Source organism: Brevundimonas sp. FG8, from assembly GCF_057808845.1.
In genome coordinates, this window is the sequence record NZ_JBMDIU010000001.1 from 112,677 (window position 1) to 168,182 (window position 55,506).

The window sequence follows — 55,506 nt, forward strand, 5'->3', positions numbered from 1 at the left end:
TCATGTCGCGGGGCGAGAGCTCACGCCTCTATCAGTCGCTGGTGTACGGCAGCCAGCTGGTCACGGGCGCAGGGCTGAGCTCGGGGTCGATGGAGGAGGCCGGGACAATTACCGTCAATGCGACGGTGGCTCAGGGCAAGTCTATCGCTGACGTCGAGGCGGCGCTGGACGTCGAGCTGGACCGCATCCGCGATGAGCCGGTGACCGCCGCCGAACTGGCCGAGGCCAAGATGGAGATCGTGGCGTCGGAACTGCGTCAGCGCGAGACCGCGTCGGGCCGGGCCTTTATCCTGGGCCGGGCCCTGGTGGCGGAGAATGATCCGCGCGCGCCGGACACCCGGCTGGCGGCGATCCAGGCGGTGACGGCGGCGGACGTGCAGCGCGTGGCGCGGACCTATCTGAACGAACGGGCGCGGGTCTCGGTCCGCTATCAGGACGAGAGCCAGCGTCCGGCGGGCGTCAGCGAGGACAGCTGGAAGAACCCGGCGCCGATGCCGACCTTCGTCAGCGTGCCGCCCGCGATCCTGCCGCCCAACGAACTGCTGCCGGAAGGCCAGCGGATGGCGCCGCCGGAGCCGGGCGCGCCCCGGGCGATGGCGGCCCCGGTGATCGCCGAGCGCACCCTGTCGAACGGCCTGCGGGTGATCGCGGCCAAATCGACCGATCTGCCGATCATCAACGCCCAGCTGGTCATCGCGGGCGGGGCTGCGGCGGACCCGGCGGATCGCGCCGGTCTGGCCTCGATGACGGCGGGGCTGGCGAGCGACGGGGCCGGCGGCCGCTCGGCCCCTGAGATCGCCCGCACGCTGGAGGCGCTGGGCGCCAATATCGGCGGCGGAGCGAGCGCGGACGCGACCACGGTCTTCATGTCGTCGCCTGTGGCCTCGGCCGATCAGGTGGGGGCGGTGCTGGCCGACGTGGTCCAGCGCCCCGACTTCGCCGAGGCCGAGGTGGCGCGCAACCGGACGCGGGCGGTGAACGGCCTGCGGGTCAATCTGCGCCAGCCGGGGCCGCTGGCCGGTCTGGTGCTGAACCGTCTGGCCTTCGGCGACGCCCCCTATGGCGCGCCGAACTCGGGCACGCCGACCAGCATCGGCGCCATCACGCGCGATGATCTGGTGGCCTTCCATGACCGCTGGTGGCGACCGGACAACGCCGCCCTGATCATCACCGGAGGCATGGAGCCGGAGGAGGCCTTCGCCTTCGCCGAGCGGACGCTGGGCGGATGGGAACGGCCCGCGGGCGCCGCGCCGACGGTGACGAACCGGTCGGGCGCGGTCCTGCCGCCGCGCGTGGTGGTGGTGGACCTGCCGGGCGCCGGTCAGGCCGCGGTGGCGGCGGCGGTGCGCGCGCCGGGTCGTTCGGACGAGGCCTACTATCCGCTGGCGGTGGTCAACAGCATCATCGGCGGCGGTCAGAACGGCCACCTGTTCCAGGAGGTGCGGGCCAAGCGCGGCCTGAGCTACGGCGCCAACTCCTCGCTACAGGCGCGGGTGGACGACGGCCTGCTGACCGCAACGACCCAGACCAAGAACGAGAGCGCCGCCGAGGTGGTGGGTCTGGTGCTGGCCGAGTTCGATCGGCTGCGCACGGAGCCGGTGACGGCGCAGGCGGTGACTGACCGCGAAGCCTTCGTGACCGGGAACTTCTCGCGCAGCGTGGAGACGACGGGCGGGCTGGGCGGGGTGCTGGCGGACGCCGTCACCTATGGTCTGCCGCTGAGCGAGGTGCAGACCTATGCGGGCCGCATCAACGCCAACACGCCCGAAACCGTGCGGGCGACGGCGCAGGCCGTCAGCTCGGAACAGGCCTATGTGGTCGTGGTCGGTCAGGCCGCGATGTTCATCGACGCCCTGCGCGCGGCGCACCCCGATCTGGTGGTGATTCCGGCGGCGGAGCTGAATCTGGACAGCGCGACGCTGCGCTGAAGGGGGGCGACCCCTCCGTCTCTCCGGCTTCGCCGTCGAGCCACCTCCCCACTGCGTGGAGAGGTGAACGCGAACTCTCACCTCTCCACCGAAGGTGGGGAGGGGGACCGTGCGAGCCGTAGGCGAAGCATGGTGGAGGGGTTGCGGCTACTTCGACGCCCGGAAGGCCGCGATGGCGTCGACGGTCTTGCGGACCTGGGCCTCGATGCTCGCCCAGTCGCCGGCTTTCACGGCGGCGTCGGTGATGAGTTTGGAGCCCATGCCGGCGGCGACGATGCCCGAGCCGAACCATTTGGCGATGCTGGCGTCATCCGGATCGACGCCGCCGGTCGGCATGATCTTGGTCCAGGGCATGGGGCCGAGCACCGCCTTGACGAAGTCCGGGCCGCCGACGCTGGCGCCCGGGAACAGCTTGACGATCTCGCAGCCCAGCTCGTGCGCCTGACCGATCTCGGTGACCGAGCCGCAGCCGGGGAAGTAGGCGGTCATGCGGCGGTTGCAGACCTTGGCCACGTCTTCCACCAGACAGGGGCTGACGATGAAGCGGGCGCCGCGGTTCAGGAACATCGCGGCGGTCGGGGCGTCGATGACCGAGCCGATGCCCAGGATGATGTCCGGATCGGTCTTCTGCAGCTCGCGCGCCAGTTCGCCGAACAGGTCGACGGCGAAGTCGCCCCGGTTGGTGAACTCGATGGCCCTGGCCCCGCCGCGCGCACAGGCGCGGATCACGTTCAGGCAGACCTCCGGGTCCGCATGATAGAAGACGGGGGCGACGCCCTGCGCCTCGAGGGCGTTGAGAACGGTCAGGCGGTCGTGGCGCATTTCAATCTCCGCTCCGGCTGTCACCGGTGTCGGGGTTCTGTGTATCCCGCTGGATGCGGGAAGCGAAAGGACCGGGGCGCGGAACTTATTGTTTCGCCAGTTCCATCACCCGCTTCACCATGGCGCTGTCGGGGTCCAGCAGCGGGCCCAGAACGGTGAAGTGGTTGAGGCCTTCCAGCGCCTCGTAGCGGGTTTCGACGCCGTTGTTGGCCCAGTGGTCGGCCATCATCTTCGACTGGCGCAGGAACTCCGGGCTCTCCTCGCCGCCGACGAGGCAGTCGAGGATGGTCCCGCCGGGCGTCGAGCCGTTGGGGATTGGCCAGAAGATGGGGGACAGGGCGGCGGCCTCGTTGGGGTCCAGGTCCAACGCCGTGTTGATCGAGGTGCCGATGAGGGGGCGCAGGTCGAAGACGCCGCTGATGGCCACGGCGGCGGAGGCGCGGGCCTCCGAGAGCATGCAGGCCGACATATGGCCGCCCGCCGAATGGCCGAAGACCACCGGGCGCTTGCCGCCGTTGCGGGCGCGGATCAGGTCCACCGCCTCACGCACCTGCTTGAGGATGGTCCCGAGCCGCCCGGTCGGCGCCAGATCATAGGAGGGGACGGCCAGACTGACGCCGTGGTGGAGCAGGGCGGGGGCGAGACCGCTGAACCAGTCCTTGTCCAGCGCCTGCCAGTAGCCGCCGTGCAGGAAGACGACGATCGGGGCTTCCGGTCCGGCGGAGAACAGGTCCATCACCTCACGCGGTCCGGGGCCGTAGGCGATGACCTCGGGCGGATGGGCGGCGCGGGCGGCTTCGGCGGCGGCCTTCCACTGACCCATGGCCTGCATGTGGTCGGGCACGCGGGCGCGGTTGTTGTATTCGGCTTCGAGATCCATGGGAGGGACCAGGGATTAGGGATTAAGGATTAGGGCACGCGGCCAGTCTGGACGAACAACGACCTAATCCCTAATCCCTATTCCCCAATCCCTCGGAGCCGCCGCCATGATGACCGCCATCTTCGTCTTCATCAAATGCGAGCTGGGCCACGCCAATGACGTGGCGGCCGACATCGTGGACAATGTCGAGTACGTCTCGGAGGTCTATTCGACCTCGGGCCAGTACGACCTGCTGGCCAAATTCTCGCTGCCGAAGGATCTCGACATCGGGACCTTCGTGACCAAGTCGGTGCAAACCCGCCCGAACATCCGCGACAGCTTCACCGTCATCACCTTCTCGCCCTTCCTGCCGACCGCTCGATGAGCGGAGACGCCGTTCTGGCGATGCCGGGACTGCCCGCGCTGATGAGGCAGGCGCTGGCGGCGTCGGGGCTGACGGGCGAACCGCTTCTGACGCCCGTGGGGTGATGCTTTGGAAATGTTCGGGGGGAGTGAACATGCAGGGAAGAGTTCTTCTGATCGTCTTGTTCGCCGTGGGTCTGGTGATCGGCGTGAAGGTGAGGCGCTGGCGCGATGTGTTCATCGCCTGCGCGTGCGCGTCGGGGGTCTGGGCGGTTCTGGTGACCGGCGTGCTGGTGCTTCAGGGGTCGGACAGACAGTACGGGTTCACCCCGTCGCTGTTCACGACGCCGGCGATGTTCTTGCTGCTCTCGGCCATAGCCTCCGCGACATTCGCGCCGAGGGGCGGGGGACGGCGTTCCGGCGCCGCTGACTGATCCAGCGGTAGGCGCAAGGTCTCAGCGCTTGCGTTTGGGCCTGCCCTCTTCCGCCGCCTCTTCGGCCTCGTCGTCATCGCCGACCTTTTCCTCGACCGTGGCGGACAGGCGCTGGAAGACGCCCAGGCCAACCAGCACCAGCACCGAGACGGCGATCATGGCGGCGGGATAGCCCATCAGGGCGACGTCCTCGCGGGCCGTCTTGAACACCAGAACCAGCCCTTCGAGGAACAGGGCGATGATGATGGTGGAGAGGAATTTGGTCAGGCTGCGCCGGGCTTCCGACGCGCTGCGCCGTTCGGAGCCGCGTCGCACCTCGTCCTCGAACAGGTATTTGGCCACGTCGAAGACGGCGATGGCGACGATGACATAGCCGAGGGTGTCGAGCACGGCGTCGGCGACGCTGTCGGTGTCGCTGGTGAAGGCGCCCACCGCCTCGCGCAGGCCGACCCCCACCAGGGCGAGGGCGAGCAGCAGCAGGAGCAGGCTGGCGGCGGCGAAGACGGCGCGGGTGATCAGGCTCATGGGCGCCTAACGCGGTCACCGGGGCGAGCGTTGCCGTGGCCGCGGCCTCCCCGTCTGCGAGAGGGAGGAAAACACCGTAGTCAAACGAGACTTATCGCTGCTAACCTTCGTCCAAGAGCTCCGGCAAACGGACATCAAGGGTTGGAAAATGGCTGATCTGGACGCATTCCGCGCCGAGGTGCGCGCGTGGTTGCAGGAGAACTGTCCGCCGGAGGTGCGCGGGCCGCTGGACAATGAGGAAGACCGGGTCTGGGGCGGGCGCAACGCCGAGTTCAAGACCCCGGCGCACAAGCTCTGGATGGAGCGGATGGGCGCGCGCGGCTGGACCGCGCCGGAGTGGCCCAAGGAATACGGCGGCGGCGGACTGAGCCGCGAGGAGGCCAAGGTGCTGGCGTCCGAACTGCGCCGCATCGACGCCCAGATGGCGCTGTCGAGCTTCGGCATCTGGATGCTGGGACCGGCGCTGCTGCAGTTCGGCACCGAGGAACAGAAGAAGCGCTTCCTGCCCGAGATCGTGCGCGGCGAAATCCGATGGTGCCAGGGCTATTCGGAGCCGGGCGCGGGGTCCGATCTGGCGAACGTCCAGACGAAGGCCGAGGACAAGGGCGACCACTGGATCGTCAACGGTCAGAAGATCTGGACGTCGTATGCGGACAAGGCCGACTGGATCTTCTGTCTGGTGCGGACGGACCCGGAGGCGCCCAAACATCTGGGCATCTCGTTCGTGCTGTTCGACATGGCGACGCCCGGCGTCACGACCAAGCCGATCACCCTGATCAGCGGCAAGAGCCCGTTCTGCGAGACCTTCTTCGATGACGTGCGCGTCGAGAAGGAGAACCTGGTCGGGACGCTGAACCGGGGCTGGGACGTGGCCAAGGCGCTGCTGGCCCATGAGCGGACGATGATCGGCGCCATCGGCGACGCGGGCGGCGGACGGCCGCTGGGCCAGGTGGCGACGGACTCGATCGGCAGCGATGAGGAAGGTCGTCTGGACGACCTGATGCTGCGCGCCAGGGTGGCCGAGCTGGAGATCGACGCGGCCGCCTTCCGGCTGGCGATGGAGCGGGCGGGCGATCAGATGAAGGCCCGTCAGGCCCATCCGGCCATCGCCTCGATGCTGAAATACTACGGCTCGGAGCTGAACAAGCGCCGCCATGAACTGCTGATGGCGGCCGGCGGCGCGGACGCGCTGGAGTGGGAAGGCGAGCGGTCACGCGAGGGCACGGTCGCCCGCGACTGGCTGCGCACCAAGGCCAACTCCATCGAAGGCGGCACCAGCGAGGTGCAGCTGAACATCATCGCCAAACACCTGCTGCAGCTGCCGGGAGCCTGACGTGGCGCAGGACATGCCGTGGTGGCGCGCCATCGCTCTTGTCGGCGTCGTGCTGTGGCTGATCGGCGCGATGTTCGTGTCGCTGAGCTACATCGGGATGCTGGCCTGGGCCTGGCCGAACTTCGTGGAGACGGCCCCGACGATCCAGGTGCTGGCCTGGACGGTCGTGCTGGCGCCGATCCTCGGCATCGCCTTGGCTGTGATCCTGTCGAAGACCCTGAAGAAACACGCCCTGACCGCGATCACGACGACGCTTGTGATCCAGTTGGTCGCCCTTTTCACCCCCATGCTGGTGAGTTGATATGCCCCTGATCCTGACCGAAGAGCAGACCATGCTGAAGGAGGCCGCCGACGGCTTCCTGAGCGAGCACGCGCCCATCACCCACCTGCGCAAGCTGCGCGACAGCCGCGACGCCGACGGGGTGTCGCGCGAGCTGTGGAAGGCGTTCGGCGAGATGGGTTTCGCCGGGGTCATCATCCCCGAGGAACATGGCGGATCGGCGCTGGGCGCCGTGGAAGCTGGTGTCGTGGCCGAGGCGCTGGGGCGGACCCTGACGCCGTCGCCCTTCATGGGCTCGGGCGTGCTGTCGGCCAAGGTGCTGGTGGACGGCGGCTCGGCGGAACAGCAGGCCGAATGGTTGCCGAAGATCGCGGCGGGCGAGGCGATCCTGTCGCTGGCCGTCGATGAGGGCGCCAAGCATGCGCCGTCGAAGATCGCCACCGTCGCCGAGCGCGCGGGCAACGGGTTCAAACTGAACGGCGCCAAGGGCTTCGTGCTGGACGGCCACGTCGCCGACGCCCTGATCGTCGCGGCCCTGACCGAGAACGGCCTGACCCTGTTCCTCGTCGATCCGAAGACGAAGGGCGTGGAGATCGAGCGCACGGTGATGGTCGACGCGCACAATGCGGCGCGGGTGACCCTGACGGACGTCGAGGTCGATGCGGACGCCGTGATCGGGTCGGTGGATGAAGGCGAAGCCCTGCTGGAAGGCGCGCTGAATCTTGGCCGGGCCTGCGCGGCGGCGTCGCTGAACGGCGCGGGCGATCAGGCCTTCCAGACGACCATGGAATACCTGCGGACCCGCAAACAGTTCGGCAAGCTGATCGGCGAGTTCCAGGCGCTGCAACACCGGGCGGCGCACCTGTACAGCGAGATCGAGATCGCCCGCGCGGCGGTGATCGGCGCGCTGCAAGCGCTCGACGCCGGCAAGGAGAAGGCGCCGCTGGCGGTGTCTGTCGCCAAGGCCAAGGCCGGGCGCGTCGCCGAACTGGCGGTGCAGGAGGCGGTGCAGATGCACGGCGGCGTCGGCATGACCGACGAGTTCGACGTCGGCCTGTTCATGAAACGGGTCCGGGTGCTGAACGAACTGCTGGGCGACGCCGGGTTCCATCAGGAACGGATGGCGCAGAGCCAAGGGTTCTAGGACTTTTTCGACCAGATGCAGCCGTAGAAGCGTCACAATAAGCAAGGGAAATGCGCGCAGGAGGAGTTTGCTCATGCGCGTACTCGCACTGGCCGGGCTTGCGGCCTTTATCGCCGCTCCGGTTCTGGCCCAGACCCCGACACCGGCTCTGACGCCGGCGGAGGTGTTCGCCGAGGCGCGGGCGGCTTGCGCGGCGGACGGCGGGGACCTTTGGGGCGTCGAGCTGTGCACGCCCGTGCTGCTGGTCGATCCGGCGACCCGGACGATCCATACGGACCACAGGGGGACGAGCGACGCCCTGCAGCCCGACGGCGACCTGTTCACAGCAACGCTGCCGGGAACGGTCAACATCGCCAATACGTCGCTGGACTGGGACGGGGTGCGCTGGGCGATGCTGATGCAGCCCCTTCCGCAGGATCCCGTGCGACGGCGGGCGCTGATGGCGCATGAGCGTTGGCACGGGGTGCAGGAGGCGCTCGGCCTTCCCGCCCGGTCTCCGACCCCGGCGCATCTGGACAGCGAGGACGGTCGCGCCCTGATGCGGCTGGAGTGGCGCGCGCTGGCGGCGGCGCTGAACGCGGACAGTGACGCCGCACGGCGGCAGGCGGTGTCCGATGCACTGGCCTTCCGGGCCGCCCGGCGGGCGTTGGGGAGCGCCGAGGACGAGCGGGCGCTGGAGATGAATGAGGGGCTGGCCGAATACACCGGGCTGAGGCTGTCCGGCGGGGATGCGCGGGCGCTGGCTGTCGCCGCCCTCGGCGCCGCCGAGGGCGGTGCTTCGTTCGTACGCAGCTTCGCCTACGCATCCGGACCCGCCTACGGCCTGCTGCTGGACGGAGCGGATGCGGACTGGCGACGGTCGTTGAAGGGGGGTGATGATCTGGGCGATCTGTTGGCTGCGCGGCTGGACCTGCGGGTTGGGGACGCGGGCGCCGCCGAGGCGCGATACGGCGGCGCGGCGATCCGTGCGGAGGAAGCCCTTCGGGCGGAGCAGGCGCGGGCGATCGCGGCCGACTGGACGGCGAAGCTGGTGGACGGACCCCGGCTGCATTTACCGTTCCGGTCCATGCGGATCGCGTTTGATCCCGGCAAGATCACTGCCTTGCCGCCGCATGGATCCGTTTATCCGACGCTGCGGGTGGTGGATGCCTGGGGTGTGCTGGAAGTGAGCGACGGCGCCCTGATCGACGACAATTGGAGCGGTGTCACGGTGGCGGCGCCAGTTTCGGCGGGTGCGGTCGAGGGGCCGGGCTGGACGCTGAGGTTGAACGACGGGTGGCTGCTGACGGCCGGGGAGCGGGACGGGGACTTCCGGCTGGAGATGGAGTAGGGAACGCCCATGCTGCTCGCTGCCCTCGCTGTTCTCGCCCTTCAAAGTCCCCAAGTGGTGGACGGGGTGATCGTCAGCCCGCGATGGGCGGCGACGCCTCCGTCCGAGGCCCTGATCCCAATGGTCACCGAGTGGCCCGCGCAGGCGGATGCGGAACTGCTGTGTTCGGTTCTGGCCGACGGCGCCCTGCACGACTGTGTCGTGGAGCGGTCCAGTCCGCCGGGAGATGAGCGGGTGACGCGCCACGCCCTGCATCTAAGCCAGTTCTTCCGCCTTCACCCAAGGCTTGCGAATGGCCGGTCGGTCAGGGGGCTGAAGGTGCGGTTGCCGCTGCGGTGGGAGAGCTGAGGGCTGTCGGCGCCGGTGTTCGAGGCGTCTCCGGCCTCGACGAAGCCGCCGTCTCCTGATCGACGCTGCCGCGCCATTCTCCGCAAACTCCTTAGCGGCCTGTGCGGGGGTGGCCCGCCACCGGGCGCGCCTGCTAAACCTCCCGCAAGGGAGAGCATCACATGACGACGCGAGCCAACGCGCCTCAGTATCTCAGCGGCTTCGGGAATCATTTCGCGACCGAGGCCGTGCCGTGCGCGCTGCCCGAGGGGCGAAATTCGCCGCAGCGGGCGCCGATGGGGCTGTATGCGGAGCAGCTGTCGGGGACGGCGTTCACCGCGCCGCGCACCGAGAACCGCCGCAGCTGGCTGTATCGCCTGCGTCCGTCGGCGCAGCATCCGGCCTACAGGCCCTTCCCGCAGAAGCTGGTGCGCTCCGGCCCCTTCCATGAGGCGCCGCCGAGCCCGAACCGGATGCGCTGGGACCCGCTGCCGATCCCAACCGAGCCGACCGACTGGGTCGAGGGGCTGGTGACCTATGGCGGGACCGGGGATGCGGAGGCGCTCACCGGCGTAGGCATCCACCTGTACGCCGCCAATCGCTCCATGACCGACCGGGTCTTCTATTGCGCCGATGGCGAGCTGCTGATCGTGCCGCAGCAGGGCGAGCAGGCCTTCGTCACCGAGATGGGCCGCATCGACGCCCGGCCGGGCGAGATCGTGGTCATCCCGCGCGGCGTGCGCTTCCGGGTCGAGGTCTCCGGGCCGGTGCGCGGCTATGTGTGCGAGAACTACGGCGCGGCCTTCCGTCTGCCGGATCTGGGACCGATCGGCTCGAACGGTCTGGCCAATCCGCGCGACTTCCAGACCCCGGTAGCCTGGTTCGAGGACGTGGACCGCCCGACCGAGTGCATCCAGAAATTCGGCGGACGTCTGTACGTCACCACCTTCGATCACAGCCCGCTGGACGTGGTCGGCTGGCACGGCAACTACGCGCCCTGCAAATACGACACGGCGAAGTTCAACACGATCGGGACGGTCAGTTTCGACCACCCGGACCCCTCGATCTTCACGGTGCTGACCAGCCCGTCGGATACGCCGGGGACGGCCAACTGCGACTTTGTCATCTTCCCTCCGCGCTGGATGGTGGCCGAGGACACCTTCCGCCCGCCGTGGTTCCACCGGAACGTCATGAGTGAGTTCATGGGACTGGTGACGGGCGAATACGACGCCAAGGAGGGCGGCTTCGCCCCCGGCGGCGCCAGCCTGCACAATTGCATGAGCGGGCACGGGCCGGATCAGGCGTCCTATGACAAGGCGGTCGCCGCCGAGCTGAAGCCGGTGAAGATCGAGAACACCCTGGCCTTCATGTTCGAGACCCGAATGCCGATCCGCACCACGGAATGGGCGCAAACCTCGCCGACGATGCAGCTGGACTACGACGACGTCTGGACCGGCTTTGAAAAAGGACAAGTGAACCCATGAAGCGCGTGATCATCGCGGTTGCGGCCCTGTTCGCCGTCGCCTGCCAGCCGATGCCGGCGACGGACAACGCCTCGGCCTCGCCCGCGCCGCAGCCGACGCAGGTCAGCGCCGCCGGGACGACCGACGCGGCCCTGTGTGATCGCGCGGGCGGCAAGATGCTGCCGCAGGGCCGGATGCAGTCGGTGCGCTGCGTCATCACCTATGCTGACGCGGGCCGACGCTGCACGAAGGGCTCGGACTGTCAGGGCGACTGCCGCATCGAGGAAGCCGCCTCGGGCACGCCGCAAGCGGGGGCCGCTGCTGTAGGAACCTGCCAGCGCACCAGCAGCCGCTTCGGCTGCTACACCACGGTCGAGAACGGCAAGGCCGAGGCGACGATCTGCGTCGACTGAGGGCGTAGGTGATTGGTGATTGGGTGATTGGTGATTGCCTGAAGTGAAGGGCAGCCAATCGAGCCGTCGGTCGGCCCACCTTCACCAATCACCAGTCACCAATCACCTCCCGGTCTGGCCCAAGCAAAAGGCCCCGTCGCGAGAGCGGCGGGGCCTTCGTCGTTCGTCCGTGGACGGAACGAGCTTACTGCGCCGGGGCCGGCGGCGTGGTCATTTCACCCGACGGCGTGGTGCTGGGGGTGTTGGAGGTGGTCATGCCGCCATCGGCGTTGCCACCCTGTTGCTCGATACGGTCAGCCTCGGTGTTGAGGGCCTTTTCCTCGGCCTCGTTCGGCGTGGCGGCGGCCTGCGCTTCCAGTTGGTCGGCGGTGGCTTCAGCCTGCTTGTCGGCGGCGCTTTCGCCACAGGCGGCAAGGCCGGCGAAGGCGAAGGCGGCGGTAGCGGCGATGATCATCTTACGCATAGGAACAGTCCCTTTTTCTCTTCCTGGGACCGGACCAACCTGCGGGAGTCAAAAAGGTTCACGCCGCCGTGAGGGCGACGTGAACCTCATCGTTGATTATTCCGACGCGGCGAAGGCCACGCGGGCGGCGCCCAGAAGGGCGGCGTGCTTGTGCAGGATCACATGGGTCGGGATGGCGGCCATGTAGTCCTTGAACCGGCCCTTGCGCTCGAACCGCTCGCGGAAGGGGCTGGCCTTGAGGAAGGGCAGGATGCGCGGAGCGATCCCGCCGGCGATATAGACGCCGCCGCGCGCGCCGGTGGTCAGGGCGATGTCGCCGGCCACGGCGCCCAGCAGGGCGCAGAAGCGGGCCAAGGTGGCGCCGCAGTGGCTGTTCGGGTTTTCCAGCGCCTCGGCGGTGATCTGGGCCGGATCGTCTATATGGGTCTCGCGGCCGTCGATCTCGGCCAGGGCGCGGTGCATGTTCAGCAGGCCGGGGCCGCAGATCAGGCGCTCGATCGAGACGCGGTCATAGCGGCGGCGCAGGATGCGCAGGATTTCGTCCTCGATCGGGTCGCCCGGGGCGAAGCAGGCGTGGCCGCCCTCGGACGGCATGGCCAGTTCATTGCCGCGGGCATCGCGCACCAGAGCCGAGACGCCGAAGCCGGTGCCCGGCCCGAGCACGGCGATGGCCGCGTGCGGGTCGCCCTCTTCCGGCCCGCCCAGCGACGCCAGCTCGGCCTGCGGGACAACGGGAGCGCCCCAGGCCAGAGCCTCGAAATCGTTGATCAGGCGGACGGGCTTGAGGCCGAGCGTGCCCAGCTCGGTTTCCGACACCCGCCAGGGCGAGTTGGTCAGGTCGATCTCGCCGTCGGTGACCGGACCGGCCACGGCGATGACGCCGCCGGTCGGCTTGACCTCGCAGCCGTCGATGAAGGCCTTCACGCCTTCGAGGAAGGTCGGATAGGTCTCCGCCGGGAAGCTTTCATGGTGCTCGAGCACCGGCTTGCCGTTGACCATGTGGGCGATGGCGAAGCGGGCGTTGGTGCCGCCGACGTCGCCGACGAGCAGGGTGCGGTCCCAGTTGATGGTCATGGCCTTGTTCCTCCTGCCCGCTTGTCCCCGTCTGCGCGGGGATGAGCGGAATAAACAATATGCGTCACGCGTCGACAGCCCGGTCGACGATGTTCGGATCGGGCGGGGTGTCTTCGTTGACCGGCGCGCCGTGCGGCACGGCGAAGCAGACGGAGGCGCCTTCTTCGGCGGTCGAGACGACATGGCGGAAGGCCCCGAACAGCTCGCGGCCGTATCCCCATGCGGAACCGGTGGCGTGGGCCTCGGTGCGGTGGGCGGCCGGGCGGGCGGTCAGATCAGCGACGCCCACGGTGCTCAGCACCCCGGCCTCGGCGTCCAGACGGATGATGTCGCCGTCCCGCACATGCGCCAGAGGGCCGCCCGCGAGGGCTTCAGGCGATACGTGGATGGCGGCGGGCGTCTTGCCCGAGGCGCCGGACATGCGGCCGTCGGTGACGAAGGCGACCCTGAAGCCCTTGTCCTGAAGCACGGACAGGGCGGGTGACAGGCTGTGCAGTTCCGGCATCCCGTTGGCGCGCGGGCCCTGGAAGCGCAGGACCACGACGACGTCGCGGTTCAGCTTGCCGTCCTTGAAGGCCTGAAGGGCCTCTTCCTGCGATTCGAAGACGGCGGCGGGGGCCTCGACGATGCGGTTCTCCGGCTTGACCGCCGAGACCTTGATGACGGCGCGGCCGAGGTCGCCTTTCACCAGACGCAGGCCGCCGTCCTTCTGGAACGGATCGGAGGCGGGACGCAGGATGTCGGTGTCCAGGCTTTGCGCCACGCCGTCGCGCCACATCAGTTCGCCGTCGACCATGGACGGTTCCTGGAAATAGGCGTCCAGACCCTTGCCCATGACGGTTTCGACGTCGGCGTGGATGTTGCCGTGCTCGGCCAGTTCGCGGGTGACGAAGGCGACGCCGCCGGCGGCCTGGAAGGCGTTCACGTCCGCCGAGCCGTTCGGATAGACGCGGGCCAGAAGCGGGGTCGCCGAGGACAACTGGTCCATGTCGGTCCAGTCGATGATCACGCCTGCGGCGCGCGCCATGGCGACCAGATGGATGGCGTGGTTGGTCGAGCCGCCGGTGGCCAGCAGGGCCACGATCATGTTGACGATCGACTTCTCGGAAATGACGTCGGCCATACGGCCTGAGTCGGTGCGAGCCAGCTCGACCGAGCGCCTGGCGGCGGCGGCGGTCAGGGCGTCGCGCAGGCCGGTCTCCGGGTGCACGAAGGCGGTCGAGGGCAGATGCAGACCGGCCATCTCCATCATCATCTGGTTGGAGTTGGCGGTGCCGTAGAAGGTGCAGGTGCCGGGCGAGTGGTAGGAGCCGATCTCGCTTTCCAGCAGGGTCTGACGATCCACCTGATTTTGCGCGTAGAGGGCGCGGACGCGGGCCTTCTCGGCATTGGGGATGCCCGACGGCATCGGACCGGCCGGGGCGAAGATCACCGGCAGGTGGCCGAAGGCCAGGGCGCCGATGAACAGCCCCGGGACGATCTTGTCGCAGACCCCAAGCATCATGGCGGCGTCGAAGGCGTCATGGGTCAGGGCGACGCCGGTGGACATGGCGATGACGTCGCGGCTGAACAGCGACAGCTCCATGCCCGGGCGACCTTGGGTGACGCCGTCACACATGGCGGGCGTGCCGCCGGCGACCTGGGCCGTCGCGCCGACCTCGCGCGTGGCGGCGCGGATGATCTCGGGGAAGCGCTCGAATGGCTGGTGGGCCGAGAGCATGTCGTTGAAGGCGGTGACGATGCCGACGTTCGGCTGCTTGCCGCCCATGGCGGTGAGCTTGTCGGCGAGGGTCTGGCCCGCGAAGGCGTGGGCCCAGTTGGCGCAGGACAGCTTGGCGCGACCCGAGCCGCTGTCGCGGGCGGCGTCCATGCGGCGCAGGTAGTCCGTGCGGGTGGTCCGGGAACGCTCGACGATGCGGGCGGTGACCTCGGCCACGACGGGATGGAGCTTGGGCATCAGGCGGCGGCCTCCGTCCAGAGGACTTCGAGCGGAACGCTCGCGGCGATCAGGGCGGCGATGGGCTGGGTCGCGGGATCGCCCGCGGCCTCGCGCTCGAACACGGCGCGCTTCTGTTTGCCGGTCAGGGCCAGAACCACCCGGCGGGCCTGCATCAGGTACGGCAGGTTGATCGACAGGCGCTCAAGGCTGGGGGCCAGACCGTCGCGGCCTCGGGGAACGCCAAGCACGGTCGGCTTGAGCGTGGGGGTGAGCAGGGTCTTCAGCGTCGGGCTTTCGGGGAACATAGAGCAGATATGGCCATCCTCCCCCATGCCGAGAAGAACGGCGTCGAGACGGTCGGTCTCGGCGGCCAGAGCGTGGGCGGCGACGATGGCGGCGCGGTCGACGGTGACCTCCGGGGTGTACAGGGGCACGAAGCGGGCGGCTGCGGCTGAGCCGGTCAGCAGGGTCTGCTTCATCAGTGCGGCGTTGGACTCCGGCGAGGTCTCCGGAACGTAGCGCTCGTCCACCAAGGTCACCGCGACCTTCGACCAGTCGAGCGAGGCGGCGGCCATCAGGCGGTAGATGGGCGAGGGGGTCGAACCGCCCGCGCCCGCGAACACGCCCTTGCCGGTTTCGGCGATGGCGGCGGACAGGGTGTCAGTCAGGCGGGCGGCGCCGGCGTCGGCCCAACTCGCTCCATCAGCAAAGACTTCGATCTCAGGCATCGCTGACATTCCACTCCCGCCCCGTGCGCGCCATCAGCATGTCGGAAGAGTCGGGGCCCCAGGTTCCGGCGACGTATACCTGCGGCTTCACATCGCCGTCGGCCCAGGCCTCGGAGACCTCGTCGACCCATTTCCACGCGGCCTCGGCCTCGTCGCGACGGACGAAGAGGGTGCTGTCGCCGTGCAGGGCGTCGAGCAACAGGCGCTCGTAGGCGATGCGGCGGCGCGGCGCGGCGTCCCCCTTTCCGCCGACGCCCCACGACAGGCTCATCTTGATCGGTTGAAGCTGCATGCGCTGGTCCAGGCCGGGACGCTTGTTCATCACCGTCAGGGAGATGTCTTCCTCGGGCTGGAGCTCGATGATCATGCGGTTGGCCTGCACGTCGCCGCGGTCGTCGCGGTCGAAGATGGAGTGCGGCAGCGGCTTGAACTGGATGACGATCTCGGTGCGCTTCTCGGGCAGGCGCTTGCCGGTGCGCATGAAGAAGGGCACGCCCGCCCAGCGCCAGTTGTCGATATCGGCGCGGATGGCGACGAAGGTTTCGGTGTCCGAATCCTGACCGCGTTCCTCGTCATAGCCCTTGACCGGTTTGCCCTCGACGGTCCCGGCCACGTACTGGCCGCGCACGGTGACGCGTTCGGCTTCCTCGTGGGTGATGGGGCGCAGGGAGCGCAGGACCTTGACCTTCTCGTTGCGAACCGAGTCCGGGTCGAGGTCGGACGGCGGCTCCATGGCGACCAGACACAGCAGCTGGAGCATGTGGTTCTGCAGCATGTCCCGCAGGGCGCCGTACTCATCGTAGTAGGGCCAGCGATCACCGACGCCGACCGTCTCGCCGATGGTGATCTGGACGTGGTCGATGGACAGGTTGTTCCACAACGGCTCGAACACGGTGTTGCCGAAGCGCAGGGCGATCAGGTTCTGGACCGTCTCCTTGCCGAGGTAGTGGTCGATGCGGAAGACCTGATCCTCTCGGAAGGCCTGGCCCACGGCGTCGTCGATCTCGCGGAAGCTGGCGAGGTCGCGGCCGACCGGCTTCTCCAGCACCACGCGGCAGTTCCGGTCGGCCAGACCGGCGTCCTTCATCGCGGTGACGATGCGGGCGTACAGGGAGGGGGAGACCGCCAGGAAGGAGGTGATCTCGCCGTCGCCGCACATGGCCTTGAGCGGCTTCAGACTGTCGGCGCTGGTGGCGTCGACGGGCAGGTATTCGAGGCGGGCCTCCATGCGGGCCCACGCGGCGTCGGTCCAGGCGTTGTCGGCGCGGGCCTTGCTCTCGACCGTGGCGCGGACCTTGGCGACGTACTCGTCGCGGCTTTCGTCGGAGCGGGCGGCGCCGATGATCTTCAGATCGTCGGCCAGCAGGCCCTCGTGGTCGAGGAAATAGAGCGAAGGCAACAGCATCCGCATGGCGAGGTCGCCGCCGCCGCCGAACAGGACCAGGGCCGCCATTCGTGCTCCTTCACTTATTTGAACCCTTCAGGATGAAGGGTCTTTGGCCGCTTCCGCGCGCGGAGCCAACCGCCGGGCGCGCGCTGAAACACCATGTGACGGTCAAGGTGAGAAAGCGAAACGGGCGTCAGGGTCAATCCCCGACGCCCGTCAGCGGTTCCGAAAGCGGGACGTGCTGGCCTAAGGCACCTCGGTGACCAGCAGGGTCGCCGGGTTGTTGCTGCCGCTGTAGACGCCGACCCAGATGTCATAGACGCCCGACGACGGCTTGGAGAAGTAGACTTGGGCGTTGGTGCCGCCGCCCGAGTCGTCGTCGCAGTACCACTGACCGTCGGGAGCGTTGACCACCAGCGTCGTGTCCGAGCCTGACTGCGTCTGGATGGCGAGCGGCAGGGAGCCGGCGGTGTAGGTGATCTGGTAGTCCGGCGCGACGGCGATGATGCCGCGGCACGAGGACGAGACGACGGAGGCCTGGATGCTGCCGCCCGCGGTCAGGCTGACCCGGTGGGGGTCGGGGGTGAAGCCCGAGCTGAGGTAGGTTTCGCCATAGGTCGCCCGGGCGCTGGTGTCCGGATAGCCGCCGTCACCGCCGCCACCGTCGCCCGTCAGTTCGGTGATGGTCAGGGTCGCCGAAGCCGTGCCGCCGCCGAAGGTGCCGACCCAGATGTCATAGGTTCCGGAACGGGGCGTGTTGAAGGTGACCTGCGGGTTGGTTCCGCCGTTGGAGTCGTCGTCGCAGTACCAGAGGCCGTCCGGACCGTTGACGACCAGGGTGGTGTCCGAGGAGGCGCTGGCGACGATGTAGAGCGGCAGCGAGCCGGCGTCGTAGGTCAGCTCGTAATCCGGCGCGCGGGCGATGGAGCCGGTGCAGGGCGAGCCGAGGTTCGAGGCGTCGATGGAGCCGCCGGCGGTCAGGCTGACCGTATGCGGATCGGGGGTGAAGCCGGAGCTGAGTCGCACTGAGCCGTAGGTGGCGCGGGCGGAGGTGTCCTGCGCATGGGCGGCCGGAGCCACCAGAAGAACCGCGGCCGTCGCGGCGATGACAGACCTGAACAGCATATTTCACTCCCCGGTGAAAAAATTGGCAGAACAACGTTTGCATGACGCCGTTAATCCGACAAGCCGAAGCGGGCGTGCAGGAGACTCTTGGCGTTTCCCGGTGGATCGCACTACTTGCGAAACATGACAAAGGTTCTGATCATCGGCGCGGGACACGCGGGCGGTACGGCGGCGGCGCTGCTGCGCCAGTATGGGCATGAGGGCGCGATCGTTCTGGCCGGTGACGAGGCCGCGCCCCCCTATCAGAGGCCACCGCTGTCGAAGGCCTGGCTGAAGGGCGAGGCCGATCTGGAGGCGCTGCTGCTGCGGCCCGAGAGCTTCTATGTCGAACAGAACATCACCCTGAGAACCGGGGTGACCGCGACGGCCATCGACCGGACGGCGAAGACGGCGACGTTCAGAGACGGGACGGTCGAACCCTATGACGTGCTGATCCTGGCGACGGGATCGACGGCGCGTCGGCTGGCCATTCCGGGGGCGGATCGTCCGGACCTGCTGGAGCTGCGCACGCTCGTGGATGCGGAGAAGCTGAAGGCGGCGCTGGGGCCGGGCAAGCGTCTGGCGGTGGTCGGCGGCGGCTATGTGGGGCTGGAGGCGGCGGCCTCGGCCCGCGCTCTGGGCGCCGAGGCGGTGGTCATCGAGCGGATGGACCGGGTGCTGGCGCGGGTCGCCTCGGAAACCCTGTCAGCCTTCTTCACCGGCTATCATCGCAGCCACGGGGTGGAGATCCTGACCTCGGCGGAGGTGACCGGGTTCGAGGATGCCGGCGTGCGGCTGGCGGACGGGCGGTTGATCGAGGCCGATGTCGTGCTGGTGGGCGTCGGCGCGCTGGCCAATGAAGGGTTGGCGCGGGCGGCCGGACTGGACTGCCTGAACGGGGTGGTGGTGGATGCGGAGGCCCGGACGTCGGACCCGTCGATCTTCGCCATCGGTGACATGACCTACCGGCCCGTGCCGGTCCACGGCGGCGCCATGCATCGTCTGGAAAGCGTGCCCAATGCGCTGGAGCAGGCCAAGCAGGCGGCCTCGGCCATCGTCGGGCGCGCGGCTCCGGCTCCTGAAGTCCCGTGGTTCTGGTCGGACCAGTATGATCTGAAGCTGCAGATCGCCGGACTGCCGAACGAGGCGGATCGTCAGGTGGTGCGCGGCGATGCGGCGACCGGCGGCTTCGCGGTCTTTCATCTGGCGGGAGACCGGATCGTGAGCGTCGAAGCGGTCAATGCGCCCGCCGAGTTCATGGCCGGGCGTCTGATGATCGGCAAGCAGACGCCGGTGGATGCGGACCGGCTGGCCGATCCCTCCGTGACGATGAAGGCGGTGGCGGCAGGCTGAGCGTCAGTTCCGCGCGGCGATGGCGTCGGTCTCGGCCGATGGTCCGTTCAGGCGCTCGATCAGCAGGTCCAGCGGCCTGGGGCGGCCGATCAGATAGCCCTGCGCCATGTCACAGCCCATGCCGCGCAGCAGGGACAGGGCGGTCGGCGTTTCGACGCCTTCGGCGGTGATCTTCAGGCCCAGACCGTGGGCCAGATCGATGGTCGACTTGACGAGCAGGGCGTCGCGGCCGGACTGGTCCATGTCGAGCACGAAGCTCTTGTCGATCTTCAGTTCATCGGCCTGGATGCGCTTCAGATAGGTCAGGGACGACAGGCCCGAACCGTAGTCGTCCAGCGAGATCAGCACCCCGGCGGCGGACAGGCGGTCGATGACGGCCAGGGCGCGTTCGGGGTCGTGCATGACCGCCGTCTCGGTGATCTCGAAACACAGGCGGGCGCCGGAGGCGCTGATCTGCTCCAGCGCGAAGTCGGCGAAGCTGTCGTCGGACAGCAAGCGGCCCGAGATGTTGATCGAGACGATGACCTCATGCCCGGCGGCGGCCATGACGGCCTGATCAAGAATGGCCTGACGCACCACCCATTCGGTCAAAGGGCGGATGTGGCCGGTTTCCTCGGCCATGCTGACGAACAGGTCCGGCGGAACCTCACCCCGACGCGGGTGGGTCCAGCGGGCGAGGGCCTCCACCCCGGTAATACGCTCGGCGCGGAAGTCGTATTTGGGCTGATAGGCCAGAGAGAACTCGCCGTTGTCGAGCGCGGCCATCAGTTCGGAGATCAGGGACAGGTTGCCGGCCGGATCACCGTAGGCGGCGGCGTCGAAACCGGCGGCGGAACGGCGCAGACGGCGGGCGCGCTCGACGGCGATGGCGGCCCGGTCGACAGGGGATGTCAGATGGGCGCCGGTCTCGCCCCTGCGGGCGACCCCGGCGGTCAGGGCGATGTCGACGGGCGCGCCGGAGACATCGAACGGGGCGCGGGCGGCGTCGGACAGAGTGGTGGCGATGGAAAGAGCTTCGTCCTCATCCTTCGCGACGACGACGAGGCCCAGCACGGCGGCGCTGACGCGGGATATGGAGGCGCCGGACAGGGCGGCCAGACGGCGCCCGACAGCATTCACCAGACGGGCCGTGGCGTCGTAGCCGATCGCGTCCCGGACCACCTCGAAGCGGTCGATGCCGACAAGGATGACCCACAGGCCGTCCTGCGAGGCGGCCAGACGCTCCAGCGCCAGCCGGTTGGGCACGCCCGTCTCCTGATCATGCAGGGCGATGTGGGTCAGTCGCTCCTCGCGGTCGCGCACGTCGCGTATCATGGTCCTGAACCCGATCAGCAGGACGATGAGGGCGACCACGGCGAAGGACAGGCCGCCAAACACCGCCGCCTCATGCGGCTTCATCGCGTCGGTGATCGGATGCAGCAGGGGCAGGAGCAGGGCCGAGATCAGCAGGGCCGCCCCGAACAGGCCGGCGCACAGGATCGCCAGCCGTGTCCGGACCCGACCGAAGCGCGGCAGGCGTGGCAGGGCCGGGGGCGGCATCAGCGCGTCTCCGGTCGTTGCTGGAGGCGGGATGTGGGGATGCGCGGGCGGTCGGCGGGGCCACGCCCGATCCGGGTCGACCAGTACTGGCAGACGGACCGCGATTTCACGCGCCCAATCTGCTCGATACAGGTGAATCCTCCGTAAAGCGCTGTTCCGCAAGCGGAATGCGAGGCAGACGCAATCGCGAGCGACGGCGCGGCGATTGTCGGGGGACATTCCGTCACCTTGACGCGCCCTCGGGACACTCGACGAATTTTGAGAATGCGTCTCAAAAATGGTTGCGATGAGGAGGGAAGATGATATTGCGACCCGCTCGCAGAGATCATTCCCCTCCCCGGAACCGCTCCCATGACCAACCGCGCCGATGCGCTTCGTTCGCTTCTTTTCGCTTCCAGCGCCGCCGGCATGCTGCTGGCCGCCGCTCCGGCCCTCGCCGGTGATCCGGTGGTCGAGACGGCCGGCCCCCAGCAGGATCGCGAAGCGACGACCCTGGGCACTGTGACGGTGACGGGCGAGCGCGCCCGCCGCGAGCCGCAATCGCCCGAGTTCGTCGCGCCGCTGGTCGATACGCCGCGTTCGGTCACGATCATTCCGCACCAGATCATCGAGCAGACCGCCGCGACGTCGTTGCAGGACATTCTGCGCACGTCGCCGGGCATCACCTTCGGCGCCGGCGAAGGCGGTCAGCCGCTGTCGGATCGTCCGTTCATCCGCGGCCAGTCGTCGGGCAACAATATCTTCGTGGACGGCATCCGCGACACCGGCGGCCAGCAACGCGAAGTCTTCAATCTGGAGCAGGTCGAGGTCATCAAGGGGGCGGACTCGGTCTATTCGGGCCGCGGCTCGGGCGGCGGGTCGATCAACCTGGGCTCCAAGGCGCCGCGCCTGCAGAATTTCAGCCGCTACAGCGTCGGTCTGGGCACCGACAGCTATCTGCGCGGCACGGTCGACCAGAACTGGGCGCTGACCGATAACTCGGCCCTGCGCCTGAACCTGATGGCCGCCGAGGGCGATGTCCCGGGCCGTGACTCGGTCGATTACGACAAGTGGGGCCTGGGCCTGTCCTATGCGATCGGTCTGGGGCAGGCGACGACCCTGACCGCCAGCTACTATCATCTGGATTCAAACCAGATGCCTGACTACGGCATCCCGCTGTTCACCAAGATCGGCACGCGCACGACCGACAGCGGCATTCTGGATGTGCCGTACAGCAGCTTCTACGGCCTGTCAGACCGCGATTATCTGAACAATGCGGTCGACAGCTTCACCGTCGCGGTCGAGCACCGGTTCAGCGAGACCCTGCGCATCCGCAACGTGACGCGCTACTCCGAGACGCTGAACGACTACATCGTCACGAACCCCGGCGACGGCGGCGCGGCCCAGTTCGTGGCGGGCGAATGGTGGATGAAGCGTGGGACCAAGACGCGCTGGAACCCGGTCGACACCCTGGCCAATGTCACGGACCTGACCGGCGCCTTCTCAACGGGCTCGATCCGCCACAACTTCAATGTGGGTCTGGAGCTGGCCCGCGAGAAGAACCGCAACGCGGCCTATTCGACCTACACCACGGCCGGTTCGGCCTGCCCGGCGGGCTTCGTGCTGACGACCGCGACCCTGAACAGCCTCGGCGCCGGCGACTGCACCCGCGTCTATGCGCCGAACACCGGCGACTCATGGACGGGCGTCATCAACCGCGGCCCGACCAGCCAGAGCACGACCGAGACGGTCGGCGTCTACGCCTTCGACAGCATCAATCTGACGGATCGCCTGATCCTGAACCTGGGCCTGCGCTGGGACAGCTATTCGGTCGAGGGCGTGAACCGCTCGGCCACCGCGACCGCCGGCGTCTATGGCGCTGTCACCGAGACACAGACGCCCTCGGCGGACTGGGACTTCGTCAACTACCAGATCGGTCTGGTTTACAAGCCGACCAGCAACACCAGCGTCTATGCGTCGTATTCAACCTCCTCGACGCCGCCGACCATCGCCGCCGGCGACCAGAACTCAGCCCCGACCGCGGCGCAGGCCGTGCTCGATCCGGAAGAAACCACCAGCTACGAGATCGGCGCCAAGGCCAGCCTGTTCCATGACCAGCTGCAACTGAGCGCCGCGATCTTCCGTCTGGACCGTGAGAACGCCGTGACCCAGACCACGCCGGTCGTGGTTCAGGACGGTGAGGTGCGGGTACAGGGTCTGGAGCTGGGCGTGTCGGGCAACATCACGCCGGAATGGCAGGTGTTCGGCGGCTACACCTGGATGGATTCGGAGCTGATCAAGGGCGCCCTGACCACGGGCGGTCTGCCGAACCCGCTGAACGGTCAGCGTCTGGCCAATACGCCGGAGCACTCGTTCAGCCTGTTCACCACCTATCGCGTGATGCCGAAGCTGAGCCTCGGCGGTGGGCTGTACTACGTCTCCGACAGCTTCGGCGGGAACCAGGGCGGCGCCGGCGGCGGCACGAACCGGATCTATGCGCCGGAATACACCCGCGTGGACCTGTTCGCCTCCTACGACATCAGCGACACGGCCTCCCTGCAGCTGAACATCCAGAATGCGGGCGATGAGGAGTACATCATCCGGACCAACGGCGTGCACCACGCCGATGTGGCCCCGGCTCGTCAGGCGCTGCTGACGCTGAATCTGCGCTACTAGGCCTAACGGTCTTCTGGCGTAGAACCCGGGGGTTCAGGTGTCTTCCCTGATGACCTGACCCCCCGGGTTTTTCCGCGTCCGGAGACAGGCGCAATGAGGAGGCGGCGATGCTGCTGCACATTCCCGAAGTGTTCACCAAGGCCGAGGTCGCGGCGTTGCGCGCGACGCTGGATGAGGGCCCCTGGGCGGACGGCAACGTCACCTCTGGGCACCAGTCGGCGACGGCCAAGGTGAACCAGCAACTGCCGGAAGATTCGGCGGAGGCGCGCGAGGTCGGCGGGCTGATCCAGCAGGCGCTGAACGCCAATCCGATGTTCGTGTCGGCGGCCCTGCCGCACACGGTCTTTCCGCCCCTGTTCAACCGCTATCAGGGCGGGGAGCATTTCGGGGTGCATGTCGACAATGCAATCCGCCAACGCGGGAACACTCGCATCCGCAGCGACCTGTCCTGCACACTCTTCCTGTCCGAGCCCGAGGACTATGACGGCGGCGAGCTGATCATCGAGGAGATGTACGGGCCGCAGTCGGTGAAGCTGCCCGCCGGCGATCTGGTGCTGTATCCGTCCAAGAGCCTGCACCGGGTGACGCCGGTGACGCGCGGGCAGCGGGTGTCGAGCTTCTTCTGGCTGCAGAGCCTGATCCGGGATGACGCCGACCGCGAGACCCTGTTCCGACTGGACGTCGCGATCCAGCGCGTCAGTCTGGACAAGGGGCCGAAGGATCAGGCCGTGCTGGAGCTGACGGCGGTCTATCACAACCTGATGCGCCGCTGGGCGGAGGTCTGAGGGGGCGGCTGGCTCGGGCGGTGGTGCGTGGACGGCAGGCGCCGTGCGGGCAAGTGATTAGTGGTTGGTGATTAGTGGTTCGCGGCGTCACGGGCTGTTGTCGTCCTGGAACCGGCTGCAGGCCCAGCCACCCACTAATCACTAACCACTAGTCACTTTCCGGGCTCACTGCCCGCCGTCCGAGCCCGGTCAGGGCGTCAGTAGACATCCCGCCGATACCTGCCCGCTTCGGTCAGACCCAGCAGGCCCTCGGCGCCGATGACGGTTTCTAGCGCCTCGTGGACGCCTTTGGACATCCCTTCAAGGCTGCCGCAGACCATGATCACGGCTCCGCGTGACAGCCAGTCCTTGAGCGCGCCAGCCTGTTCGGTGATCAACGTCTGGACATAGCGGCCGTCCCCTGCGTCGCGCGAGAAGACGCGATCAAGGCGGGTGAGCAGGCCGGAGGACAGCATCGCTTCCAGTTCATCGTCCAGCAGGGCGTCGTGGGCGCGGGTGCGCTCGCCGAACATCAGCCAGGCGCCGCCGTGGGCCTGACCCTCGCGGGCCTTGAGGTGGGCGCGCAGACCGGCCAGACCCGTGCCGTTGCCGATCAGGATCAGGGGCGTGGCGGCGTCGGGTCCGTGGAAGCTGCGGTTGACACGGATGCGCATGCCGACCTCGGCGCCGGGCTGGAGGTCGCCCGTCAGCCAACCGGAGGCCAGGCCGGGCGTGCCGTCCGGACGGGTCATGCGGCGGATGATGAACTCGGCCCGGCCGGCGGAGGGCAGGGAAGCGACGGAATACTCGCGGCTGCCCTGAGTGGGGTCGGGCAGGCCGATCTCGGCGATGTCGCCCGCGACCCAGTGGGGCGTGTGATCGATGGGTTCAAAGGCCAGCAGATGGACCTCGCCGCCGGGGCTGCCGGGGTTGAGCAGGCGGCGCTCGACCAGCCGCCAGCGGTCATAGGCGGGCGGCGTCCAGTCGGCCTGAACCGTCGAGCCGGTGATCAGGCCCAGCTGATGCTGCCAGTGGCGGACGGCGCCGGTGTCGCCGTTATCGACCTCGACGTGATCGAACAGGGGTTCGGCGCCCGAGCGCTTCAGCCAGCTGTCCAGCGCGCGGCCGAAACCGCAGTATTCGGCGTAGGTGCTGTCGCCGAGCGCCAGCAGGCCATAGGACAGGCCCGACAGATCGGCGGGGGCCTTCATCACGGTGCGGACGAACCACGACATGCTGTCGGGGGGATCGCCCTCGCCGGTGGTGGAGGCGATGACCAGCAGGCGTCCGGCGGCCTTCAGCTCGGCGGGTTCGAGATCGCCCAACAGGACCACGCGTGCGGGCGTTCCGGCGTCGGACAGGCTTTTGGCCGTCATCCACGCCAGTTCCTCGGCCAGACCGGTCTGGCTGGCGAAGGCCACCAGAACGGTGTCGGCGCCGTCCGGGCCGGACAGGGCCGCGGCCTTGCGCGCGGCGGCGCGTCTGGCCAGCGCGCGGGTGACGATCACCGCGAAGATGCTGAGCAGCCACAGGCCGACCGCGACGGCGGCCCACATCAGACGCACGGGATCGGTGGTCACGCGCCCTCTTCCAACATGGCCCGGAAGGCCGGAGTGACGGTTTCAGTGAGCGCGCCGTCGGCGCCGCGCACGACGAAGGCGGCGGCGATCTTCATGTCGGTGGCGAAGGCCGGGCCTTCTGTCGGGCCCATGACGGTCAGGGCCGTGGCCATGGCGTCCGCATACATCGCGGTGTCGGTCAGTACGGTGACCCCCGCGACGCCGTTTTCGATCGGGCGACCGGTGCGGCCGTTGAGCGTGTGGCTGTAGCGGCGGCCTTCGACGGCGTAGCTGCGGACCCAGTCGCCGGAGGTGGCGACGGCGAGGTCGAACAGGGCGACGACGGTGCGGGGCGCGGAGGCTCCCGGCGGCTGTTGCAGCTCGACCCACCAGGGGTGGCCGTCCGGCTTCACCCCGCGACCGCGCAGTTCGCCGCCGATCTCGACCAGATGATGCCCGGCGCCCATATCGGAGAGCACCTCGGACAGGCGGTCGACGGCGTGGCCCTTGGCGATGCCGGACAGGTCGAGCTTCAGCCCGCCGATCTGCTGGACCGCGCGACGGTCGCGATTGAGGCGCAGGCGGTTCCAGCCGGAGACGGCGGCGGCGGCGGCGATCTCGTCGTCGGAAGGCAGAGGGGCGGCGTCGGCGGGACGCCGACCGGGCGGGCCGAAGCCCCAGACATCGACCAGGGCGCCGAGGGTCGGGTCGACCGCGCCGTCGGTGTCGTCCGCCAGATCGAGCGAGCGGGTCAGCACCTGCCAGAAGGGTTCGGACACCGCCCAGAAACCTTCAGGCGCGGCGTTGAAGCGCGCCAGTTCGGAGCGACTGTCCCAATGGCTGAACAGGGCGATAAGGCGCGCCAGTTCCCTGTCGATGGCGGACTGGAAGGCGGCGCGCTCGGCGCCCTGCGGCGGGACCAGACGGACGGACCAGTCGGTGCCCATGGTCTGGCCCGCGAAATCCCAGATCAGGGCCGACGGCGGACGGGCCGGGGCGCGACCGTGGGTCGGGATCAGCACCCTGTTCGCAGGGCGCGGAACAGCATCGCCGCCCACGATGATCGTGGGCGGCGCGCTGTGGCGGGAGAGGGGGCCTCCCGGACGGGTCAGGGCAGGACTTCCAGGGCGCCGTTGTACTGGGCGTTGGCGGCCATCTGCCCGCCCTGGGCCGCGGTGCGGACCGAGGTGTTGATCCAGTACATGCCGGCCGCGGGCCAGGTGACGGTGAAGGAGCCGTCGGCGCCGGTGGTGACGGTCATCTCTTCGGGGTTGTCGCGGTAGCGGGTGCCGCCGCGCGCGATGGTGACTTCCTGATTGGCGACGGGCTGGCCGTCACGGATGAATTTGAAGGTGGCGGCCTCACCGGCGGCGAGGGCGTTCGGGTGGGTCACCGGGATCAGCTCAATGCCTTCGTTGGTCGGAGCCAGCGCGCCGGTCGAGGTGGCGCCGAGGGTGACGAAGGTCTCGATGCGGCTGTTGTTGCGGGTGGCGACGACGTCGGTGGCGTCCGCCGGAATGTTGGCGGCCATTTCAGCCTCGGTCCCGCGCCAGCGCTTCTGCTCACCGCCCTGTTTGTAGCTGACGATCACGCCGCCCATGACGTTGGCGACACGATAGGTGCCCTGCTGGGTCAGGTGCAGGTCGAAGGTCGAACGGTAGCGGGCGCGGCCCATGTTTTCGGCCTGAACGGTTGAGCCGTCCGGGGCGGTGATGGTCAGGCCGGACAGGTTCATCGCGGCGTGATCGGGAATGAAGACGCCGTTGGACATGCCGGCGTCGAAGCCGACCCAGGCCTCGGCGCCCGAGAGCGAGGTCGAGGTCGGGGCCAGCCAGGCGCGGTGAGCCTGGGCCGAGAGCGGCAGGGCGAGGGCGGCGAGCGCCGCGATGAGAGCGAGGGACTTCTTCATGGCAGGCTTCCTTTAGCGGGTGACGGCGACGGTGACGGCGCCGAGTTCACGGGTCCCGGCCGCGCGGCCGGTGTTGGGAGCGCCCCAGCGGAAGGGGACGCGGACAGCTTCACGCCCGCCGAGCTCGCGGGCGGCCTCGACAACGATCACATAGTCGCCGGCCGGCAGGTCGCGCAGTCGGGCGGCGGGGATGCGGACAGTGTGCGTGCCGGGCGCCTTGGTGGCGCTGGAGACGCCATCGGCGGGCAGGTTCAGCGATTGGCCGCCCCGACGCCACCAGGTGCGCATGTCCTTCAGCCAGTCCTTGCCCTCGCGGACGTTGGAGACCTCATACCAGACGGCGAGGGTGCGGACGGCGGTGTTGTCCGGGCGCTCGATCCAAACCGCGACATAGGGACGGTGATAGGCGGCGACGCTGAGAGTCGGAATCTGGACGGTGACGTTCAGATCGGCGGCAAGGGCCGGGGTCGCGACGGCGGCGGCTGCGGCGGCGGTCAGGGCGATAGGCAACTTACGCATGATGAGGTCCGGGGGAGGGCGTCAGTGAATGAACAGAAGGGCGATGATGACGGGGATCAGCAGGCCGAGACCCAGCAGAGGCCAGGTCGAGGGGCGCTGCTTCGCGTGCATCCAGGTCAGGGCGAAGCCGGTGACGGCGAAGATGATGCAGGCGGCGGCGAAGATATCGATGAACCAGAACCAGACCTTGCCCGCGTTCCGGCCTTTGTGGAGGTCATTGAGATAGGCGATCCAGCCGCGGGTGGTGCGCTCGCGCGAGGCTTCGCCGGTGGCGCGGTCGATCGTCAGCCAGCCGTCGCCGCCGGGCTCGGCCAGGGCGACGTAGATTTCATCGACCGTGGTCTCGGTCGGGCGGCCGTCGATCTTCACCTTGAAGGCGTCCCGCGCCCAGCGAGCGACGGCGTCGGGGACCGGATCGGTGGTCTCTTCCGGAAAGGCGGACAGGCGCTCCAGCAGGGGCGAGGGCAAGGTGGCGGTGGCGGTCGCGGTGACCGGCTCGGCCGGGATCGAGGCGGCGTGGTTCAGGGTGATGCCGGTGACGGCGAACAGCATCAGGCCGATCAGGCTGACGGCCGCCGAAATCCAGTGCCACTGGTGCAATTGCTTGAGCCAGAACGACCGGGTGGCGTTCAGGGCTTTCCTGGGCTTGGGAGCTGTCGCGGCGGCTTCGGTCACGAGCGGTTCATGCCGAAATTGAGAACCGTTTGCAAGTCGTCCCGCGAGGCCGTTCAGCGCGACAGTCTGACGCCCACGCCCAGGGTCCGGGGCGGGGCGTAGCCGGCGACGCCGGTTCCGGTTTCGGACACCTCGACTTCCGCATCGAACAGGTTGGCGGCGCTGACCCAGAGGGTGGTCGTGTCGTTCAGGCTCCAGTCGGCGCGCAGATCGAGGGTTCCGCCCGCCTCCAGCACGCGGCTGTTCAGGTCGTCCTCGAAACGGTCGCTCTCCCAGCGGGCGTCGGCGGCGAGGGTGAGGCGGTCGGTGGCCCGCCAGTCTAGACCCGTGACGGCGCTGAAGCGCGGGGCCTGCGCGGGACGCAGGCCGGTCAGTTGGGGCGCGGCGGTTCCGCCGTCCACTTCGGCGTCGGTCAGCGACAGGGCGGCGCGCAGGGTGAGGGCGTCCGTCAGTTCGAACCGGCCGTCCAGTTCGATGCCGACGGCCTCGATGGTTCCGGCATTCTGGCGCTGGCGCAGGACGCCGCCCGCCGGGACGAAGCCTGCGCGGGGGAAGGTGGCCGGGCCAGCGCCGATGGTGACGTTGACTATGGCGTCGTCCAGCCGGGTCCAGAAGGCGGTGGCGGTCAGGGACGCGCGACCGCCGGTCCAGCTCCAGCCCGCTTCGGCGCCGGTGACGGTCTCGGGTTCGAGCGCGGCGTTGGCTTCGGTCAGGTCGTTGCCGACGCGGAACGGGCGGTGGAGCTCATTCAGGGTAGCGGGGCGGAAGCCGGTGTAGGCGGCGAGGCGAAGTGCCTGTCCGTTGCCAATGTCGCGGCGGACGCCGAGGCGGGCGCTGACGACTTCGCCGGATCGGTCGGGATCGGTCTCATCCAGCGTGACGGCGAGGGTCTGGCGGTCGCGCTCGAAGCGATGGCCGTCGGTGTTCTCCCAGCGATCGGCGCGCAGGCCGCCCGCGAACAGCCAGGGGCCGGTCGTCCACGAGCCCTCGGCATAGGCGCCGACGACGGAGGTTTCACCGCCCGCGATGCGGTCGCGGGTGAACTGGCCGCCCATGTAGCGGAACATCTCGCGGGTCTCGCCGTCGGCGAAACGGGCGTCGGCGCCCAGTTCCCATTCGACGCGACCGATGCCGCTGACGAGAACCCGGCGCAGGGCGGCGTTGACGCCCCAGCCGACGGCGGGCGTCCCGAACTGGTTGTTGGCCGGTGTTGTCGTGGCGCGGTCGGCGGCGACGGCGACGGAGGTGTTGGCCAGATCGCTTTCGCGCCGCCAGACCTGTAGCCGCCAGCCGGGTCGGTCGGCGTCGGGCTGGACGGCGGCGGTGGCCGACAGGGCGTTGCCCGAGGCGGTCGAACGCGCCCCCGCGAGACCCGAGCCGCGATCCTCCTCGAAGGCGGAGGCGCGCAGTGACACCGTGGCGGGACCGACGGGCAGGTCGGCGCGGACGGAAGCGGCCTGAACCTCCAGATCGAGCGGGGTGTCGGCGGCGCCGGCGGCCGCGCCCCGTACAGGGACATAGCCGTCGCTGGTCTCGTACAGACCCGAGGCGACGACGCGCGCCGGGCCGAGATCGGTTGCGCCGGAGGCCGACAGGCGGGCGCCGCCGCGTTCGGCGATTGAGGCGTCGACGGTCCAGCCCGTGTCCCGCTCACGCAGCTGGATCACGCCTGTCAGGGCGCCCGCGCCGTAAGGACCGGCGCCGGCGCCGCGCACGATGTCGAGGGCGGACAGGCTTTCCGTCGGGAGCTGGGACCAGATCACCCATCCGCCGAAAGGATCGTTCACCGGCACGCCGTCCAGCGTCACCAGCGTCCGGCCCGCGCCCGAGGGGGCGATGGCCCGCAGGCTGATCCCCTGTGTCGTCGGATTGGCCGCGAGGCTGGAGGTGCGACGGAACAGGGAGACGGCGGGGACGGAGGACAGCGCCTCGTCCAGCCGCTGCTCGACGCGCAGGTCGCGTTCATCGAGCCTGATGACGGCGAAGGCCGCCTCGCCCGCCGCCGGGGGCAGGCGCGCACCGGTGACGACGATTTCGGGCAGGTCGGTCGGGGGAGGCGGGGGCACTTGCAACATCAAGCGGGACAATACCTCGATCCGCGTGGGGTTGCGTCCTGTTATGCGGCCCGCGCCGCTTGACCCTCCGGTGTGGCCGACAGGACGCGGCGAATGGCGTCGAGCAGAACGTCGGGCTGGATCGGCTTCTGGGCCACGCCGTCCATTCCGGCGGCGAGATAGTCGGCCTCGTCGCGCGGATCGGCGTTGGCGGTCAGGGCGAGAATGGGCAGGGCGGAGACCGGGCCGGGCAGGGCCCGGATCAGGCGCGTGGCCTGAACCCCGTCCATCACCGGCATCTTTACATCCATCAGGATCAGATCGAACCGGCCCTGCTGGACACGGTCGACGGCTTCCTGACCGTTCTCGGCGGTCTCGTGGGTGCAGCCGAAAAGCTCCAGCACCTTGCCCGCGACGAAGCGGTTGGTGGCGTTGTCGTCCACGACCAGCACATGCAGGGTCTCGTGCGGGGTGGGCTCGGCGGGCGTGCTGTCGGCGGCCATCTCCGCCGTGGCCAGCGGCAGGCGCAGGTCGAAGGCGAAGCGGGCGCCGCCGCGAGGCGAGCGCTGGACGCCGATGTGGCCGTTCATCCGCTCGACGATCTGGCGGCAGATGGCGAGGCCCAAGCCGGCGCCCGCGCCCTCGCGACCGGCGCGGCCGGTGTTGAACGGATCGAAGATGGTGGCCGCGGTGTCCTCGGCGATGCCGGGGCCGCTGTCGTCCACGGTGACGGACAGGTGTGCGTCGGCGCCCTCGGCGCGTGCGGTTATGTGAACGGCGACCTCGCCCGCGGGCGTGAACTTGATCGCGTTGCCGATGAGGTTGTTGAGCAACTGCTTCAGCCGGACCTCGTCGGCATCGACGCAAGGGGCGTCGGCCAGATCACAGGCGATCGTGAGGGTCAGGGTCTTCTCCGCCGCGCGGGGCTCCCACAGGGCCTTCAGGTCGCGGGCGACGGCGTCCAGCGAGACGACCCCGGTTTCGAAGGTCATCAACCCGGCCTCGGCGCGGGACATATCCAGTGCGTCGGTCAGCAGGCGCAGCAGGCTCTGGCCTGAGTCCAGAATGGTGCGGACGTAGGGGCGCATGGCGTCCTGCGTCAGTTCGCGCTCCATCAGGGCGGCGACGCCCAGCACCCCGTTCAGCGGCGTGCGGATCTCGTGGCTCATGACCGCGAGGAACTCGGACTTGGCGCGGCTGGAGGTGCGGGCCTCCTGCTCGGCGCGGGCGAGATCGCGGGCCAGCACGCTCATGGCCTGGGCGCGATTGCGGTGGATGGCGCTGCCGGCCTGCAGCAGGTGAACGCCCGCGCCGACACCGACATAGCGGTCCTTTGACACCACGACGAAGCCGTTGAGCAGGGCGCCAAGGTTGCCGGCGTCGAGCGTCTCGAACAGGGTTTCGGCGTCCGCGTCGGCGTCGAGCACCCGGGGCGACGGGTCCATGAAGCTGGAGGCCGGGCGGCGGGCATAGAGGGCGCGGCCGAACTCGGCGGCCATGCGCAGGGTGAAGGCGTTGCGCTCGACCAGTCCGACAGGACGGCGCTCGGCGTCGATGACCGCGATGGCGAGGGTGTCGGGCTCGCGCTCGAACCGTTCGAAGACGTGCGCGCCCGGGGTGTCCGGCCCTATGGGCTCGGCCTCGCTGACGAAGTCTCCGATTCTGGCCATTCACGCGCACTCCTGAACGGAGGCCGGGATAGGGGCATCCACTTAATACCAGCTTTGCCGTGCGTGAATGTTTCGAGATATTCTCTTGAATATCAGTCCGTAAGCGGACCTAAAGTCTCTGGAGCAGGTTCGCAGCGAAGGTCGAGAGGGTGTCGTCGCGGGCGCCCATGACGATGACCCGGTCGCCGGGACGGGCCAGCTCGACGATACGGTCGCCGCAGGCGTCGCGGGTGGAGAGGGCCTCGGCGTTTCGACCGGCGGCGCGGATGCCCGACGCGATGTCCTCCGACCCGACGGACTTGTCGGTGGTGCCGCCGTAATAGACGGGCTCGGGCATCAGCAGCACGTCGTCGGGGCGCATCAGGCCGACGAAGGTTTCGATGAATTCGGACTGCATCAGCTTCAGGGGACCAAAACCGTGCGGCTGGAACAGGATCAGCAGTCGGCCGTCGAAAGCGTGAAGCGTCTTCAGGGTGGCGGCGATCTTGTCCGGGTTATGGGCGAAGTCGTCGATGACGGTGACGTCGTTCGCGATCCCGACCACCTCCATCCGGCGGCGGATGCCGGAGAAGGTCTCCAACGCGGTGACGGCCTCGGCGAGAGGCACGCCGAGCGCGCGCACGGCGGCGAGGGCGGCCAGAGCGTTGGCGACATTGTGGGCGCCGGGGACGTTGAGAATGGCGCGCTGCATCGCGACGCCCCGCTCCGCCAGGTCGAAACTCATGCCGGTCGGTTGCGGCGTCAGGCTGGAGGCGTGCAGATCGGCGGTGGCGTCGCTGAGGGAGAAGGTCCAGACCTTCTCAAGCGGAAGGGCCTGGGCGAGAGCCGCGGTCTCCGGATTGTCGAGGTTCAGCACGGCGATGTCGGCGCGGTCGGTGAAGCCGCCGAACAGCTCGCGCAACTCCTCCATCGACTTGTGGTCGAGCGAGATGTTGGAGACGACGGCGACGGTCGGATCATAGCGGGCGATGGAGCCGTCGCTTTCATCGACCTCGGACACGAACAGGTCCGGACCGCCGATCAGGGCGCTGGCGAAAGGGTGATCCGCGTCGGCGAAATTCTTCATCACGGCGCCGTTCATGACGGTCGGCTCGCGCCCGGCCTGATGCAAAATCCAGGCGATCATGCCCGTGATGGTCGACTTGCCCGAGGTGCCCGCCACGCCGATGGAGGCGGGAGCGGCGTTGAACAGTTCGCTGAGCAGCTGGGGACGGGTCTTGATAGTCGCCCCGACAGCCTTGGCGGCACCGATGTCAGGGACGGTGTCCTCGACCGCGCCGGTGGCGACGACGATCTGGTCCGCGCGGGTGACGCCGGAGCCGTCCTGCGGATGCAGGGCGACGCCATGGGCTTCGAGCCAGGCGAATTTCTCGGGCGTGCGGCCCTGATCGCGGGACCGGTCGGAGCCCTCGATGCGATGGCCGCGCGCCTGCACAATCATCGCCAGCGGCAGCATCCCGGAGCCGCCCACGCCGCAGAAGAAATAGTCGTCCTGAGTCATACGACGTGACTAAGCCCCTTCCCCTCGAGGGGGAAGGGGTTGGGGATGGGGTAGGGCCGCTATCGAGACCGGGTTGGCGCGAGAGGCTTGGGAGCCTTTCGTGCTCAGGAGAGGGCTTTTGCCGGGGCGGGCGTCGTGCAAAGACAGGGCTTCAAGGAAGGTTCGCCACTGTGAAGATCGGCATCGTCAACGCCAGTTCGCGCTTCTCGAAGGAGCGGGGCGAGGCCATCGAGGCCTGGTTCGCCGCGAATGTGCCGGACGGGTCGATCAAGATCGTCTTCCACCCGGCGGTGTTTCAGAAGCACGGTCATTTCGGCGGGGATGACGCCACGCGCGCCAACGCCTTTGTCGAGTTCGCCAATGATCCGAGGCTGGATGCGGTGTGGTTCGCGCGCGGCGGCTATGGTTCGTGCCGGATCGCGGAGGCGGTGCTGCCGCGCCTGACCGATGTGTCTCGGGGCAAGCGGTATCTGGGTTACTCCGACGCGGGCAGTTTGCTGGCGGGGCTCTACAAGGCGGGCTTCCCGCATGTGGCGCACGGGCCGATGGCGTCGGACTCGGTGCGCCATGATGAGACCGCCTGGCGAGCGTTGAACTGGCTTAAGACGGGAGCGTCGTCATCGTGGGAGCCGTCGCTGCACGAAGATCCGCGTCCGGCTGTGGCGTTCAACCTGAGCATTCTCGACGCCTTGGTCGGCACCTATCTGGAGCCGGACCTGACCGGTCATGTGCTGATGCTGGAGGACGTGTCCGAGCCGCTGTACCGGATCGACCGCATGATGTTCCACCTGACCAGCCAGCCTTCGATCCGCAAGGTGGCGGGCATCCGGCTGGGGCGGGTGTCGGAGATCGTGCAGAACGACCCCGATTTCGGCCTGACCGCCGAGGAAATCACCCGCTACTGGTGCCAGCGGTCGGGAATTGCTTACCTCGGCAGCGCCGACATCGGGCATGACGGCGCGAACAAGGTGGTGCCGTTCGGACACCGTTAGGACACATTTTCTTCGCCAACCCCGCGAAGGCAGTGGACAGCGCCCGGCCGGGTGGGCATTTACAGTCTGGTAACCCTGTGGTCCCGGATCCGGGGTTGGCGGGGGTTCGGGGATACCGGCCTCGCGGGCGGGCCGGTCAGCGTCGGGGGGCGCTGACCGGTTCGTCGTCCTCAGGATCACCGACACTTCTGTCATACGCGACGTCTCGCCGCTGGCGTCCTGTGGCCACACACGCCATCTTGGCGGCGATGAACCGTCGTAGCCTTCTGATCCGCGCCGCCGGGCTGCTCGCCGTCGCGGGCGGCGCGTGGTGGGCGAAGGATCATCTGTTGTGGCCAAAGCCGGAGCTGGTGTTCGAGGCCGACGGGGCCACGATCTGGATGCCCTATGGCCGACCGGCCCCGACGCCTACCGTCGCGGTGAAGATCGAGGGGCGCGAGGTGCTGGCCCTGATCGACAGCGGCGCCCAGTATTCGGTCATCGACAGGGCGTTCTTCGCCGGACTGCCGAACGAGGGGCGGCGATCGTTCGACATGCCGCTGCTGGCTTACGGCGTGGGCGGCGGCACGCAGGTGGGGCGGGGCGCATCGGTGGATCTGGAGTTGCCGGGGCTGTCGATCCGCAAGCTACGGGCGGCGATCCTGGATCTCGGGCCGCTGGCCGCCGAGACCGGGCTGCGGACGCCTCTGATCATCGGGCAGGATGTGCTGGGCGAGGCCGTGCTGGCGCTGGACCCCGCGCGGCGATACGCGCGGCTGGTGAGACGTGACGCCTTCGTGCGACCGCCGGACCTGATCGAGGCGGCCGTGCACCGGCAGGGCACGGCGCTGGCCGCCGATCTGACGGTGGAAGGCGCGACGGTGCGCGCCATCATCGACACGGGCGCTTCATCCCTGCTGGGGCTGAGCCGGGACGCCGCGACGACGGCAGGACTGCTGGACGGTCGTCCCGAGCGGTCCGGCGTCAGTCTGGTGCTGGGCGGCTCGATGCAATCAACGATCGTCGAGGCGCGGACGGTGACCTTCGCCGACCATCTCTATGAGCGGGTGGACGTCGGCGTGTTCGATCAGCCGCCCCTGCCGAACTTCCCCGGCGGACTGGTCGGGATGGAGGCGTTCCGGGACCGCCGGGCGGCGCTGGACCTCGGCAAGGGTACGCTGCACATCGAGCGCCCGCTGGACCTGACCATCGGGATGTAGGGCGTGGGGTGTCGGGTGTAGGGGATGGGGTACGAGACAAGAGGCCCGGGGGCGCTGGCTTCCACAGACCACACCCCACACCCCACCTCCTACGCCCTGATCTGCCCCGTCCCGCGCACCACATATTTGTAGCTGGTCAACTGCTCGGCCCCGACCGGGCCGCGCGCGTGCAGGCGGGAGGTGGCGATGCCGATCTCGCCGCCGAAACCGAACTCGCCCCCGTCGGCGAACTGGGTCGAGGCGTTCCACATGACGATGGCGCTGTCGACGGCGTTGAGGAAGGCGGCGGCGGCCTCCGGATCTTCCGTGATGATCGCCTCGGTGTGGCCCGAGCCGTGGCGGCGGATGTGATCCACCGCGTGAGGCAGGTCCTCGACCACGCGCACAGCCAGGATCGGCGCCAAGTATTCGGTGGTCCAGTCGGCCTCGGACGCCTCGGTGATGGAGGGGGCCAGCGCGCGGCTTTCCTCATCCCCGCGCAGGCTGCACCCGGCGGCTTCCAGGGCGGCGGCGAGGCGGGGCAACAAGGCGGGCGCGCAGGTCCGGTCGATCAGCAGGGTCTCGGTGGCGCCGCAGACGGAGACGCGGCGCATTTTCGCATTCACCAGCACGGCCTCGGCCATGGCCGGGTCGGCGGCGGCGTGGACATAGGTGTGGTTCACGCCCTCGAGGTGGCCGAGCACGGGCACCCGGGCCTCGGCCTGCACGCGGGCGACCAGGCTCTTGCCACCGCGGGGGATCAACAGGTCGATGGCGCCCTCCAGCCCCGTCAGCAGGGCGCCGACGGCGGCGCGGTCCGGGGTGTCGATCAGCTGGATCGCGTCGGCGGGCAGGCCTGCCGCCTCCAGCCCCTCGACCATGGCGGCGTGGATCGCCAGCGAGGACGACAGGCAGTCCGATCCGCAGCGCAGCAGGGCGACGTTGCCCGAGCGCAGGCACAGGGCGGCGGCATCCGCCGTCACATTGGGGCGGCTCTCATAGATGATGGCCAGTACGCCGATGGGAGTGGAAACGCGGGCGATGTCCAGACCGTTGGGGCGAGACCAGCGAGCGGTCTCGCGCCCCAGCGGATCGGGCAGGGCGGCGACCTCGTCCACGGCACGGGCGATGGCGTCCAGACGGGCGGGGGTGAGCGCCAGCCGGTCGATGAGGGCCTCTGACAGGCCGGTCTCGCGGGCGCGGGCGATGTCCTCCGCGTTGGCGGCGAGAATGCGTTCGCCGTGGGCGCGCAGAGCGACGGCGGCGGCCTGAAGCGCGCGGGTGCGGGTCTCCGGCGTGGCGAGACGGATCAGGTCGGCGGCGGCGCGGGCGCGGCGGCCACGCTGGAGCATGTCTTCGGCGAGGGTCATGCCGCGCCCTCCAGAACCAGATCGTCGCGGTGGATGGCGACTTGTGGACCCTTGTAGCCCACCAGTCCCTCGATCTCGCCGGTCTGGCGGCCCCGGATCAGGGCCATTTCCTCGGCTGAGAAGGCGGCGAGACCCACGGCGGCGCGGGCGCCGTCGGGGGTCACGACCAGCACGCTGTCGCCCCGGTCAAACCGACCCTCGATCCGCTGGACGCCCGAGGGGAGCAGGCTCTTGCCGGCGCGCAGGGCGGCGACGGCGCCGGCGTCGACGACCAGCCGACCCGCCGGATCGACGCTGCCCGCGATCCACGATTTCCACGCCGCCATGGGGCCGTCCGGGGCCGGAATCAGGGTGGCCTTCGCACCGTCCAGAACGGCGGCCAGCGGGCGATCGGTGAGACCGGAAGCGATGACGGTGGCGCAACCCGCCGAGCGAGCGATACGGGCGGCCTCCAGCTTGGTCCGCATGCCGCCCGTGCCGACCGAGGCGGAGGCGTTGGCCTCGCCCGCCATGGCCATGACCTCGGGGGTCAGGGCCTCGACCAGCGGCAGGTGGGCGGCGTCAGGGTGGCTTCGCGGATCGGCGTCATAGAGGCCGTCGATGTCGCTGAGCAGGACCAGCAGGTCGGCGCGCGCCAGCTGCGCCGTGCGCGCCGCGAGACGGTCGTTGTCGCCATAGCGGATTTCCTCGGTGGCGACGGTGTCGTTCTCATTGACCACGGGAACGGCCTTGAGGCGCAGCAGGGCGTCCAGCGTCGAGCGGGCGTTCAGCCAGCGACGGCGGCGCTCGGTGTCATCGCGGGTCAGCAGAACCTGTGCGGGCGTCAGGCCGTGGGGCGACAGGGCGGCCTCCCACGCCTGCATGAGCAGGGACTGACCGGCGGCGGCGGCGGCCTGTTTCTCATCCAGCCGGGCGGACTTCGAAATGCCCAGACGGCCCCGGCCCAGCGCCACGGCCCCGGAGGAGACGACGATCACCTCGACGCCGCGCGCGCGAAGGTCGGCGATCTCCTGCCCCAGCGCGGCCAGCCGTGGGCCGTTCGGTCGCCCGCCGTCGATGAGCAGGGCGGAGCCGACCTTGAGGACAAGGCGGCGGGAGGCGGCGAGGGCGGAGGCGGCGGAGGAGGTCACGGCGAGACCTTGCCGCGCCGGGTGCGCCGCAACAACCCGGTTAGAGATTCCGGCCCCGCCTAAAGGTTCTGGAACGTATCGCAGGCGTTCGGATCGCCGGTCTCATAACCCCGGCGCAGCCAGGTCATGCGTTCGGCGGAGGAGCCGTGGGTGAAGCTGTCCGGCGACACCTGACGGCCCGAGCGGCGTTGCAGGGTGTCGTCACCGATGGCCGAGGCGGTCTTGAGCCCCTCTTCCAGATCGCCCGCGCTGAGCGTGACCTGTCCGCCGGAAGCGGCGGAGGCGTTGGCGGCCCAGACGCCGGCGTAACAGTCGGCCTGAAGCTCCAGCGCGACGGAGTACCGGTTGCCCTCGGCCTCGCTGCGCGCGCGCTGCTGGGCCTGCCGTACCTGATCGGAGGTTCCGGTCAGGGTCTGGATGTGGTGGCCGTACTCGTGGGCGATGACATAGGCGCGGGCGAAGTCGGCGCCGGAGGCCCCAAGCTGGGTCTCCATCTCCTGCCAGAAGGACAGGTCCAGATACACCTTGCGGTCAGCGGGGCAGTAGAAGGGTCCCATGGCGGATTGGCCCATGCCGCAGCCGGTCCGGGTGCCCTGTTCGTAGAGGACGACGGTGGGCGGCTGGTAGCCCTGCAGCTTCGAGCGCCAGACGTCGTCGATATTGGCGCCGATGACATCGACGAAGAGGCCGGCCTGATCCGCTGGCGTGCCAGCCTTGCCTTCCTGCTGACCGATGCCCGTGCCGAGCTGGCTGGTGATCTGCTGGGTGGTTTCGGGCGGGATGCCGAAGACGAAATAGCCGATGGCGGCCAGAACGAGCGCGCCGATGCCGCCGCCGGCCATGCCGACCGGGCCCATGCCGCGCCGGTCCTCGATATTGCCGCCGCGGCGGCCGCCTTCCCAACGCATGATCAATCCTCCCTCGCCTCAAACCCGAGCGAAGCCGTAACGCGGTTGCGATGCAAGGGATGCCGCGAGGGCGGGCCGATTAATTCGGTCGGCGGTCCAGCCAGGCGTCGATCTCGCCTACGCGCTGCGAGGTGGTCTCGCGGCGCTCGCCGGCGGCCTGACGGGCGGCGCGTTCCTCCTCCGGCGAGCGCAGGGCGGGCGGGGCGGAGGGGACGTAGGGGTCGACGGTGCGCCGGTTCTGGAGATCGAGCTGGTTCTGGCGGGTCTGCAGCTCGAGTTGGCGAGCGGTGGCCTGACGCTGCTCGTTCTGCTGACGCAGGCGATCCATTTCATAGCGATGCTGATCGGCCTGATGGCGGTGCTGGTCCCAGGTCGAGGGCGCGGTCGGCAGGCGAGCAGGCGCGATCTGGGCGTGGGCCGGTGCGGACAGCAGCAGCGGCGTGACGAAGGCGGCGAGGATCAGGGCGCGGGTCATGGACGGAAGATGGTCCCGAAGGGGGCTGTCACCAAGCGTGACCGGAACCGGAAGCGGCTCTTTCCGGCGCTCGATCAGCATAATCCATTTCTGCCTGACGCCCCAGTGGATCAGGCCAACGCCCACACCGCCGAGCGCTTGATCTCCTGATCCTCCAGCTCGCGGGTGGTCGGCACCCGGTACTCGGCCAGGAAGTCGAGGCCGGACTTGGGGAAATAGGTGCGGCCCGGATCGCCGATCAGGACGCGGGTTCCGTTGGCGCGCGCCTGCGCCAGCCAGTTCAGGACCCGTTCGCTCATCGGCTTCTCGTAACAGACGTCACCCGCACAGATCACGTCCACCGGGGGTGGTGGAGCGTCCAGAAGGTCGCGGTCGGTGAAACGCAGCACGACGCTGTTGGCTTCTGCGTTCAGGGCGACAGCCGCACCACAGAAGGGATCGATGTCAGTCCCCAGAACGGACGCGGCGCCGGCCTTCATGGCGGCGATGCCGACGAGGCCCGAGCCCGTCGCGAAGTCCAGCACGGTCTTGCCCGCCACCTCCGCGGGATTGTCGAGCAGCCAGCGCGCCACGGCCTGTCCTCCGGCCCAGGCGAAGGCCCAGAAGGGAGGCGGCAGCCCCATTTCGCCCAATTCCTCCTCGGTCAGCCGCCAGATTGGAGTGATCTCATCGGCCAGCCATAGCGAAATCTCCGGCGCATGAGGCACGGGCTGCAATCGCGTGTTCTCGAGGATGAAGGCGGTCGGGTCGGTGATCAGCATCGACGCCCTCTAGCACGAGGCTGGGCGTGGAGCCGCGCGACAGTCGCTCCGGGCATGTTTTTGCGAAGAGGATCAGGTCGTCGGCGGCAGGCTCAGTGCGGCGTTCAGCGTCGTTTCGGTGGCGACCAGTCGGGCGCTGAGAGGGGGTTCGTCCGGCGACTGATGGTCAAGCCGGATCAGACCGCGCCGGAGCAGGGCGCCGGAGGGGGAAAGCCTCTGCTGGAAGGCGACCCTTTTCCCGATGTGGCCGCCCGCCAGCAGAAACCGCGCGGTCTCGGCCGTCGGCAGCAGGCCTCCGTGGGCGCGACCGATCACGCCGCCGAATTCGGTGAAGCGTCGGTCAAACACTGCGTGCTTCGTGAGGAAGACGTCCAGCTTTTCGGGCGCCAGATAGGGCGCGATGGTGAGCGCCAGAATCAGGCGATCTTCGTCCGCGATGTCACGAACCAGATCGGCCCAGGCGTCCGGCCCGGAAGGCAGGGGCGGAGCAGGAGGCGGAGCGATGTTCGTTCCGGGCTGGATATAGTCCGTCATGCGGACTTCGATAGCCTGACCGAGCCATTCAAGGTCCGCGCCCACCGCCAGGACTTCGGTGATTGGCAGCCCGCCCGGGACGCAGGACATGTCTGACGTCTCAGGCGTTGGAGGATCATCCGGGACGTCGTAGACCTGCGGTATCGGCGCGGAATCTGGTGAGGGTGCGTCCAGCAGGTCCAAAACCTTGGCCTTTAAACGATTTCCAAGGCGAGTTCCCGACATTCTGCGACTCTCGATTGAAGCTTGACCATCGCCACCCATTGTCCGTTTGGCAAGACGTTAGTCGCGCGTGGCGGTCCGCAACACTTCGGCATAGCCCCCCGCCACCTCCATTCGCTCTCCCTGCGGCTTGCCGTGCACCGCGCGGTGGAGGGCGGGCAGCTTCCAGCAGGGGACGTGCATGAACAGGTGGTGCTCAGCGTGGAAATTGACCCAGTAGGGGGCGATGAAGGCGCGCTCCCACCAGCGGGCGCGGGTGGTGCGGGCGGCGCGGAAAGGGTCAGTCGCCGAGCCCTCCACGCAGGCGTGCTCGGCGATGTTGCGCAGGCGGGTGACCATCGGGAACCATGTCGCCATCGGCAGCAGCCAAATGGCGAAGTAGGCCCACCAGACTCCGGCCAGCGTCATCGCCGCCAGCAGACCGAGATTTAACAGCAGGAAGGGCGCGACCGAGCGGCCGGTGACGATGGCTTCGTACTCGTGATCGTCTGTCGCCCTCGTCGCCTTCGCGCCACGCATCGCCGCCAGCGGGAGCAGGACCCGCTGCTTGAAGAAGGTCTGTCCCGTCAGGTCGCGAATGATCTTGCGGCGGAGCGAGGCGGGCGAGACCGGGAAGGGAGCGGAGAGGGCGAGGTCCGGATCCTCGGGCTGCTGGGCGAAGCGGTGGTGCGACAGGTGGTAGGGCCGATAGGCGGCGAGCGAGGCGCCCACGGGCACGGCGCACAGCCAGTGCCCAAGGAAATCATTGAGTTTCGTATTGGTCGAAAGCCCGCCGTGCGCCGCCTCGTGCATCAGAATGGCGAGGCCCAGCTGGCGCGTGCCGATGATCATCACGCACACCGGGATCAGGACGGGCCAGAGCGATCCCGCGAAGACGGCCAGCCCGATCACCGACCAGCAGTGCGCCACCAGCAGAGGCCCGATCCAGCCGCGCCGCGACTGGAAAGGCGCCCACTCCCGTGGCGTGAACAGGTCACCTGGTTTGATGCGAGGCGCGGTGGGCATGGCCTCAGGATACGCGGATGGCGGGGGTTCGAAAAGAAAACGCGAAAAGTCACGCGCTCCTGACTTATTGTCAGGTTGACATTACATGTTGGCGGTGTCAGGTTCTCATTACATTCAGTCAGGAGGAGCTGACATGCTATCGGCATGGAAACAAGGAACGCCGGCGGGGCGTCGGTATGTGATCCGCACCTGGGCCTTCATGGCTCCCTATGTCGCGATCTGCGTCTCGATGATGGTGACGGATGCGTTCGATGACATCATCGGCAAGCCCGCCAGCTGGGTGTTGGCCGCCGCGATCTCGGCGCCGGTGATCGGCCAGATATGGGCGACCCTGGCTTTGATGCGCGAGAGCGACGAGTTCGTCCGCGCCGTCGCGGCCAAACAGTTCATCGTCGCGGCGGGGCTGGCCATGGCGCTGGCGACCTTCTGGGGCTTCGCCGAGACCTTCGCCGCCGCGCCGCACATTCCGGCATGGCTGATCTACCCGACCTTCTGGGCGCTGTACGGCTGCGTCTCGCCGTTCATCCGGACCTCGAACTGATGAAGAACCGTCTCAAGCTGCTGCGCGTCGAGCGCGGATGGACCCAGGAGCAGCTCGGCCAGGCGCTGGGCGTGTCCCGGCAGGCCGTCAACGCGCTCGAGACCGAGAAACACGACCCCTCGCTCGATCTGGCCTACCGCATCGCGGTGCTGTTCGAGCAGCCGGTCGAGAACATCTTTGAAAACCCTCACGCCTGACCCAGTCAGGCCCTGATCCCAAGGACATCGTCATGCTGCATCTCCGTCACTTCGCCGGGCGCTCGACCCTGCGCGCCCTGTTCCTCGCCTCCGCCGCCGGTCTGGCCGTGGGCGGAGGCGTCCTCTTCGCCAACGAAGTTCTGGCTGCGCCCGCGCCGGTCGTCGCCCCCGCGCCCTTCGTCTCGGACCGGCTGTCGGTCGAGGTGGTCGGGCAGGGGCCGGACGTGATCCTGATCCCCGGCTTCGGTTGCTCGCGGGACGTCTGGCGCGCCGAGGCCGAGCGGCTGAAGGCCACGCACCGCGTGCATCTTGTCCAGCTGGCGGGCTTCGCCGGGGAGCCCTGGGCGCACGGTGACGGTCCCTTCATCCAGCCGGTGATTGATGAATTGGCCCGCTACATCCGGACCCAGGGTCTGGCGCGCCCGGCGGTGGTCGGTCACTCGATGGGCGGGCTCAGCGCCCTGATGCTGGCTCAGCAGCAGCCGTCGCTGGTCGGCAAGGCGATGACCGTCGACAGCCTGCCCTTCTTCAGCGCCCTGTACGGCCCACAGGCGACCGTGGAAACCGCGCGTCCCTTCGCCGAACAGGCGGCGGCGGGGATTCTGAACACGCCGGATGAAGCCTTCCGCACCGGTCAGAACGCCGCGGCGGCGGGGTTGGCCCGCGATCCGGAAACGCGGGTGAAGATGGTCGAGTGGACGCTGGCGGGAGACCGCCGCGCCATGGCCGCCGCCATTCGTGAGGTGATGACCACCGACCTGCGTCCCGGTCTGGCGACGATGACGGTTCCGGTTTGGGCCCCCTACGCCTCGGATGCGGACGGCGGCGCCCCTGCGGCGGTGGCGGACACGGTCTGGGGGCGGGAGTACGCGACCCTGCCGGGTGTGCGCCTGATCCGGGTGGACGACAGCCGTCACTTCATCATGAGCGACCAGCCGGCGAAGTTCGCTGAGCTGATGGATCAGTTCCTGGCGGCGCCGGGCGGGGAGTGAGACTCGGCCGCGACGGCGGCCACGTTGGCGGGCAGGACGCATTGCGAGACCACCCGCCGGCGGCGGTCGCTCCGGCCGGCATCCGGAGCGAGGTCGAGGCAGTCGACGGCGGTGGCGGTGTCGTCATCGGCCACGATCATTCCGCCGCCTTCGGCGCAGTCTACCTCGATCAGCGGGCGGCCGGAGCGGGTCCGGCCGACAGGGACGACCTCCCGGATCGAACAGACCGCGCCGACGCGGGAGAGGGCGCTTTGCGCCTGATGCCGAACATCAGCGGTCGAGAGGGATGGTCCGGCGGGAGCGTTTCGACCGCGATTCATCTCGATACGGGAGGAGGCGATGCGGGTCGGGGTCACGGCGTCCCGACCGAAGGCGGAGACGTCGCGGATCTCGCCGCTGCCGGTTGAAACCGCCGCGTCCTGAGCCGCGACCGGCGTCGCAACGGTCAGCAGGAGTACGAGAGCAAACGACGGGTTTCGCGACATGACCGGATCACCTTGTTGGAGACGTGCTTCGGTCGGCGCGGCCTCGCGAGCCGCCCCGCCGTGTTCGCTTCAGTTCTTCGGCGTGACGTCCCCCGACCGGGTCAGTTGCCCGCCGAACTCTTCGGCATAGGCGACAGCCAGCAGGGACCGGAAGGAGGAAGCGGGCAGCGCGATCTCATAGGCGCCTTCCGCATAGGGGCCGACGGTGTAGGGGCCGATCAGGAAGGTCAGGCCCGCCGCCTTGCCCGGCTCACTACCCGGCGTCAGCACGAACTCGGTCGCCGAGGCGCGCGGGCAGTTCCAGTCACCGCCGTCGCCCAGTGTAAGGGATTTGCTGTCCGGCACGCGGGCCCGCTTGGCGACGTTGATGGCCGAGCACAGGGCCTGATCAAGCGAGCTCAGGTCGACGCCCCGCCGGAACAGGTCATTGAAGCCGATACGTCGCTTGAGCGCCTTGTCCCACAGGATTCCGGTTGTCAGGGTGTTGGGATGGGCGCCGCCCGAAAAGTCGAAGTCTGAGCGCTTCAGGCTGAGAAGCTTCCCGGTCTCAAGCGCGCCGGTGATGTTGATCTGCTTTTCGTAGGTCCAGTTGGGCGGGCCGTCCTCGGCGCTGTCGAGGCGTTCGCTGGCGGCGCCCTCCGCGAACTGCTGCAGCTTGCGCACCTCTTCGGAATACAGGCGGGCGTGCAGGTCGGTCTGCGGCTTGATCACGTCCGGCAGTTTCAGGCTGACGTTCGAATAGGCGGTGCGCGTCTGGTAGGTCATCGGCGCGGCGGCGTCGGCGGGCGTGACGAGCGCGCCGGTTTCGGTGGCGGCGGCCGCGGGGGCGTCGGCCTTGGTCTCCTTGTCGCGATTGCAGGCCGCCAGCGCGGTCGTGGCGAGAAGGGCGGTGATCAGGAGCATGCGGGGGGAGGACATGCGGGTCTCCTTCAAAGCGGAAGCTGAACCGAACCGAGGATGATGGCGAGAAGAAGGGTGAAGCCCGCCTCGCGGTTGGACTTGAACAGGGACAGGGCCAGCGGACCGTTTTCCGGCTGGATCGACCGGGTCTGCAACAGCAGGTGGACGGCGTAGGCGGTCAGGCCAAGGTAGAACAGCGGCCCCAGCCCTGCCAGCAGGCCCGCCAGCGCCGCGAAGGCCACGGCCAGCAGGTAGAAGACGCTGACGCCCAGCCGGACGCTGGAGCCGAGGCGGCGGGCCGAGGATTTCACCCCGACCATGGCGTCATCCTCGATATCCTGCAGGGCGTAGAGGGTGTCGTAGCCGAGGGTCCAGAAGACGCCGCCCGCATAGAGGGCGATCACCGGCATGGCGTCGAGGATCTGGTGCGTCAGCACCATGTCCAGTGGTGGTGCGCCAGACCATGAAAGAGGCCAAGGGTCCACAACGAACGGCTTCAGGTACAGGGTCACATACGGGTCGTAGGAGAGACTGGCGCTGACGATGGCCATGGCCGCGGCGAACCCCATCAGGGCGCCCCAGTTGAAGGTCAGGCCGAGCCAGGCCTGCGGCCACCAGGTGATCCGCTTCATGAAGGGGTAGGCGGCGACGAGGGCGAGGGAGGCGACGCCCAGCAGTACGGCGAAGACATTCAGCGTCAACAGGATCAGCAGGCTGATCAGTGAACAGCCGACGGTGAAGGCCAGCGCCTTCTTCACGCTGATCCGGCCGGAAGCCACCGGGCGGGCGGCGGTTCTGGCGACTTTCGCGTCGATGTCCCGGTCGACGATGTCGTTGAAAGCGCAACCGGCGGCGCGCATCAGGCAGGCCCCGATGGCGAAGCCGACGATCAGCCAGAGGTCATACAGGGTCCATGCCCGGCGCTCGCTCGCCACCACCAGCGCGATCCCCTGCCAGCCGGGCAGGAGCAGCAGCCAGATGCCGATGGGGCGGTCGAACCGGCCCAGCTTCAGCCACGGCTTCAACCCGTCGGGCGCATGGCGATCAACCCAGTTGGAACCGGCGTCAGGAAGCGGGGCGGAAGTCATGGCCGAGGTTGTAGCGGGGAAGGATGGGGAGGGGGAGGGCCTTGTCGATGCGGCCTTCTTCAACTCACGGGCGCTGACCCGACCCCTCCGTCCCGTCGGCTGATCGCCGCCGAGCCACCTTCCCACGACGTGGAGATGTGAACGCGATCTCTCACCTCTCCAGCGAAGCCGGGGAGGGGGACCATGCGAAGCCCATCGGGCGACGCATGGTGGAGGGGTTACTGGTGAATGGTCTCGCCATGCTGGGTGTAGTCGAGGCCCTCGATCTCATCTTCCCTGGTGACGCGCAGGCCCGTCGTGAACTTGCAGATCATCAGGATCACCCAGGTGCCGATACCCGACCAGGCGACGACGGCCAGCAGGCCGAGGATCTGCTTGACCACATCGGCGCCTTCGCCGACCGGGTTGATGGCCGCCGAGGCGAAGACGCCGGTCAGGACGGCGCCGACCATGCCCCCGATGCCGTGGATGCCGAAGGCGTCCAGGCTGTCGTCGTACTTGAGCAGCTTCTTGAGCCAGACCGCGCCCGCGTAGCAGGCCGGGCCCGACAGGATGCCGATGAAGAAGGCGCCCTTGGGGTCGACGAAGCCCGCGGCCGGGGTGATGCCGACCAGACCGGCGACGATGCCGGACAGCAGGCCCAGCAGGGTCGGGCGCTTGTGGTGGAACCACTCGACCGCGGTCCAGCCGATGGCGGCGGCGGCGGCGGCGAGGATGGTGTTCAGGGCGGCGACGCCGGCGATGGCGTCAGCGGCCCAGGCCGAACCGGCGTTGAAGCCGAGCCAGCCGACGAACAGCAGGCCGGTGCCGATGGCGGTGAAAGCCAGGTTGTGCGGGGCCATGTTGTCGCGACCGAAGCCGTGCCGCTTGCCCAGAACGATGGCGGCCACCAGACCGGCGACGCCGGAGTTGACGTGCACCACGGCGCCGCCGGCGAAGTCTAGCACGCCCCAGCTGCCGAGCCAGCCGCCGCCCCAGACCTGATGGCAGATCGGCGCATAGACGATCAGGTGCCACAGGAAGAAGAAGAGGATCGAGGCCGAGAATTTGATCCGTTCGGCGAAGGCCCCGGCGATCAGGGCCGGGGTGATGATGGCGAAGGTCAGCTGGTAGGCGATCCACAGGAACTCGGGCAGGCCCGGCGCCGCGGCGAAGGCCGTCGTCGGGGTGACGCCGTTCAGGAACACCGCCTGCAGCCCACCGATGAAGGGGTTGGTCGCTTCGCCCGAGACGCCGAACGACAGGCTGTAGCCGACGATGAACCAGAGCACGGTGACGATGGCCAATGCGGCGGTCGAATGGGCGATGGTGGCGATGACGTTCTTGCGGCGAACCATGCCGCCGTAGAACAGGGCCAGACCCGGCAGGGTCATCAGCAGAACCAGCGCCGTCGACGCCAGAATCCACGACGAGGACGCCTCATTGAGCACCAGCGTCGTCTGGTGGGCCAGCAGCGGGGCGGCGGGCGCGGCGAGCGCGGGGCCTGCACCCAGACAACAGAGGGCGGCGAGGGCAAGCGATTTACGGATCATGGGCGCGGCGTCCGGGGAGCTGGGATGTCAGAAATTCCGGCTCGAACCCGCGTTCGACGCCGCGGATAGGGATAGGAGCCTATTGCGGCGCAGCAGGCAATTCATTTCGTGTGCGGTGCAATAGTTCGTGCGGTCCTGCGCGGCGGCGGGCCGGAGCGGCGGAATGTGCAAGCTCCTGCCGATCGGGCTCGCATCTGCGAAACGGCCCTCTGAAGATTACAAAAAGGCAATTTCAAATCGCTTGCGAGCCGGTTGCGGACGACTACCACTGTCGCGCCCGATCCGGCGTGACCGCGCGGGCTGTCTCACTTTCAGGGGTGCAACCGCATGCGTTCGATCCGTCCCATCCTGCTGGGAGGCGCCGCAGCGGCCGTCCTTCTGGCCGCCGGAGCCGTTCAGGCCCAGGTCCCCGTCGCCATGGCGGCCTCGCCCGCCACGCAGGAGCGTCTGGCTCCCCTGCCGGACGTGGACATTCCCTACACCCGCTTCGTCCTGAGCAACGGCCTGACCGTGATCGTCCACGAGGACCACAAGGCCCCGATCGTGGCGGTGAACATCTGGTACCACGTCGGCTCCAAGAACGAGCCGGTGGGCCGTTCGGGCTTCGCCCACCTGTTTGAACACCTGATGTTCAACGGGTCGGAGAACTTCAACGACGACTTCTTCAAGGGCACCGAGCGTCTGGGCGCGACCGACCAGAACGGCACCACCAGCCAGGACCGCACCAACTATTTCCAGAATGTGCCGACCTCGGCGCTGGACAGCATCCTGTGGCTGGAGAGCGACCGGATGGGCCACCTGCTGGGCGCCATCGATCAGGCGCGCCTCGATGAGCAGCGCGGCGTGGTGCAGAACGAGAAGCGTCAGGGCGAGAACCAGCCCTATGGCCGCGTCTGGGATGCGATCACCAACGCCACCTATCCGTCCGACCACCCCTACGGCCACACCGTGATCGGCTCGATGGAAGACCTGGACGCCGCCAGCCTTGAGGACGTGCAGACCTGGTTCCGCACCTGGTACGGCCCGGCCAACGCCACCATCGTTCTGGCTGGCGACATCACCCCGGAAGAGGCGCGCGCCAAGGTCGAGCAATACTTCGGCGATATCCCGCCCGGACCGCCCGTCACCCATCCGCAGCAGATGATCGCCCGCATGACCGGCGCCTCGCGCGAGGTGATGCAGGACCGCGTCGGCCAGCCGCGCCTGTACAAGGTGTGGAACGTGCCGCCCGCAGGTGAAGCCGACACCGACTATCTGGGCCTGCTGGGCGACATCCTGTCGTCGGGCCGCAACTCGCGCCTCTACAAGCGTCTGGTGTTCGATGATCAGGTCGCCACCGGCGTGTCGGCGGGCGTCTCTGAAGGTGAGATCGGCAGCCAGTTCCTGGTCACCGTGACCGCCAAGCCGGGCCAGGATCTGGCCCGCATCGAGGCCATCGTCGACGAGGAGATGGCCCGCCTGCTGCGTGACGGCCCGACCGCCGAAGAGATGGAGCGCGCGCGCACCTCGAACGGCGCCGGCTATGTGCGGGGTCTGGAGCGGATCGGCGGCTTCGGCGGCAAGTCCGACCGTCTGGCCGAGAGCCAGGTCTTCCATGGCGATCCGGGCGCCTGGCGCGTCAGCTATCAGCGCATCCTGTCGGCGAGCCCGGCCAATCTGACGGCCGCCGGTCGCGGCTGGCTGCAGGACGGCAGCTATACGCTGGAAGTTCAGCCCTTCCCCGACTACGCCGCCTCGGGCACGGGGGTGGATCGCAGCAGCATGCCGGCCCCGGCCGCCGCGCCGCTGGCCGACTTCCCGGAAATCCAGCACGCCACCCTGTCGAACGGGCTGAAGGTGATGTTCGTGCCGCGCACCGCGGTGCCGACCGTCAGCATGAACCTGATCTTCGACGCCGGTTCGGCGGTTGATCCGGCCGGTCAACAGGGCGCCGCCGTGCTGACCTCGACCGTGCTGACCAACGGCACGGAGCGTCTGGACGCGCTGGAGATCAGCGACCGCCTGCAAATCCTGGGCGCGACCCTGGGCGCCGGCTCGGGCGTCAACTCGACCACGGTCAGCATGACCGCCATCGAGTCGCGTCTGGAGCCGTCGCTGGCCCTGTACGCCGACGTGATCCAGAACCCGGCCTTCCGCGCCGAGGACTTCCAGCGGGGGCGCGCCCAGCAGATCTCGGGCATCCAGCAGTCGAACCGCAATCCGGGCGCCATCGCCAACCGGGTGCTGTCGGCCGAGCTGTACGGCGCCGAGAACCCGAACGGTCGCCCGACCATGGGCACGGAAGCCACCGTCGGCGCCCTGACGCCCGAGGCGCTGCACGCCTATCACGACGCCTGGTTCCGCCCGGACAACGCCACCCTGGTGGTCGTCGGCGACACGACCCTGGCCGAGCTGCAGCCGCAGCTGGAGCGGGCCTTCGCGGGCTGGCGCGCGCCCGCGACGGCGATGCCGGCCCGTCCGCAGGCCCCGGCCCTGCCGGCGACCCCGGCGACGCCGCGCATCCTGATCGTGGATCGCGCCGGGCCGCAGTCGATGATCATGGGCGGTCGCATCGCCCCGGCCTTCGACGCGCAGACCCAGGCCGCCATCGAGACCATGAATACGGCTCTCGGCGGCGCCTTCACCAGCCGGATCAATATGAACCTGCGTGAGGACAAGCACTGGTCCTACGGCGCTTCGGGCGGGGTTCGCACCGCGCGCGGCGACCGGGCCTATGTGGTCAGCGCCGGGGTCCAGTCCGACAAGACGGCCGAGAGCCTGGTTGAGCTGCGCCGCGAACTGACCGAGGTGGTCGGATCGCGTCCGCTGACCGAAGGTGAACTGGCCGCCGCCCGCGCCAATCTGGTGCAAGGCATGGCCGGTGAGTGGGAAACCAACGCCGCCATCGTCAACGACATGGCCCGGATGGTCACCTACGGCCTGCCGGAAAACTTCTACGACAGCTACGCCGCCGGTGTGACGGCGACGACGCCGGACGCCGCCGCGGCGGCCGCCCGGTCGATGGTCGGCTCGGGTCCCACGACCTGGGTTGTCGTCGGTGACCGCGCCCAGATCGAACCGAAGATCCGGGCCCTGGGCTTCGGCGATGTTCAGGTGGTCGATGTGAACGGCAATCCCGTTCCGTAAGCTGTCTGACAGGCACACATGAAGAAGGCGGGACCCGCGAGGGCCCCGCCTTTTTTCCTGGCCGGACTATCGGACAGATCAGCCGCGCTTCTTGCCGATCAGCTTCTCGGCGCTGAAGGCGCCCGGGCCCGAGAAGACGAGGAACAGGAAGATGAAGCAGTAGAGGATGGCCGCATCACCGCCGTTGTTGACCGGGAACGGGTTCTGCGGGGCGTGGGCCATGAAGTAGGCGACGGCCATGGTCCCCGAGGCGAGGAAGGCGGCCGGGCGGGTGAACAGGCCCAGGGCGATCAGCACGCCGGTGACCAGCTCGATGATGCCCGCGAAGGCGCCGGGGTTGTCGAGCGCGAGGCCCGACCCGGCGCGCTCGCCCAGCGGGAAGGAGAGGAATTTCTGGGTGCCGTGGGCCAGGAACAGCAGGCCGGACATGATCCGCAGGGCGGCCAGCGCCAGCGGGGTGTTGTTGGTGAGGAAGCGGGGCGACGCCATGGAGAGAGGGGCTTTCAGGGTTATTGGTAACTAACGGTGTTGCCGATATTGGGATCAGCTTCGCTGTTGCGCAAGAGGGTGATCGCTCAGGCCTGATAGAAAGCGCGATACCAGTCGACGAAGCGGCGGACGCCGACATCGATGGGGGTGGACTGACGATAGCCGAGGGCGGCTTCGGTCTCGGTGATGTCGGCCTCGGTGCGGGCGACGTCGCCGTCCTGCACCGGCATCATGTTCAGCTCGGCCTTGCGACCCAGCGCCTCCTCCAGCACCTCGATGTAGCGCATCAGCTGTTCGCGACGGCCTGCGCCGAGGTTCAGGATGCGCCAGGGGGCGACGCCCGATGTCGAGGGGTTCGGCGCCTGCGGATTCCAGTCGGGATCGACGGTCGCCGGATTGTCGAGCGCGGCGACCACCCCGGTGACGATGTCGTCCACATAGGTGAAGTCCCGCTCCATCTTGCCGTGGCCATAGACGTCGATCGGGCGGCCCTCGAGGATGGCGTTGGTGAATTTGAACAGCGCCATGTCCGGGCGGCCCCACGGTCCGTAGACGGTGAAGAAGCGCAGTCCCGTCGAGGGGAAGCCGAACAGGTGGGAGTAGGAGTGCGCCATCGCCTCATTGGCGATCTTGGTGGCTGCATAGACGGTCAGCGGATGGGCGACGCCCTGCTTGACCGAGAAGGGCAGGGCGCCGTTGGCGCCGAAGGCCGAGCTGGTTGAAGCGAAGACGAGGTTTTCGGCCTTCACCGCCCGCGCGCCCTCGAGGATGGTCAGGAAGCCGACCACGTTGGAGTCGATATAGCTCTCGGGCTGTTCGAGGCTGTAACGGACGCCCGCCTGCGCCCCGAGGTGGACGATCCGGCGCGGCGCATGGGTCGCGAACAGGGCGGCCATCCCCTCGCGGTCGGCGAGGTCGAGGGTGTTGTGGTTGTAGTTGGGGTTGGCCTGCAGCCGCTCCAGCCGCGCCTGTTTGAGGGCGGGGTCGTAGTAGCTGTTCAGGTTGTCGACCCCGATCACGGTCTCGCCACGCGCCAGAAGGCGCTGCGCCGTGTGGAAGCCGATGAAGCCGGCGGAGCCGGTGACGAGAACAGGGCCGAGAGTCATGGCTTCTGCGTTACTCCGGGTCAGGCGAACGCGCCAGAGACAGGCGAGAGCACCCGGCCGGAGAGAGGGGCGAGCGGTCCTTCGTCGCCGTTGACCGCCTCAATGACTTGCCAGCCTTCGGGCGGGGACCAGTCGAGGGTGTGGTGGCCCAGGTTGAAGACGCAGAGCAGGCGTTCATCGTCCTGACGCCGTTCGAACAGCAGCAAATGCTCGGGCGCATCCAGCATCGTCAGGGCGCCGCACTGGAGAGCCGGATGGGCCTTGCGCAGGGCGATCAGGCGGCGGGTCAGGGCGAGTTGGGAGGCGGGGTCGGCCGCCTGCCTGTCCACCGCGAGCGGCAGATGGCGGGGGTCGATGGGCAGCCACGGCTCGATGGTCGAGAAGCCCGCATGAGGCGCATCAGCCGTCCATGGCATCGGGGTGCGGGCGCCGTCGCGGCCCAGTGTCTTCGGCCAGTTGGCGATGGCCTCCGGATCGACCAGCCGGTCGAACGGCACCTCGCCCTGCGGCAGGCCCAGCTCCTCGCCCTGATAAAGGAAGACGTCGCCGCGCAGACACATCAGCAGCAGGGTGGTCAGGCGGGCCATGGCCGAAAGGTCCCGGCCCTCGGCCCAGCGGGAGATCGCGCGAGGCGCGTCGTGGTTCGAGAAGGGCCATGACGGCCAGCCCTGTCCCGGACGCCCATCCCAGACCGTGGCGGTCGCCCTGACCAGATCGGGCGTCAGGGCGGGGGCGTAGAGATAGGTGAAGCCGTAGGCGCTGTTCAGCGTGTCGTCGCCTTCGGTATAGGCCTGCATTTCCTGATCGGCGCGGTCGCCCGGCACCTCGGCCACGGTGAAGCGGCCGCCGTAGCTGTCGGTCAGGGCGCGCAGGCGCTTGAGGAAATCCACGATCCCCGGCCAGGACTGGTTGTGGATCTTGTCCTGGAAGTCGAAGGGCCGGGTGCGCGGCCCGCCCGGCGGCAGGGGCGGATTATCCGTCAGCGCCGGGTCGTGCATGGCGAAATTGATGGCGTCGAGCCTGAAGCCGTCCACCCCGCGATCCAGCCAGAACCGCACGACCTCCAGCAGGGCCTCCTGCACCGCCGGACTGTGCAGGTTCAACTGCGGTTGCCCGGTCAGGAAGTTGTGCATGTAGTACTGGCCGCGCCGGGCGTCCCACGTCCAGGCGGGACCGCCGAAGACCGATTGCCAGTTCGACGGCGGCGTCCCGTCCGGTTTCGCGTCGGCCCAGACGAACCAGTCGGCCTTGTGATTTTCGCGGCTCTGGCGGCTTTCAGTGAACCAGAGGTGCTGGTCCGAGGTGTGGGCGAAGACCAGATCGGTGATGACCCGGAGCCCCAGCGCATGGGCGCGAGCGGTCAGGGCGTCCAAATCGGCCAGTGTCCCGAAGATCGGATCGACGTCGCAGTAGTCCGAGACGTCGTAGCCGAAGTCCTTCATCGGCGAGCGATAGAAGGGGCTGAGCCAGACCGCATCGACGCCGAGAGAGGCGATGTGGTCCAGCCGGGCGGTGATCCCGGGCAAGTCGCCGACGCCGTCGCCGTTCGTGTCGGCGTAGCTGCGGGGATAGACCTGATAGATGACGGCGCCGCGAGGCATCGGCTCGGCGGCGGAGGATGTCCGGTCGGTCACGCAGGGGCCTCGATCAGCAGCCGGATCAACCGGAGAGACCGCATCATCGCCGCCTTGAGCGTGTCCGCAAGAGCGGAAACCGGCCCACTTTTGGTTACGGATCTCGTCAAATCGCTGGACGCGGACGTTTGCGAATGAAACCAAGACGCTGAAGGTCGCGCAGCAAGGGACGCCGACCACGGGGAGTGAGATGACTGATCAACCGCAAACCTCGGCGAAAGGGCTCGGTACAGCCTTCGCCTATGTGACCACCCTGTTCTTCGCGTGGGGCTTCGCCACCTCGCTGATCGACCCGCTGATCGCGGCGGTGAAGGGGGTGTTCGAGCTGAACTTCACCGAGGCGCTGCTGACGCAGTTCGCCTGGTTCACCGCCTACGGCATCGTCTCCCTGCCCGCCGCCGCCGTGCTGGCCAAGCTGGGCTATGCGAAGTCGATCGTCGGCGCGCTGGCGGTCATGGTGCTGGGCGCCCTGATCGTGCCGCTGTCGACCATCTTCGACTTCTATCCCGGCGTGCTGGTGGCCCTGTTCGTCATCGCCGCCGGCGTGACCCTGCTCCAGGTCGCGGCCAACCCGCTGGCAGCCTCGCTCGGCACGCCGAAGGGCTCGCACTTCCGTCTGGTCCTGTCTCAGGCGTTCAACTCGCTGGGTACGGTCGTCGGTCCGCTGCTGGGCGCCACCGTCATGCTTTCGGGCGGCATCTTCGCGGTCGGCGGTGTCAGCGCCCTG

Annotated in this window: 52 protein-coding genes (2 of these 52 running past the window's edge); 20 read left to right on the top strand and 32 right to left on the bottom strand. The window is 68.6% G+C overall.

The genetic code is table 11. The features are described from left to right. On the top strand, positions 1–1,928 hold the 3' portion of the coding sequence (locus tag ACODRV_RS00515; RefSeq protein WP_488907063.1) for a M16 family metallopeptidase. It extends 910 nt beyond the left edge of the window; the window shows 1,928 of its 2,838 coding nt (coding positions 911–2,838); its start codon lies beyond the left edge, outside the window; the stop codon is at positions 1,926–1,928. Between the two features lie 147 nt (positions 1,929–2,075). Here ACODRV_RS00515 and ACODRV_RS00520 read toward each other — a convergent pair whose 3' ends face one another. Together ACODRV_RS00520 and ACODRV_RS00525 are read right to left on the bottom strand one after the other, a co-directional pair. Next, complete coding sequence (locus ACODRV_RS00520; protein ID WP_141625745.1) at positions 2,076–2,750, bottom strand: bifunctional 4-hydroxy-2-oxoglutarate aldolase/2-dehydro-3-deoxy-phosphogluconate aldolase; 675 nt, start codon at positions 2,748–2,750, stop codon at positions 2,076–2,078. An 85-nt stretch (positions 2,751–2,835) separates the two neighbouring features. Continuing rightward, entirely contained in the window at positions 2,836–3,630 is a 795-nt protein-coding gene (locus ACODRV_RS00525; RefSeq protein ID WP_488907064.1) for an alpha/beta hydrolase, read from the bottom strand. A 106-nt stretch (positions 3,631–3,736) separates the two neighbouring features. On the opposite strand from ACODRV_RS00525, the gene ACODRV_RS00530 reads away from it, so the two are divergent. Both ACODRV_RS00530 and ACODRV_RS00535 read left to right on the top strand, forming a co-directional pair. Next, entirely contained in the window at positions 3,737–3,994 is a 258-nt protein-coding gene (locus ACODRV_RS00530) for an Lrp/AsnC ligand binding domain-containing protein (RefSeq protein WP_141625748.1), read from the top strand. Between the two features lie 133 nt (positions 3,995–4,127). Further along, positions 4,128–4,406 (top strand): hypothetical protein, encoded by a 279-nt coding sequence (locus ACODRV_RS00535; protein ID WP_488907065.1) that lies wholly within the window; start codon positions 4,128–4,130, stop codon positions 4,404–4,406. A gap of 21 nt (positions 4,407–4,427) precedes the next feature. Here the strand turns inward: ACODRV_RS00535 and ACODRV_RS00540 are convergent, their stop codons facing one another. Continuing rightward, positions 4,428–4,931, bottom strand: a complete 504-nt coding sequence (locus tag ACODRV_RS00540; protein WP_141625749.1) for a GNAT family acetyltransferase — start codon at positions 4,929–4,931, stop codon at positions 4,428–4,430. A gap of 148 nt (positions 4,932–5,079) precedes the next feature. On the opposite strand from ACODRV_RS00540, the gene ACODRV_RS00545 reads away from it, so the two are divergent. The 7 genes from ACODRV_RS00545 (at position 5,080) to ACODRV_RS00575 (ending at position 11,221) form a co-directional block, all read left to right on the top strand. Beyond that, entirely contained in the window at positions 5,080–6,264 is a 1,185-nt protein-coding gene (locus ACODRV_RS00545; protein ID WP_488907066.1) for an acyl-CoA dehydrogenase family protein, read from the top strand. A gap of 1 nt (position 6,265) precedes the next feature. Continuing rightward, the gene (locus ACODRV_RS00550; protein WP_488907067.1) at positions 6,266–6,565 is read left to right on the top strand and encodes a hypothetical protein; all 300 of its coding nucleotides are present in this window, start codon (positions 6,266–6,268) and stop codon (positions 6,563–6,565) included. A gap of 1 nt (position 6,566) precedes the next feature. Next, on the top strand, positions 6,567–7,688 hold the full coding sequence (locus tag ACODRV_RS00555) for an acyl-CoA dehydrogenase family protein (RefSeq protein WP_141625752.1): 1,122 nt from the start codon (positions 6,567–6,569) through the stop codon (positions 7,686–7,688). 73 nt (positions 7,689–7,761) lie between these two features. Beyond that, entirely contained in the window at positions 7,762–9,018 is a 1,257-nt protein-coding gene (locus tag ACODRV_RS00560) for a hypothetical protein (RefSeq protein ID WP_488907068.1), read from the top strand. A gap of 9 nt (positions 9,019–9,027) precedes the next feature. After that, positions 9,028–9,366: a hypothetical protein gene (locus ACODRV_RS00565; protein WP_141625753.1), complete on the top strand. Its 339-nt coding sequence runs from the start codon at positions 9,028–9,030 to the stop codon at positions 9,364–9,366. 161 nt (positions 9,367–9,527) lie between these two features. Continuing rightward, on the top strand, positions 9,528–10,829 hold the full coding sequence (gene hmgA, locus ACODRV_RS00570) for a homogentisate 1,2-dioxygenase (protein ID WP_488907069.1): 1,302 nt from the start codon (positions 9,528–9,530) through the stop codon (positions 10,827–10,829). After that, the gene (locus ACODRV_RS00575) at positions 10,826–11,221 is read left to right on the top strand and encodes a hypothetical protein (RefSeq protein ID WP_488907070.1); all 396 of its coding nucleotides are present in this window, start codon (positions 10,826–10,828) and stop codon (positions 11,219–11,221) included. Before hmgA ends, ACODRV_RS00575 begins: the two co-directional genes overlap by 4 nt. Positions 11,222–11,405: 184 nt before the next feature. Here ACODRV_RS00575 and ACODRV_RS00580 read toward each other — a convergent pair whose 3' ends face one another. From ACODRV_RS00580 to ACODRV_RS00605, 6 genes are all read right to left on the bottom strand, one after another. After that, positions 11,406–11,684 (bottom strand): hypothetical protein, encoded by a 279-nt coding sequence (locus tag ACODRV_RS00580; protein ID WP_141625756.1) that lies wholly within the window; start codon positions 11,682–11,684, stop codon positions 11,406–11,408. A 96-nt stretch (positions 11,685–11,780) separates the two neighbouring features. After that, a complete protein-coding gene (gene glk / locus ACODRV_RS00585) occupies positions 11,781–12,758 on the bottom strand; it encodes a glucokinase (RefSeq protein WP_141625757.1) in 978 nt (325 codons plus the stop codon). Positions 12,759–12,822: 64 nt separating this feature from the next. Then, entirely contained in the window at positions 12,823–14,715 is a 1,893-nt protein-coding gene (gene edd, locus ACODRV_RS00590; protein WP_141625758.1) for a phosphogluconate dehydratase, read from the bottom strand. Next, positions 14,715–15,425, bottom strand: a complete 711-nt coding sequence (gene pgl, locus ACODRV_RS00595) for a 6-phosphogluconolactonase (RefSeq protein ID WP_205750832.1) — start codon at positions 15,423–15,425, stop codon at positions 14,715–14,717. The genes edd and pgl overlap by 1 nt, the downstream gene beginning before the upstream one ends. Further along, the gene (zwf, locus tag ACODRV_RS00600; RefSeq protein ID WP_141625760.1) at positions 15,418–16,878 is read right to left on the bottom strand and encodes a glucose-6-phosphate dehydrogenase; all 1,461 of its coding nucleotides are present in this window, start codon (positions 16,876–16,878) and stop codon (positions 15,418–15,420) included. The genes pgl and zwf overlap by 8 nt, the downstream gene beginning before the upstream one ends. Positions 16,879–17,058: 180 nt before the next feature. Then, positions 17,059–17,937 carry a peptidase gene (locus ACODRV_RS00605; RefSeq protein WP_488907071.1) on the bottom strand — a complete coding sequence of 293 codons (879 nt, stop codon included), beginning with the start codon at positions 17,935–17,937 and terminating at the stop codon, positions 17,059–17,061. A gap of 123 nt (positions 17,938–18,060) precedes the next feature. On the opposite strand from ACODRV_RS00605, the gene ACODRV_RS00610 reads away from it, so the two are divergent. Next, positions 18,061–19,269 carry an NAD(P)/FAD-dependent oxidoreductase gene (locus ACODRV_RS00610; protein WP_488907072.1) on the top strand — a complete coding sequence of 403 codons (1,209 nt, stop codon included), beginning with the start codon at positions 18,061–18,063 and terminating at the stop codon, positions 19,267–19,269. 3 nt (positions 19,270–19,272) lie between these two features. Here the strand turns inward: ACODRV_RS00610 and ACODRV_RS00615 are convergent, their stop codons facing one another. Beyond that, entirely contained in the window at positions 19,273–20,808 is a 1,536-nt protein-coding gene (locus ACODRV_RS00615; RefSeq protein ID WP_488907073.1) for a putative bifunctional diguanylate cyclase/phosphodiesterase, read from the bottom strand. A gap of 351 nt (positions 20,809–21,159) precedes the next feature. On the opposite strand from ACODRV_RS00615, the gene ACODRV_RS00620 reads away from it, so the two are divergent. Next, positions 21,160–23,463 carry a TonB-dependent receptor gene (locus tag ACODRV_RS00620; RefSeq protein ID WP_488907074.1) on the top strand — a complete coding sequence of 768 codons (2,304 nt, stop codon included), beginning with the start codon at positions 21,160–21,162 and terminating at the stop codon, positions 23,461–23,463. Between the two features lie 107 nt (positions 23,464–23,570). After that, entirely contained in the window at positions 23,571–24,248 is a 678-nt protein-coding gene (locus tag ACODRV_RS00625) for a Fe2+-dependent dioxygenase (protein WP_488907075.1), read from the top strand. 197 nt (positions 24,249–24,445) lie between these two features. Here ACODRV_RS00625 and ACODRV_RS00630 read toward each other — a convergent pair whose 3' ends face one another. The 8 genes from ACODRV_RS00630 to ACODRV_RS00665 all read right to left on the bottom strand — a co-directional run bounded on the left by ACODRV_RS00630 (position 24,446) and on the right by ACODRV_RS00665 (position 34,114). Next, positions 24,446–25,807 (bottom strand): sulfite reductase subunit alpha, encoded by a 1,362-nt coding sequence (locus ACODRV_RS00630; RefSeq protein ID WP_240811720.1) that lies wholly within the window; start codon positions 25,805–25,807, stop codon positions 24,446–24,448. Further along, positions 25,804–26,808, bottom strand: a complete 1,005-nt coding sequence (locus ACODRV_RS00635; protein WP_488907076.1) for an FAD:protein FMN transferase — start codon at positions 26,806–26,808, stop codon at positions 25,804–25,806. The genes ACODRV_RS00630 and ACODRV_RS00635 overlap by 4 nt, the downstream gene beginning before the upstream one ends. An 86-nt stretch (positions 26,809–26,894) precedes the next feature. Next, positions 26,895–27,695 carry a DUF4198 domain-containing protein gene (locus tag ACODRV_RS00640; protein WP_488907077.1) on the bottom strand — a complete coding sequence of 267 codons (801 nt, stop codon included), beginning with the start codon at positions 27,693–27,695 and terminating at the stop codon, positions 26,895–26,897. Positions 27,696–27,707: 12 nt separating this feature from the next. Further along, a complete protein-coding gene (locus tag ACODRV_RS00645; RefSeq protein ID WP_141625767.1) occupies positions 27,708–28,214 on the bottom strand; it encodes a DUF2271 domain-containing protein in 507 nt (168 codons plus the stop codon). Positions 28,215–28,235: 21 nt separating this feature from the next. Beyond that, positions 28,236–28,889, bottom strand: coding sequence for a PepSY-associated TM helix domain-containing protein (locus tag ACODRV_RS00650; protein ID WP_488907078.1), 654 nt, complete (start codon positions 28,887–28,889; stop codon positions 28,236–28,238). 53 nt (positions 28,890–28,942) lie between these two features. Continuing rightward, the gene (locus ACODRV_RS00655) at positions 28,943–30,964 is read right to left on the bottom strand and encodes a TonB-dependent receptor (protein WP_488907079.1); all 2,022 of its coding nucleotides are present in this window, start codon (positions 30,962–30,964) and stop codon (positions 28,943–28,945) included. 41 nt (positions 30,965–31,005) lie between these two features. Then, entirely contained in the window at positions 31,006–32,613 is a 1,608-nt protein-coding gene (locus tag ACODRV_RS00660) for an ATP-binding protein (protein ID WP_488907080.1), read from the bottom strand. 109 nt (positions 32,614–32,722) lie between these two features. Further along, the gene (locus ACODRV_RS00665; protein WP_488907081.1) at positions 32,723–34,114 is read right to left on the bottom strand and encodes a Mur ligase family protein; all 1,392 of its coding nucleotides are present in this window, start codon (positions 34,112–34,114) and stop codon (positions 32,723–32,725) included. 170 nt (positions 34,115–34,284) lie between these two features. On the opposite strand from ACODRV_RS00665, the gene ACODRV_RS00670 reads away from it, so the two are divergent. Continuing rightward, positions 34,285–35,106, top strand: coding sequence for an LD-carboxypeptidase (locus tag ACODRV_RS00670; protein ID WP_141625772.1), 822 nt, complete (start codon positions 34,285–34,287; stop codon positions 35,104–35,106). 248 nt (positions 35,107–35,354) lie between these two features. Then, positions 35,355–36,305: a retropepsin-like aspartic protease gene (locus tag ACODRV_RS00675; protein WP_141625773.1), complete on the top strand. Its 951-nt coding sequence runs from the start codon at positions 35,355–35,357 to the stop codon at positions 36,303–36,305. Between the two features lie 89 nt (positions 36,306–36,394). Here the strand turns inward: ACODRV_RS00675 and ACODRV_RS00680 are convergent, their stop codons facing one another. From ACODRV_RS00680 to ACODRV_RS00710, 7 genes are all read right to left on the bottom strand, one after another. Further along, entirely contained in the window at positions 36,395–37,654 is a 1,260-nt protein-coding gene (locus tag ACODRV_RS00680; protein WP_488907082.1) for a glutamate-5-semialdehyde dehydrogenase, read from the bottom strand. Beyond that, positions 37,651–38,784, bottom strand: coding sequence for a glutamate 5-kinase (gene proB, locus ACODRV_RS00685; protein ID WP_141625775.1), 1,134 nt, complete (start codon positions 38,782–38,784; stop codon positions 37,651–37,653). Before proB ends, ACODRV_RS00680 begins: the two co-directional genes overlap by 4 nt. Before the next feature lie 59 nt (positions 38,785–38,843). Next, complete coding sequence (ypfJ, locus tag ACODRV_RS00690; protein WP_488907083.1) at positions 38,844–39,692, bottom strand: KPN_02809 family neutral zinc metallopeptidase; 849 nt, start codon at positions 39,690–39,692, stop codon at positions 38,844–38,846. Between the two features lie 79 nt (positions 39,693–39,771). Continuing rightward, the gene (locus ACODRV_RS00695; protein WP_488907084.1) at positions 39,772–40,167 is read right to left on the bottom strand and encodes a hypothetical protein; all 396 of its coding nucleotides are present in this window, start codon (positions 40,165–40,167) and stop codon (positions 39,772–39,774) included. A gap of 110 nt (positions 40,168–40,277) precedes the next feature. Continuing rightward, positions 40,278–40,928 (bottom strand): class I SAM-dependent methyltransferase, encoded by a 651-nt coding sequence (locus ACODRV_RS00700; RefSeq protein ID WP_488907085.1) that lies wholly within the window; start codon positions 40,926–40,928, stop codon positions 40,278–40,280. A 72-nt stretch (positions 40,929–41,000) separates the two neighbouring features. Further along, a complete protein-coding gene (locus ACODRV_RS00705; RefSeq protein WP_141625779.1) occupies positions 41,001–41,552 on the bottom strand; it encodes a hypothetical protein in 552 nt (183 codons plus the stop codon). Positions 41,553–41,744: 192 nt separating this feature from the next. Beyond that, on the bottom strand, positions 41,745–42,689 hold the full coding sequence (locus ACODRV_RS00710; protein ID WP_488907086.1) for a fatty acid desaturase family protein: 945 nt from the start codon (positions 42,687–42,689) through the stop codon (positions 41,745–41,747). A gap of 178 nt (positions 42,690–42,867) precedes the next feature. On the opposite strand from ACODRV_RS00710, the gene ACODRV_RS00715 reads away from it, so the two are divergent. Genes ACODRV_RS00715 through ACODRV_RS00725 form a run of 3 tightly spaced genes read left to right on the top strand, consistent with a single transcriptional unit; the run spans position 42,868 to position 44,419 of the window. Further along, positions 42,868–43,230 carry a hypothetical protein gene (locus ACODRV_RS00715; RefSeq protein ID WP_488907087.1) on the top strand — a complete coding sequence of 121 codons (363 nt, stop codon included), beginning with the start codon at positions 42,868–42,870 and terminating at the stop codon, positions 43,228–43,230. Further along, the gene (locus ACODRV_RS00720) at positions 43,230–43,427 is read left to right on the top strand and encodes a helix-turn-helix transcriptional regulator (protein WP_141625782.1); all 198 of its coding nucleotides are present in this window, start codon (positions 43,230–43,232) and stop codon (positions 43,425–43,427) included. The genes ACODRV_RS00715 and ACODRV_RS00720 overlap by 1 nt, the downstream gene beginning before the upstream one ends. A 32-nt stretch (positions 43,428–43,459) precedes the next feature. Continuing rightward, entirely contained in the window at positions 43,460–44,419 is a 960-nt protein-coding gene (locus tag ACODRV_RS00725; protein WP_141625783.1) for an alpha/beta fold hydrolase, read from the top strand. Here ACODRV_RS00725 and ACODRV_RS00730 read toward each other — a convergent pair. The 4 genes from ACODRV_RS00730 to ACODRV_RS00745 all read right to left on the bottom strand — a co-directional run bounded on the left by ACODRV_RS00730 (position 44,389) and on the right by ACODRV_RS00745 (position 48,424). Beyond that, a complete protein-coding gene (locus tag ACODRV_RS00730; protein ID WP_488907088.1) occupies positions 44,389–44,904 on the bottom strand; it encodes a hypothetical protein in 516 nt (171 codons plus the stop codon). The two genes, ACODRV_RS00725 and ACODRV_RS00730, sit on opposite strands and share 31 nt — an antisense overlap. A 69-nt stretch (positions 44,905–44,973) precedes the next feature. Beyond that, on the bottom strand, positions 44,974–45,822 hold the full coding sequence (locus tag ACODRV_RS00735) for a DUF3298 and DUF4163 domain-containing protein (RefSeq protein ID WP_141625785.1): 849 nt from the start codon (positions 45,820–45,822) through the stop codon (positions 44,974–44,976). An 11-nt stretch (positions 45,823–45,833) separates the two neighbouring features. Then, on the bottom strand, positions 45,834–46,892 hold the full coding sequence (locus ACODRV_RS00740) for a UbiA family prenyltransferase (RefSeq protein WP_488907089.1): 1,059 nt from the start codon (positions 46,890–46,892) through the stop codon (positions 45,834–45,836). A 218-nt stretch (positions 46,893–47,110) separates the two neighbouring features. Continuing rightward, positions 47,111–48,424: an ammonium transporter gene (locus tag ACODRV_RS00745; RefSeq protein ID WP_141625787.1), complete on the bottom strand. Its 1,314-nt coding sequence runs from the start codon at positions 48,422–48,424 to the stop codon at positions 47,111–47,113. A gap of 327 nt (positions 48,425–48,751) precedes the next feature. Here ACODRV_RS00745 and ACODRV_RS00750 point away from each other — a divergent pair, with 327 nt between their 5' ends. Next, complete coding sequence (locus ACODRV_RS00750) at positions 48,752–51,550, top strand: M16 family metallopeptidase (protein WP_141625788.1); 2,799 nt, start codon at positions 48,752–48,754, stop codon at positions 51,548–51,550. A gap of 78 nt (positions 51,551–51,628) precedes the next feature. On the opposite strand, the gene ACODRV_RS00755 is transcribed toward ACODRV_RS00750, so the two are convergent. The 3 genes from ACODRV_RS00755 to ACODRV_RS00765 form a co-directional block, all read right to left on the bottom strand. After that, positions 51,629–52,039 (bottom strand): DoxX family protein, encoded by a 411-nt coding sequence (locus ACODRV_RS00755; protein WP_141625789.1) that lies wholly within the window; start codon positions 52,037–52,039, stop codon positions 51,629–51,631. Between the two features lie 86 nt (positions 52,040–52,125). Continuing rightward, positions 52,126–53,145 (bottom strand): NAD-dependent epimerase/dehydratase family protein, encoded by a 1,020-nt coding sequence (locus ACODRV_RS00760; RefSeq protein ID WP_141625790.1) that lies wholly within the window; start codon positions 53,143–53,145, stop codon positions 52,126–52,128. Between the two features lie 20 nt (positions 53,146–53,165). Continuing rightward, positions 53,166–54,746: an alpha-glucosidase gene (locus ACODRV_RS00765; protein ID WP_488907441.1), complete on the bottom strand. Its 1,581-nt coding sequence runs from the start codon at positions 54,744–54,746 to the stop codon at positions 53,166–53,168. Positions 54,747–54,969: 223 nt separating this feature from the next. Here ACODRV_RS00765 and ACODRV_RS00770 point away from each other — a divergent pair, with 223 nt between their 5' ends. Beyond that, positions 54,970–55,506, top strand: partial view of an MFS transporter gene (locus ACODRV_RS00770; RefSeq protein ID WP_141625791.1) — the beginning only. It continues 987 nt past the right edge of the window; only the first 537 of its 1,524 coding nucleotides appear in the window; its start codon is at positions 54,970–54,972; its stop codon lies beyond the right edge, outside the window.

What these genes read in the sequence shown, in the direction of transcription:
- ACODRV_RS00520 (WP_141625745.1), bottom strand. Translation starts at nt 2,750, where the DNA reads ATGCGCCACGACCGCCTGACCGTTCTCAACGCCCTCGAGGCGCAGGGC.
- ACODRV_RS00525 (WP_488907064.1), bottom strand. Translation starts at nt 3,630, where the DNA reads ATGGATCTCGAAGCCGAATACAACAACCGCGCCCGCGTGCCCGACCAC.
- ACODRV_RS00530 (WP_141625748.1), top strand. Translation starts at nt 3,737, where the DNA reads ATGATGACCGCCATCTTCGTCTTCATCAAATGCGAGCTGGGCCACGCC.
- ACODRV_RS00535 (WP_488907065.1), top strand. Translation starts at nt 4,128, where the DNA reads ATGCAGGGAAGAGTTCTTCTGATCGTCTTGTTCGCCGTGGGTCTGGTG.
- ACODRV_RS00540 (WP_141625749.1), bottom strand. Translation starts at nt 4,931, where the DNA reads ATGAGCCTGATCACCCGCGCCGTCTTCGCCGCCGCCAGCCTGCTCCTG.
- ACODRV_RS00545 (WP_488907066.1), top strand. Translation starts at nt 5,080, where the DNA reads ATGGCTGATCTGGACGCATTCCGCGCCGAGGTGCGCGCGTGGTTGCAG.
- ACODRV_RS00555 (WP_141625752.1), top strand. Translation starts at nt 6,567, where the DNA reads ATGCCCCTGATCCTGACCGAAGAGCAGACCATGCTGAAGGAGGCCGCC.
- ACODRV_RS00560 (WP_488907068.1), top strand. Translation starts at nt 7,762, where the DNA reads ATGCGCGTACTCGCACTGGCCGGGCTTGCGGCCTTTATCGCCGCTCCG.
- ACODRV_RS00565 (WP_141625753.1), top strand. Translation starts at nt 9,028, where the DNA reads ATGCTGCTCGCTGCCCTCGCTGTTCTCGCCCTTCAAAGTCCCCAAGTG.
- hmgA (WP_488907069.1), top strand. Translation starts at nt 9,528, where the DNA reads ATGACGACGCGAGCCAACGCGCCTCAGTATCTCAGCGGCTTCGGGAAT.
- ACODRV_RS00575 (WP_488907070.1), top strand. Translation starts at nt 10,826, where the DNA reads ATGAAGCGCGTGATCATCGCGGTTGCGGCCCTGTTCGCCGTCGCCTGC.
- ACODRV_RS00580 (WP_141625756.1), bottom strand. Translation starts at nt 11,684, where the DNA reads ATGCGTAAGATGATCATCGCCGCTACCGCCGCCTTCGCCTTCGCCGGC.
- glk (WP_141625757.1), bottom strand. Translation starts at nt 12,758, where the DNA reads ATGACCATCAACTGGGACCGCACCCTGCTCGTCGGCGACGTCGGCGGC.
- edd (WP_141625758.1), bottom strand. Translation starts at nt 14,715, where the DNA reads ATGCCCAAGCTCCATCCCGTCGTGGCCGAGGTCACCGCCCGCATCGTC.
- pgl (WP_205750832.1), bottom strand. Translation starts at nt 15,425, where the DNA reads ATGCCTGAGATCGAAGTCTTTGCTGATGGAGCGAGTTGGGCCGACGCC.
- zwf (WP_141625760.1), bottom strand. Translation starts at nt 16,878, where the DNA reads ATGGCGGCCCTGGTCCTGTTCGGCGGCGGCGGCGACCTCGCCATGCGG.
- ACODRV_RS00605 (WP_488907071.1), bottom strand. Translation starts at nt 17,937, where the DNA reads ATGCTGTTCAGGTCTGTCATCGCCGCGACGGCCGCGGTTCTTCTGGTG.
- ACODRV_RS00610 (WP_488907072.1), top strand. Translation starts at nt 18,061, where the DNA reads ATGACAAAGGTTCTGATCATCGGCGCGGGACACGCGGGCGGTACGGCG.
- ACODRV_RS00615 (WP_488907073.1), bottom strand. Translation starts at nt 20,808, where the DNA reads ATGCCGCCCCCGGCCCTGCCACGCCTGCCGCGCTTCGGTCGGGTCCGG.
- ACODRV_RS00620 (WP_488907074.1), top strand. Translation starts at nt 21,160, where the DNA reads ATGACCAACCGCGCCGATGCGCTTCGTTCGCTTCTTTTCGCTTCCAGC.
- ACODRV_RS00625 (WP_488907075.1), top strand. Translation starts at nt 23,571, where the DNA reads ATGCTGCTGCACATTCCCGAAGTGTTCACCAAGGCCGAGGTCGCGGCG.
- ACODRV_RS00640 (WP_488907077.1), bottom strand. Translation starts at nt 27,695, where the DNA reads ATGAAGAAGTCCCTCGCTCTCATCGCGGCGCTCGCCGCCCTCGCCCTG.
- ACODRV_RS00645 (WP_141625767.1), bottom strand. Translation starts at nt 28,214, where the DNA reads ATGCGTAAGTTGCCTATCGCCCTGACCGCCGCCGCAGCCGCCGCCGTC.
- ACODRV_RS00655 (WP_488907079.1), bottom strand. Translation starts at nt 30,964, where the DNA reads ATGTTGCAAGTGCCCCCGCCTCCCCCGACCGACCTGCCCGAAATCGTC.
- ACODRV_RS00660 (WP_488907080.1), bottom strand. Translation starts at nt 32,613, where the DNA reads ATGGCCAGAATCGGAGACTTCGTCAGCGAGGCCGAGCCCATAGGGCCG.
- ACODRV_RS00665 (WP_488907081.1), bottom strand. Translation starts at nt 34,114, where the DNA reads ATGACTCAGGACGACTATTTCTTCTGCGGCGTGGGCGGCTCCGGGATG.
- ACODRV_RS00675 (WP_141625773.1), top strand. Translation starts at nt 35,355, where the DNA reads ATGAACCGTCGTAGCCTTCTGATCCGCGCCGCCGGGCTGCTCGCCGTC.
- ACODRV_RS00680 (WP_488907082.1), bottom strand. Translation starts at nt 37,654, where the DNA reads ATGACCCTCGCCGAAGACATGCTCCAGCGTGGCCGCCGCGCCCGCGCC.
- ypfJ (WP_488907083.1), bottom strand. Translation starts at nt 39,692, where the DNA reads ATGCGTTGGGAAGGCGGCCGCCGCGGCGGCAATATCGAGGACCGGCGC.
- ACODRV_RS00695 (WP_488907084.1), bottom strand. Translation starts at nt 40,167, where the DNA reads ATGACCCGCGCCCTGATCCTCGCCGCCTTCGTCACGCCGCTGCTGCTG.
- ACODRV_RS00700 (WP_488907085.1), bottom strand. Translation starts at nt 40,928, where the DNA reads ATGCTGATCACCGACCCGACCGCCTTCATCCTCGAGAACACGCGATTG.
- ACODRV_RS00705 (WP_141625779.1), bottom strand. Translation starts at nt 41,552, where the DNA reads ATGTCCTGCGTCCCGGGCGGGCTGCCAATCACCGAAGTCCTGGCGGTG.
- ACODRV_RS00710 (WP_488907086.1), bottom strand. Translation starts at nt 42,689, where the DNA reads ATGCCCACCGCGCCTCGCATCAAACCAGGTGACCTGTTCACGCCACGG.
- ACODRV_RS00720 (WP_141625782.1), top strand. Translation starts at nt 43,230, where the DNA reads ATGAAGAACCGTCTCAAGCTGCTGCGCGTCGAGCGCGGATGGACCCAG.
- ACODRV_RS00725 (WP_141625783.1), top strand. Translation starts at nt 43,460, where the DNA reads ATGCTGCATCTCCGTCACTTCGCCGGGCGCTCGACCCTGCGCGCCCTG.
- ACODRV_RS00730 (WP_488907088.1), bottom strand. Translation starts at nt 44,904, where the DNA reads ATGTCGCGAAACCCGTCGTTTGCTCTCGTACTCCTGCTGACCGTTGCG.
- ACODRV_RS00735 (WP_141625785.1), bottom strand. Translation starts at nt 45,822, where the DNA reads ATGTCCTCCCCCCGCATGCTCCTGATCACCGCCCTTCTCGCCACGACC.
- ACODRV_RS00740 (WP_488907089.1), bottom strand. Translation starts at nt 46,892, where the DNA reads ATGACTTCCGCCCCGCTTCCTGACGCCGGTTCCAACTGGGTTGATCGC.
- ACODRV_RS00745 (WP_141625787.1), bottom strand. Translation starts at nt 48,424, where the DNA reads ATGATCCGTAAATCGCTTGCCCTCGCCGCCCTCTGTTGTCTGGGTGCA.
- ACODRV_RS00750 (WP_141625788.1), top strand. Translation starts at nt 48,752, where the DNA reads ATGCGTTCGATCCGTCCCATCCTGCTGGGAGGCGCCGCAGCGGCCGTC.
- ACODRV_RS00755 (WP_141625789.1), bottom strand. Translation starts at nt 52,039, where the DNA reads ATGGCGTCGCCCCGCTTCCTCACCAACAACACCCCGCTGGCGCTGGCC.
- ACODRV_RS00760 (WP_141625790.1), bottom strand. Translation starts at nt 53,145, where the DNA reads ATGACTCTCGGCCCTGTTCTCGTCACCGGCTCCGCCGGCTTCATCGGC.
- ACODRV_RS00765 (WP_488907441.1), bottom strand. Translation starts at nt 54,746, where the DNA reads ATGCCTCGCGGCGCCGTCATCTATCAGGTCTATCCCCGCAGCTACGCC.